General features: G+C 71.7%; 51 protein-coding genes, 3 tRNA genes and 2 pseudogenes (1 of these 56 running past the window's edge). 36 read left to right on the top strand and 20 right to left on the bottom strand.

Annotated elements, in window-relative coordinates:
* The 3 genes from ACFY0D_RS38025 to ACFY0D_RS38015 form a co-directional block, all read right to left on the bottom strand.
* Positions 1-1,355, bottom strand: the 5' portion of a protein-coding gene (locus tag ACFY0D_RS38025; RefSeq protein WP_390802450.1) for a Z1 domain-containing protein. The gene continues 1,585 nt to the left of window position 1, outside the view; only the first 1,355 of its 2,940 coding nucleotides appear in the window; its start codon is at positions 1,353-1,355; the stop codon falls past the left edge of the window.
* An 18-nt stretch (positions 1,356-1,373) separates the two neighbouring features.
* Positions 1,374-2,900, bottom strand: coding sequence for an ATP-binding protein (locus ACFY0D_RS38020; RefSeq protein WP_390802449.1), 1,527 nt, complete (start codon positions 2,898-2,900; stop codon positions 1,374-1,376).
* Between the two features lie 163 nt (positions 2,901-3,063).
* Entirely contained in the window at positions 3,064-4,068 is a 1,005-nt protein-coding gene (locus tag ACFY0D_RS38015) for a tetratricopeptide repeat protein (protein ID WP_390802448.1), read from the bottom strand.
* A 56-nt stretch (positions 4,069-4,124) separates the two neighbouring features.
* Between ACFY0D_RS38015 and ACFY0D_RS38010 the strand changes: the two genes are divergently transcribed.
* The 4 genes from ACFY0D_RS38010 (at position 4,125) to ACFY0D_RS37995 (ending at position 7,229) form a co-directional block, all read left to right on the top strand.
* Positions 4,125-4,940 carry a class E sortase gene (locus ACFY0D_RS38010; RefSeq protein WP_390802447.1) on the top strand — a complete coding sequence of 272 codons (816 nt, stop codon included), beginning with the start codon at positions 4,125-4,127 and terminating at the stop codon, positions 4,938-4,940.
* Positions 4,941-5,036: 96 nt separating this feature from the next.
* Positions 5,037-5,387, top strand: coding sequence for a DUF6412 domain-containing protein (locus ACFY0D_RS38005; protein ID WP_390802446.1), 351 nt, complete (start codon positions 5,037-5,039; stop codon positions 5,385-5,387).
* Positions 5,388-5,501: 114 nt separating this feature from the next.
* Positions 5,502-6,248 (top strand): YidC/Oxa1 family membrane protein insertase, encoded by a 747-nt coding sequence (locus ACFY0D_RS38000; protein WP_390802445.1) that lies wholly within the window; start codon positions 5,502-5,504, stop codon positions 6,246-6,248.
* 123 nt (positions 6,249-6,371) lie between these two features.
* Positions 6,372-7,229, top strand: a complete 858-nt coding sequence (locus tag ACFY0D_RS37995; RefSeq protein ID WP_351163557.1) for a fumarylacetoacetate hydrolase family protein — start codon at positions 6,372-6,374, stop codon at positions 7,227-7,229.
* A gap of 82 nt (positions 7,230-7,311) precedes the next feature.
* Here ACFY0D_RS37995 and ACFY0D_RS37990 read toward each other — a convergent pair whose 3' ends face one another.
* Both ACFY0D_RS37990 and ACFY0D_RS37985 read right to left on the bottom strand, forming a co-directional pair.
* Positions 7,312-8,550 (bottom strand): ALF repeat-containing protein, encoded by a 1,239-nt coding sequence (locus ACFY0D_RS37990; protein ID WP_390802444.1) that lies wholly within the window; start codon positions 8,548-8,550, stop codon positions 7,312-7,314.
* 94 nt (positions 8,551-8,644) lie between these two features.
* Entirely contained in the window at positions 8,645-9,748 is a 1,104-nt protein-coding gene (locus tag ACFY0D_RS37985) for a Gfo/Idh/MocA family oxidoreductase (RefSeq protein WP_390802443.1), read from the bottom strand.
* A gap of 56 nt (positions 9,749-9,804) precedes the next feature.
* Here ACFY0D_RS37985 and ACFY0D_RS37980 point away from each other — a divergent pair, with 56 nt between their 5' ends.
* From ACFY0D_RS37980 to ACFY0D_RS37920, 13 genes are all read left to right on the top strand, one after another.
* Positions 9,805-11,052: an ROK family protein gene (locus ACFY0D_RS37980; protein ID WP_390802442.1), complete on the top strand. Its 1,248-nt coding sequence runs from the start codon at positions 9,805-9,807 to the stop codon at positions 11,050-11,052.
* Between the two features lie 276 nt (positions 11,053-11,328).
* Positions 11,329-12,072 (top strand): hypothetical protein, encoded by a 744-nt coding sequence (locus ACFY0D_RS37975; protein WP_390802441.1) that lies wholly within the window; start codon positions 11,329-11,331, stop codon positions 12,070-12,072.
* 307 nt (positions 12,073-12,379) lie between these two features.
* Positions 12,380-13,144, top strand: coding sequence for a GntR family transcriptional regulator (locus ACFY0D_RS37970; RefSeq protein WP_390802440.1), 765 nt, complete (start codon positions 12,380-12,382; stop codon positions 13,142-13,144).
* A gap of 148 nt (positions 13,145-13,292) precedes the next feature.
* Positions 13,293-14,468: a TIGR03364 family FAD-dependent oxidoreductase gene (locus tag ACFY0D_RS37965; protein ID WP_390802439.1), complete on the top strand. Its 1,176-nt coding sequence runs from the start codon at positions 13,293-13,295 to the stop codon at positions 14,466-14,468.
* 5 nt (positions 14,469-14,473) lie between these two features.
* Positions 14,474-15,232: a phosphonatase-like hydrolase gene (locus tag ACFY0D_RS37960; RefSeq protein ID WP_390802438.1), complete on the top strand. Its 759-nt coding sequence runs from the start codon at positions 14,474-14,476 to the stop codon at positions 15,230-15,232.
* Positions 15,229-16,278, top strand: coding sequence for an ABC transporter ATP-binding protein (locus ACFY0D_RS37955; RefSeq protein WP_390802437.1), 1,050 nt, complete (start codon positions 15,229-15,231; stop codon positions 16,276-16,278). The genes ACFY0D_RS37960 and ACFY0D_RS37955 overlap by 4 nt, the downstream gene beginning before the upstream one ends.
* 193 nt (positions 16,279-16,471) lie before the next feature.
* The gene (locus ACFY0D_RS37950; RefSeq protein WP_390802463.1) at positions 16,472-17,296 is read left to right on the top strand and encodes a 2-aminoethylphosphonate ABC transporter permease subunit; all 825 of its coding nucleotides are present in this window, start codon (positions 16,472-16,474) and stop codon (positions 17,294-17,296) included.
* The gene (locus ACFY0D_RS37945; protein ID WP_390802436.1) at positions 17,283-18,080 is read left to right on the top strand and encodes an ABC transporter permease; all 798 of its coding nucleotides are present in this window, start codon (positions 17,283-17,285) and stop codon (positions 18,078-18,080) included. Before ACFY0D_RS37950 ends, ACFY0D_RS37945 begins: the two co-directional genes overlap by 14 nt.
* An 82-nt stretch (positions 18,081-18,162) precedes the next feature.
* Positions 18,163-19,236 (top strand): 2-aminoethylphosphonate ABC transporter substrate-binding protein, encoded by a 1,074-nt coding sequence (locus ACFY0D_RS37940; protein ID WP_390802435.1) that lies wholly within the window; start codon positions 18,163-18,165, stop codon positions 19,234-19,236.
* Positions 19,237-19,399: 163 nt separating this feature from the next.
* Positions 19,400-20,923, top strand: a complete 1,524-nt coding sequence (locus ACFY0D_RS37935; protein ID WP_390802434.1) for an alkaline phosphatase family protein — start codon at positions 19,400-19,402, stop codon at positions 20,921-20,923.
* A gap of 165 nt (positions 20,924-21,088) precedes the next feature.
* On the top strand, positions 21,089-21,868 hold the full coding sequence (locus ACFY0D_RS37930; RefSeq protein WP_030016791.1) for an HAD-IIA family hydrolase: 780 nt from the start codon (positions 21,089-21,091) through the stop codon (positions 21,866-21,868).
* A 173-nt stretch (positions 21,869-22,041) separates the two neighbouring features.
* Positions 22,042-22,638, top strand: coding sequence for a hypothetical protein (locus ACFY0D_RS37925; protein WP_390802433.1), 597 nt, complete (start codon positions 22,042-22,044; stop codon positions 22,636-22,638).
* A 57-nt stretch (positions 22,639-22,695) separates the two neighbouring features.
* Entirely contained in the window at positions 22,696-23,364 is a 669-nt protein-coding gene (locus tag ACFY0D_RS37920; protein WP_390802432.1) for a class F sortase, read from the top strand.
* Between the two features lie 80 nt (positions 23,365-23,444).
* On the opposite strand, the gene ACFY0D_RS37915 is transcribed toward ACFY0D_RS37920, so the two are convergent.
* Positions 23,445-23,518, bottom strand: a tRNA-Lys gene (locus ACFY0D_RS37915).
* Between the two features lie 231 nt (positions 23,519-23,749).
* On the opposite strand from ACFY0D_RS37915, the gene ACFY0D_RS37910 reads away from it, so the two are divergent.
* From ACFY0D_RS37910 to ACFY0D_RS37885, 6 genes and pseudogenes are all read left to right on the top strand, one after another.
* A complete protein-coding gene (locus tag ACFY0D_RS37910) occupies positions 23,750-25,090 on the top strand; it encodes a peptidoglycan-binding protein (RefSeq protein ID WP_390802462.1) in 1,341 nt (446 codons plus the stop codon).
* Positions 25,091-25,293: 203 nt separating this feature from the next.
* Positions 25,294-27,090 carry an SPFH domain-containing protein gene (locus ACFY0D_RS37905; protein ID WP_390802431.1) on the top strand — a complete coding sequence of 599 codons (1,797 nt, stop codon included), beginning with the start codon at positions 25,294-25,296 and terminating at the stop codon, positions 27,088-27,090.
* Between the two features lie 211 nt (positions 27,091-27,301).
* Positions 27,302-27,895: a lytic polysaccharide monooxygenase gene (locus tag ACFY0D_RS37900; protein ID WP_390802461.1), complete on the top strand. Its 594-nt coding sequence runs from the start codon at positions 27,302-27,304 to the stop codon at positions 27,893-27,895.
* Between the two features lie 26 nt (positions 27,896-27,921).
* Positions 27,922-29,592, top strand: a complete 1,671-nt coding sequence (locus ACFY0D_RS37895; RefSeq protein ID WP_390802430.1) for an AMP-binding protein — start codon at positions 27,922-27,924, stop codon at positions 29,590-29,592.
* A 464-nt stretch (positions 29,593-30,056) separates the two neighbouring features.
* Positions 30,057-30,597 (top strand): annotated as a pseudogene (locus tag ACFY0D_RS37890) (response regulator transcription factor).
* A gap of 48 nt (positions 30,598-30,645) precedes the next feature.
* A tRNA-Lys gene (locus tag ACFY0D_RS37885) sits at positions 30,646-30,719 on the top strand.
* Between the two features lie 96 nt (positions 30,720-30,815).
* Here the strand turns inward: ACFY0D_RS37885 and ACFY0D_RS37880 are convergent.
* Positions 30,816-31,574 (bottom strand): IclR family transcriptional regulator, encoded by a 759-nt coding sequence (locus ACFY0D_RS37880; RefSeq protein ID WP_030012142.1) that lies wholly within the window; start codon positions 31,572-31,574, stop codon positions 30,816-30,818.
* A 250-nt stretch (positions 31,575-31,824) separates the two neighbouring features.
* On the opposite strand from ACFY0D_RS37880, the gene ACFY0D_RS37875 reads away from it, so the two are divergent.
* From ACFY0D_RS37875 to ACFY0D_RS37860, 4 genes are all read left to right on the top strand, one after another.
* On the top strand, positions 31,825-33,012 hold the full coding sequence (locus ACFY0D_RS37875) for an LLM class flavin-dependent oxidoreductase (protein ID WP_390802429.1): 1,188 nt from the start codon (positions 31,825-31,827) through the stop codon (positions 33,010-33,012).
* 255 nt (positions 33,013-33,267) lie between these two features.
* Entirely contained in the window at positions 33,268-34,962 is a 1,695-nt protein-coding gene (locus tag ACFY0D_RS37870; RefSeq protein WP_390802428.1) for a glycosyl hydrolase family 18 protein, read from the top strand.
* A gap of 161 nt (positions 34,963-35,123) precedes the next feature.
* Positions 35,124-35,972, top strand: coding sequence for a helix-turn-helix transcriptional regulator (locus tag ACFY0D_RS37865; RefSeq protein ID WP_390802460.1), 849 nt, complete (start codon positions 35,124-35,126; stop codon positions 35,970-35,972).
* Positions 35,932-36,168 carry a DUF397 domain-containing protein gene (locus tag ACFY0D_RS37860; protein ID WP_390802427.1) on the top strand — a complete coding sequence of 79 codons (237 nt, stop codon included), beginning with the start codon at positions 35,932-35,934 and terminating at the stop codon, positions 36,166-36,168. Before ACFY0D_RS37865 ends, ACFY0D_RS37860 begins: the two co-directional genes overlap by 41 nt.
* A gap of 3 nt (positions 36,169-36,171) precedes the next feature.
* Here the strand turns inward: ACFY0D_RS37860 and ACFY0D_RS37855 are convergent, their stop codons facing one another.
* Positions 36,172-37,158, bottom strand: a complete 987-nt coding sequence (locus ACFY0D_RS37855; protein WP_390802426.1) for a LuxR C-terminal-related transcriptional regulator — start codon at positions 37,156-37,158, stop codon at positions 36,172-36,174.
* Between the two features lie 263 nt (positions 37,159-37,421).
* On the opposite strand from ACFY0D_RS37855, the gene ACFY0D_RS37850 reads away from it, so the two are divergent.
* The 4 genes from ACFY0D_RS37850 (at position 37,422) to ACFY0D_RS37835 (ending at position 40,541) form a co-directional block, all read left to right on the top strand.
* On the top strand, positions 37,422-37,604 hold the full coding sequence (locus ACFY0D_RS37850; protein ID WP_390802425.1) for a hypothetical protein: 183 nt from the start codon (positions 37,422-37,424) through the stop codon (positions 37,602-37,604).
* A gap of 5 nt (positions 37,605-37,609) precedes the next feature.
* Positions 37,610-37,936 carry a hypothetical protein gene (locus ACFY0D_RS37845; RefSeq protein ID WP_390802424.1) on the top strand — a complete coding sequence of 109 codons (327 nt, stop codon included), beginning with the start codon at positions 37,610-37,612 and terminating at the stop codon, positions 37,934-37,936.
* The gene (locus ACFY0D_RS37840; RefSeq protein ID WP_390802423.1) at positions 37,905-39,110 is read left to right on the top strand and encodes a peptidase S1 and S6; all 1,206 of its coding nucleotides are present in this window, start codon (positions 37,905-37,907) and stop codon (positions 39,108-39,110) included. The genes ACFY0D_RS37845 and ACFY0D_RS37840 overlap by 32 nt, the downstream gene beginning before the upstream one ends.
* A 120-nt stretch (positions 39,111-39,230) precedes the next feature.
* The gene (locus tag ACFY0D_RS37835) at positions 39,231-40,541 is read left to right on the top strand and encodes a tachylectin-related carbohydrate-binding protein (protein WP_390802422.1); all 1,311 of its coding nucleotides are present in this window, start codon (positions 39,231-39,233) and stop codon (positions 40,539-40,541) included.
* 68 nt (positions 40,542-40,609) lie between these two features.
* On the opposite strand, the gene ACFY0D_RS37830 is transcribed toward ACFY0D_RS37835, so the two are convergent.
* Positions 40,610-41,320: an ALF repeat-containing protein gene (locus ACFY0D_RS37830; RefSeq protein WP_390802421.1), complete on the bottom strand. Its 711-nt coding sequence runs from the start codon at positions 41,318-41,320 to the stop codon at positions 40,610-40,612.
* Positions 41,321-41,451: 131 nt separating this feature from the next.
* On the bottom strand, positions 41,452-43,323 hold the full coding sequence (locus ACFY0D_RS37825) for a putative bifunctional diguanylate cyclase/phosphodiesterase (RefSeq protein ID WP_390802420.1): 1,872 nt from the start codon (positions 43,321-43,323) through the stop codon (positions 41,452-41,454).
* A gap of 373 nt (positions 43,324-43,696) precedes the next feature.
* Between ACFY0D_RS37825 and ACFY0D_RS37820 the strand changes: the two genes are divergently transcribed.
* Positions 43,697-44,902, top strand: coding sequence for a M6 family metalloprotease domain-containing protein (locus tag ACFY0D_RS37820; protein ID WP_390802419.1), 1,206 nt, complete (start codon positions 43,697-43,699; stop codon positions 44,900-44,902).
* 97 nt (positions 44,903-44,999) lie between these two features.
* On the opposite strand, the gene ACFY0D_RS37815 is transcribed toward ACFY0D_RS37820, so the two are convergent.
* The 6 genes and pseudogenes from ACFY0D_RS37815 to ACFY0D_RS37790 form a co-directional block, all read right to left on the bottom strand.
* On the bottom strand, positions 45,000-45,275 hold the full coding sequence (locus tag ACFY0D_RS37815) for a hypothetical protein (protein WP_390802418.1): 276 nt from the start codon (positions 45,273-45,275) through the stop codon (positions 45,000-45,002).
* Between the two features lie 116 nt (positions 45,276-45,391).
* Positions 45,392-45,982, bottom strand: coding sequence for a hypothetical protein (locus tag ACFY0D_RS37810; RefSeq protein ID WP_390802417.1), 591 nt, complete (start codon positions 45,980-45,982; stop codon positions 45,392-45,394).
* 60 nt (positions 45,983-46,042) lie between these two features.
* A complete protein-coding gene (locus tag ACFY0D_RS37805) occupies positions 46,043-46,720 on the bottom strand; it encodes a Crp/Fnr family transcriptional regulator (protein ID WP_390802416.1) in 678 nt (225 codons plus the stop codon).
* 168 nt (positions 46,721-46,888) lie between these two features.
* A tRNA-Lys gene (locus ACFY0D_RS37800) sits at positions 46,889-46,962 on the bottom strand.
* Positions 46,953-47,577: pseudogene (locus tag ACFY0D_RS37795) on the bottom strand (bifunctional DNA primase/polymerase). Before ACFY0D_RS37795 ends, ACFY0D_RS37800 begins: the two are co-directional and overlap by 10 nt.
* Before the next feature lie 131 nt (positions 47,578-47,708).
* Positions 47,709-48,050 carry a hypothetical protein gene (locus ACFY0D_RS37790; protein WP_301370906.1) on the bottom strand — a complete coding sequence of 114 codons (342 nt, stop codon included), beginning with the start codon at positions 48,048-48,050 and terminating at the stop codon, positions 47,709-47,711.
* Positions 48,051-48,145: 95 nt separating this feature from the next.
* Here ACFY0D_RS37790 and ACFY0D_RS37785 point away from each other — a divergent pair, with 95 nt between their 5' ends.
* The gene (locus ACFY0D_RS37785) at positions 48,146-49,405 is read left to right on the top strand and encodes a M20 family metallopeptidase (RefSeq protein WP_390802415.1); all 1,260 of its coding nucleotides are present in this window, start codon (positions 48,146-48,148) and stop codon (positions 49,403-49,405) included.
* On the opposite strand, the gene ACFY0D_RS37780 is transcribed toward ACFY0D_RS37785, so the two are convergent.
* Positions 49,395-49,964, bottom strand: a complete 570-nt coding sequence (locus tag ACFY0D_RS37780) for an NADPH-dependent FMN reductase (RefSeq protein WP_390802414.1) — start codon at positions 49,962-49,964, stop codon at positions 49,395-49,397. The genes ACFY0D_RS37785 and ACFY0D_RS37780 overlap by 11 nt on opposite strands.
* 115 nt (positions 49,965-50,079) lie before the next feature.
* Between ACFY0D_RS37780 and ACFY0D_RS37775 the strand changes: the two genes are divergently transcribed.
* Together ACFY0D_RS37775 and ACFY0D_RS37770 are read left to right on the top strand one after the other, a co-directional pair.
* Positions 50,080-50,562, top strand: a complete 483-nt coding sequence (locus ACFY0D_RS37775) for a MarR family winged helix-turn-helix transcriptional regulator (protein WP_390802413.1) — start codon at positions 50,080-50,082, stop codon at positions 50,560-50,562.
* A 192-nt stretch (positions 50,563-50,754) separates the two neighbouring features.
* Positions 50,755-51,624: a Rossmann-like and DUF2520 domain-containing protein gene (locus ACFY0D_RS37770; protein WP_390802412.1), complete on the top strand. Its 870-nt coding sequence runs from the start codon at positions 50,755-50,757 to the stop codon at positions 51,622-51,624.
* A gap of 104 nt (positions 51,625-51,728) precedes the next feature.
* Here the strand turns inward: ACFY0D_RS37770 and ACFY0D_RS37765 are convergent, their stop codons facing one another.
* The 3 genes from ACFY0D_RS37765 to ACFY0D_RS37755 are packed head-to-tail and all read right to left on the bottom strand — an operon-like array spanning position 51,729 to position 55,860.
* Positions 51,729-53,069 (bottom strand): AAA domain-containing protein, encoded by a 1,341-nt coding sequence (locus ACFY0D_RS37765; RefSeq protein ID WP_390802411.1) that lies wholly within the window; start codon positions 53,067-53,069, stop codon positions 51,729-51,731.
* Positions 53,066-54,649, bottom strand: coding sequence for a hypothetical protein (locus tag ACFY0D_RS37760; RefSeq protein ID WP_390802410.1), 1,584 nt, complete (start codon positions 54,647-54,649; stop codon positions 53,066-53,068). Before ACFY0D_RS37760 ends, ACFY0D_RS37765 begins: the two co-directional genes overlap by 4 nt.
* Positions 54,637-55,860, bottom strand: a complete 1,224-nt coding sequence (locus ACFY0D_RS37755; RefSeq protein ID WP_390802409.1) for a hypothetical protein — start codon at positions 55,858-55,860, stop codon at positions 54,637-54,639. The genes ACFY0D_RS37760 and ACFY0D_RS37755 overlap by 13 nt, the downstream gene beginning before the upstream one ends.
* Before the next feature lie 80 nt (positions 55,861-55,940).
* On the opposite strand from ACFY0D_RS37755, the gene ACFY0D_RS37750 reads away from it, so the two are divergent.
* Entirely contained in the window at positions 55,941-56,534 is a 594-nt protein-coding gene (locus ACFY0D_RS37750) for a histidine phosphatase family protein (protein WP_314252622.1), read from the top strand.
* Positions 56,535-56,699: the final 165 nt, after the last annotated feature.

Below are 56,699 nucleotides of genomic sequence, written 5' to 3'. Positions count from 1 at the left end.
TCACTGGCGGGCAGGTCAGAGGCCAGGTCGTGGAAGTCCTCCACACCCATGTACCCGACAGGGCGGGGAAGCGATACCAGGAAGTCACGCGGGAAGAGGTCCGCAGAGTCGTCGGGGTCGACGAACACGTTCGCGAACGGAGTCGCGGTGTAGCCGATGTACTGGGCGCGTGGCATCAGGCCCAGAAGCTGGCACACCAGTTTGTTGATGGCGGACCGGGTTTCCTTGCCTTCTTCCCACTTGCTCAGGTCTGTCGTGTTGACTGATGCTTGATCGGACTCGTCATCGATGATGAGCGCCGGGATCTCGCCGAGGATCGGACCGATCTTCTTGAGGTCGTTCACCAGCTTGGTCAGGACGGACTTGTTCTTCTTGACGACCATGATGCGGGCTGCCGCAGGGTGCAGGTTTGCGGGATCGTAGAGAGGGAGGGCCTTCTCCACCTTCTCGATGTCCAGGGCTCGGATGCCCCGTTCCAGCGACTGGTAGTCCTTGTCCTTCGTCGTCAGACGCTCCAGGTCGAATGCGCCCAGATGTGAAGGCCTGCTGCCGTGCGAAACGAACTTCCCGGGCCAGTCCTCGTCGTCCTGGTAGTCAACGCCGACCAGCGCGTCGAGATCAGTGGGGTCGGCCCCGCCGAGGATGTTCTCCTGGCCGATCAGCTCCATGTCGAGCCGTCGCTGAGTCTGGCCGCGCAGCAGGTTGAGCGTGCCGCCGAGCACGATGACGAGGCGGTATCCGGCATCCACTGCCTTGGCAATAACACCCGTGAAGTTGGCGGTCTTGCCTGACTGGACGTATCCAACGACCAGACCGCGGGCGGCATAGGCCTCAGGACGGGCTGGATCGGAGAGGCGTTCCACCACGTTGTGGGCAGCCTCGCCGAGGCTGGTGATGGCCGGCTCGCTCCATCCCTTGGTACGGAGCAGGTTCTCGTACGCTGGCCAGTAGAAGGCACGGGACACGGCTTTGTCCCGGGTGTACCAGGCCTGGTTGCTCTCACTGATCACGACGGGCTGGGGGCCCTTGTCGACAGGGGCCGCAGCGTCCAGGGACTTGGCCAGATCGGCATCGAAGCCCAGACGCGCGTACGCGTCGGCGCGCCGTTCATCCGAGCAAGGCGGTGCGCTGGACCAGTCAGCCGTGATGGCGGCGTCCCATTGGGAAAGGGCACGGCTCCAGAGGGTCGTCAGTCCGGCGTCGCTCTCCAGGATGCGAGCCCGGAAGATCTCGAGGTCCGTCTCGTGGCCGTCGTCCGTCTCGGACAGCCCGGCTGCGAGTCGGCTGAATCCCTTGGGGCCGCGTCGCATGGCGCCGAGTGCGTCAGTGTGAAGATTAAGCAGGTGATCAGTCACAGGGGGCCACAGCTCCAGTCAGCGGGACAGTTCACAACGAGCAGCGGACAGGAGCACGCTGTTCCACAAGGCCATCTCATCGTTCCGCTGGGCGCTGGAACGTCCCAGCCGGAAGTTCTTTTCGAGCATGAGGTAGAGCAGCCCCTTCAGCACTGGGGCGTCGTTGGCGCCCGCGCGCCGGCCACTGTTGAAGGCCGGGCGGTATTCCTTGTTGAGCCGTACGACGTGGTCTTCGCGGTCGATATCGAAGAAGACATCCGGCGGAAGCGCCTCCCAGCGGAAGGTGATCGGGTCCTCCCCCTCAATCTGTGGCAGCTCGTCACGGAGCGCACGCTTGAGCTTGGGGTCGATGCCCTTCCCGGGCGGGACGGCGCTGGTGCGCTGCACCTCTGCTGAGCGCTTGGCGGCTTCGCGGTAGGCGGCCTCTGCCTCAGCGAGATACGCAGCGAAAGTGTGTCCGGCGGCATCGACTGCTTTCTCAATGCCGCGGGCGAACGCCGGCGTGACGCTGACCCCGTCCTTCTTCACCGTCAGGCTGAACACGCTGTTCGGGGAGGACGGGAGGTCGAGCGAGATTCGTGCAAGGTTGTGGTGCGTCTCAGCCCCACGGATGCCGTTCCACCCTCCGGCCTGTACGAGCCGGTCGTTGCGGTAGATGTAGAAGCCTTGCCGGTCCGCAAGCGCGCCGATGCCCCGGTAGGAAACCAGCTGGGAGCGCGGCGGCCAGACATGGGCCTCAAGCGAGACGGACCCCACACCTTCGACGGGGGCCGTGTACGTCCGCGGGTAGCCGGCCCGTCCAGGGACCCGGTAGCCAAAGGGGTCGATCGGCTCTATGCCACGGTGGTCGAGCTCCTCCTGTGTCCGGACGTCTTCTACGACGAGGTCGATATGGAAGCCGTCCCGGGCGAGGAACCTGTGGAGGTACAGACCGAGGTGAGTTTCCAGCTTCTCGATCTGCTCATTGAGGAAGCGGTCCGTCTGGCCGGCGAGCACCGTGTCAAAGGCGCGGACGCTGTCCCACCGCACCATGGTGCCGTGCCAGCCGATCACCCCGTCGTAGCGGTCCACCAGGTCCTGGCAGTACCGCGGGTCCACGATGTCGCAGCTGAAGTCCTGCTGTGCCTGCGCGGTCAGCCAGCGCCGCCCTGCAGCGGGGCTGCGCTTGGTGCGGCTGATGACCGTGAGGGATCCGGCGTGGGAGAGCGAGGCAGCCTTCAGGCCCGCACCGAAGTGGCCCAGCGCCCCGTCGTCGTAGCCCTCGCGGCCTCCGACGATCATCGCTACATCGAGCGCAGCATCATCCATGCCACAGCCGTCGTCGATGACCAGCAGGCTGACGAGCCGGTCACCGTCCCGCAGAAAACTGACGACGACGTTGCGTGCACCTGCGTCGATCGAGTTGTCGACCAGGTCGGCAATGGCTGCTTCGAAGCCGTATCCCTGGTGTGCCAGTGATTCGACGTAGCGGGCAGCCGGCGGAAGCTGCTTGCTGCCCAGCGTGGGTATGTCGAACTGCCAGTCGCCGGATGGTGAATAGGGCATATGAGCGGCAAACCTCTAGAGCGCAGGGGCGGATGAATCCGGCAGGGGAGGATCTTCCACTCCATATCTGCGGATGTCCGAAGACGCTAACGCACAGGAGGATCTTAAGGCAGCCTTATGACGCCACTGTCCGGGATGCGGTACGGGGTGGTGCTGGCCGGGGTCACCTGCGCGGGATGCCGTGGCACTCCGAGTACGGCTTGCCCGATGTGCACCAGCAGGGGGTGGTGGGGGTCGGGGGCCAGGGGGTGGCCTTGCCGCGGGCGGCCAGGGTTGTGGCGTATTCGGCCAGCAGGGACGGGGAGGCCGGGGAGGTCTTCTCCGATGCCGCGAAGGCCTCGTAGGAGGGGACGCTCGCCGTGACGATGCCCAGGTTCGTGGTGCCCGAGGCGGCCAGGGCGCGGAGGGAGGTTTCGATCTCCCTCAGGTGGGCCTCGTGCGAGGGGTACTCGGAGGCGAGGGTCGGGTAGCTGGTCAGCAGCTCCGACAGTTCGCGCTGCGGCCAGTGCAGGATCGCCACCGGGAAGGGGCGGGAGAGGGCCGCGCGGCGGTCGCCCAGTTCGGCGCGCAGGCGGGCGATCTCGGCGCGCAGTTCGGCGGGGTCGTCGGAGCCCAGGGCCCAGATGCGCTTCGGGTCGTGGAGCTCGTCGAGGGGGATCGGGCCGATGTGGCGGGTGTCCGCGACCATGTCCCAGTCGTCGTGCGGGCGCCCGAGGAGGCGGCGTACGCGGTGGCGGCCCGTGAGGAGGGCGGTGGTGGCCGGGGTCAGCGGGTCGTCCTCCGCGATGAGGAGGGTGGCCGCCTCGGTGAAGCAGTCGTGCGAGGCCTCCAACTCGTCGTGGGCCTCCAGGGCTTCCGCGATGACCTCCCACGGCGCCGGGTCCTTGGGCGAGGCGGCGCGGATGCCGGTGATGAGGGCGCGTGCCTCCGCCTCGTGGCCGTACTCCCAGAGGTTCGCCGCCTGCAGGGCCTTGATCAGGTGGGGGTCGGCGGGTGAGGAGGAGAGGAGTTGGTCGTACAGGGCACTCGCCCGGTCGCGTGCGTCGGCCAGTTCGAGGTGGGCCGCGGCCTGGAGGAGCAAGGGCTCCTGGTCCTCGGGGTAGCGGGTCGCCGTGCGGATGAGGCGCTCGGCTTCGGCGATGTGCTCGGCAGGCGTGTCGGGGCGCATGGTTCACACCGTACTGCCGCTGGTCAGTTGGCGGGGGAGGACTTAGGGTGCCGCCCGTGCGAGATCGCGTACCTGTGGTGGTGCAGGGGAGCGGCCGGCGGGGGCGCCGGGCCGGTCTCGCGGGGGTGCTGTGGGCGGGCGCCGAGCTGATCGTCACCGTGGGGGTGGTGGTCTTGTTGCTGGTGGTGCATCAGGTGTGGTGGACCAATCGGCAGGCCGCGGCTGCCGCGCAGGAGCAGGTCCAGGCGCTGGAGCGGGCGTGGGGTGAGGGGCCCGTCGTCGGTGGAGAGGCCGAGGTCGGGGCCGGGGCCGATGGCGGTGGCGGTGGCGGGCCGGTGGTGGGGCCGGAGCCGAGTGGGCCGGCGGATTCCGGGGCGGCGCCCGCGGCGACCCGGGCCGCCCGGCCCGCCGCCGGGCCTTCCGAGCGGGACCGGGCGTACGCCGTGCTGCGTGTCCCGCGCCTCGGGCTCGTCGTGCCCGTCGCGCAGGGCGTCGACAAGCGGGCCGTCCTGGACAAGGGCTACGCCGGGCAGTACCCGGGGACCGCCGGGCCCGGGGCGCAGGGGAACTTCGCGCTGGCCGGGCACCGGAACACACACGGCGAGCCGTTCCGGTACATCAACCGGCTGCGGGCGGGCGACGAGCTGATCGTCGACATGCGCGGGCGCCGGTACACGTACGTGGTCGGGAAGATCCTCGGTGAGACCACCGAGCGGGACACTGGGGTGATCGCGCCCGTGCCGCGCAGCGTGGTGAAGCCGGACCAGGGGTACAGCGAGCCCGGGGCGTACATCACGCTCACCACCTGCACGCCCGAGTACACCTCGAAGTACCGGCTGGTGGTCTGGGGGACCCTACTCAAGTCTTCCTGACCTCGATACTTGCGGCCGATGGATCTGCCGGTGGGCCCGGTTACCATCGATGTCGTACGGGAGTTCGTGCGCGGGAGTGGAGAGGGGGAGGTCCGTATGGCTCGGCAACGACGCGAAGGCGGACTGCTGTCCTTCGCCCTGTACGCGCGGACCTCGCGGGTCCTTGCCGTGCTGCTCCCGCTCGTGCTGCTCGGGGGAATCCTCGGGCTGTTCGCCGGGGAGGGCGGGCTGGGCGCCGTGGTGGTCGCCCTCGCGGCCACCGTCGCCGTGGGCACCGCGGCTCTCGCCGCCGCCGCGCGGCTCGTGCGGCCCGTGCCGCCGCACCGAATACGCACCGCGATCCGTGATCGCGAGCAGCGCACGGCTTTCCTGCCGCAGCGTGATCCCGATGCCTCCGGCCGGTCGAGGCCCAGGGCGCCCGGCCGTCTCGTCCCGACGGCCGCGTAGGGGCGCGCAGTACTTCTCGCCTTCTGCTGACTGATCACTGTTGTCGCCCCTCGCGGGTCGTCACGCCGAAATGCATCTCTTTCGACGTTCGACGAGACCCTCCGGAGGGCCCGCGTGTCCGTTTTCACCCACCTTGTTGCTGAGCTGGGCCGGCTTCTTGAGCCGGTGCTGGCGCAGTCCGCGACCGCTGCCGCGATCGTGCTGTTCACCGTGCTCGTACGGCTCGCGCTGCACCCCCTGAGCCGGGCCGCCTTCCGGGGAGCGACTCCTGCTGCGGGGTGCCTGCCGATCCTGTTGCAGCTGCCCGTGTTCTTCGTGATGTACCAGGCGTTCTCCTCCGCCGAGGTGGGCGGGAAGGCGAACGAGCTGCTCGGGCACCGGCTCTTCGCCGCGCCGCTGGGGGCCCGGTGGACCGAGGCGCTGGGCGAGGGCGGTCTGGTCGGGGCGCAGGGGCTGGTGTTCCTCGGGCTGTTCGGGGCGATCGCGGTGGTGGCCGCGTGGAGCGCGGTGCGGGGGCGCCGGACGGCTGCCTCGGCAGCGGTGGCCGCAGCTGCCGCCGCGGCCACCGCCCCCAAGAAGGCCGCTGCTGCCAAGAAGCCCGGGGTCGGCGGCGGGGCCAAGCCCGGGGTCGGGGTCATGGCCGAGGTGAGTGCCGAGCAGCAGGAGGTCATGCGCAAGCTGGGCGGCGTACTGCCCCTGCTGTCGTTCGGGACGCTGATCACGGCCGCCGTGGTGCCGCTGGCCGCCGGGCTGTACCTGCTGACCACCACCGCGTGGTCGGTGGCGGAGCGGGCCTGGCTCCAGTACCGCAAGGAGCGGGCGGAGCAGCTGATGGGTGGAGGCGAGCGTTCCAGTCTGTGAACAGGGTCTTGCGGATTGGGTGGACATCTTGGAGGATCGACCAAATCCTCCGATGGCCGCAACCCATCGGCCGGCTCTGGGCACGCCCCCGGGCCGACCACCCACGACCACGGGAGAATGCCCATGAAGCTGCTGCGTGTCGGACCCGTAGGGTCGGAACGCCCCGCGCTGCTCGACCGGGACGGGACCCTGCGTGACCTGTCCGGCCTGATCACGGATGTGGACGGCGGCCTGCTGGCCGACGACTCCGTGCTGACCCGGGTACGGGACGCGGCCGAGTCCGGTGAGCTTCCGGTCCTGAGTGCCGAAGGCCTGCGCATCGGCGCTCCGGTCGGCCGCATCGGCAAGGTCGTGGGCATCGGCCTGAACTACTTCGGGCACGCCGCCGAGATCGGCGCGGAGCCGCCGGCCGAGCCGATCCTGTTCCTGAAGGCCCCGGACACCGTGGTCGGCCCCGACGACACCGTGCTGATCCCGCGCGGCAGCGTGAAGACCGACTGGGAGGCCGAGCTCGGCGTCGTCATCGGCAGCACCGCCCGCTACCTGGACTCCGCCGTGCAGGGGCTCGCGCACGTCGGCGGGTACGTGCTGGTCAACGACGTCTCGGAGCGCGAGTTCCAGATCGAGCGCGGCGGCACCTGGGACAAGGGCAAGAACTGCGAGACCTTCACCCCGCTCGGCCCCTGGCTGCTCACCGCCGACGAGGTCCCGAACCCGCAGGTCCTGGACGTGAAGCTGTGGGTCAACGGTGAGCTCAAGCAGGACGGCAACACCTCGGACCAGATCTTCCCGGTCGGCGAGGTCGTCCGGTACCTGAGCCACTTCATGACCCTGTACCCGGGCGACGTCATCGTCACCGGCACGCCGGGCGGCGTGGCCATGGGCCAGCCGGAGCCGAAGCCCTACCTGCGGGCCGGTGACGTGGTCGAGGTGGAGATCACGGGTCTCGGCCGTCAGCGCCAGGAGTTCAAGGGCGCGTAGCCGGACGCGGACGCGTAAGCCGACGTGGAAGGGGCGGGGCCGCCATCGGCGGCCCCGCCCCTTACCCGTGCGTGCGGGGTGTTCAGCCCTCGGCCGACATGCGGCGACGGCGGTTGGCGAGCACCAGGGCGGCGCCCGCGGCGAGCGCGGCGGCGCTGCCGGCCGCGAGCCAGGCGTTCTCGGCGTCGTCGGCGCCCGTGCTCGCGAGCCGGCCGGACCCGCCCGCCACGGTCAGGTTGCTGTTGCTGCCGCCGCCCGTGCTCGTACCCGTACCCGTACCCGTACCCGTCGTCACGACCTGGGTCGTGCCGGTGCCGGTTCCTGTACCCGTGCCCGTGCCGGTCCCCGTGCCCGGCTCCTCGGCGGCCTTGTCCTTGGCCCGTGCCTCGTGCTGGCCGGTCTTCAGGAACGCGGCGCGGTCCGCGGCCGTGCCCTTGAGCGCGGCGAGGGCAGCCTTCTTCAGCTCCGGTCCGGGGGTTCCGTTCAGCATCGAGGAGATCAGCACCTCGTTGTCCGTGTCGCGCAGCGCGTGCTGGGTGTTCTTCACGAACTCCCGCAGTTCCGCGTGGGACGGGTGCCCGTCGAGGAGCGCCTCGACGGCCGCCTTCAGGCCCGGTCCGGCATCGAGCAGCATCCGCGAGAGCTCGACGCGGTCGTCGCTCGCGCGGACCGAGTGCTGGCCCACCGCGACGAACTGGCGCACCTGCTCCGGCGTCCCGTCGCGCAGCAGCTTCACGACGGCCTCGCGGATGCCCCGGCCCGCGCCGTTCAGCATCCGGAACAGCTCCACCTGGTCGTCCTCGTACCGGGCCGTGTGCTGCCCGGTCGTCAGGAACTCCTTCAGCGCGGCGTGGGTGTTCGCCCGCAGGGCCTTCTCGGCCTCGCGCTTCACGGCGACACCGCCGGTGCTGTGGAGCTGGGCGACCCGGACCCGGTCGTCGGTGAACTGTTCCTTCTGCCAGGTGACGTCGAGGAAGCGCCGCATGTCCGCGGCGGTCCCGTCGAGGGCCCTCTGCGCCGCCTCGCGCACGCCCCGACCGCTGGCCGGGTCGGCCAGGATCGCCTTGATCGCGGCCCGGTCCTTCGCCGCCTGCTCGTCGTCCCCGGACTTCCCGGACTCCCCGGACTTCTCGGCCGCAGCCTTGTCCGTACCGGCCTTGTCCGTACCGGCCTTCGGGGCGTCGGGCGCCTGGTCGGGCGCGGTCGGTCCCGACGGCGTGGCCGGTGACACGGCGTCGGCGGCGAAGGCGGGGGAGGAGAGCAGGACGGCCGGGGCCATCGCGGCGGCGGCGGCGACCGACGCGATCCGGGTCAGCTTCACAGGTCATCCATTCTTCACGACGTCGACGATCTTTTTAATGATCTTCAATCGTCGAGAAGAATAGAACGATCACCGGCCACCCGAGCTTCGATTTTCAGTCAGAATCGGACACTGTGGCGGGAATCTCCACGATCACGCCCTCCTCGGACGACCGGCGGGCCGCCTCCAGTACGTCGAGGCAGTTCGCGGCCTCGCGCGCCGTCACGGGCGCGGGCCCGCCCGCGCGCAGCGCGGCCGCCACCGCCGCGTAGTACGCCGGGTAGTCGCCCTGCTCGGTCGGAACGGGGATCCCGCCGCCGGTCAGCGGGGACTCGCCGGAGCCGAGGACTCCCCACAGGTGCGGGGGCTCCTCGCCCCAGGGCAGGTCCCCGTCCGGACGCAGCCCCTCGCGCAGGGCGCCCTCCTGCGGGTCCAGGCCGTACTTCACGTAGCCGGCCCGCGAACCCAGGACGCGGAAGCGCGGTCCGAGCTGGGCGGTGGTCGCGCTGACGTAGAGGTGGGAGCGGACCCCGTTCGCGTGCGTGATCGCGATGAAGGTGTCGTCGTCGGTCTCGGCGCCCGGGCGGCGCAGGTCGGCCTCGGCGTAGACCCGTACGGCCGGGCCGAACAGCACCAGCGCCTGGTCCACGACGTGGCTGCCGAGGTCGTACAGCAGGCCGCCGATCTCCTCCGGGGCGCCCGACTCGCGCCAGCCGCCCTTCAGCTGCGGGCGCCAGCGCTCGAAACGGGACTCGAAGCGCTGGACCTCGCCGAGGTCGCCGTCGGCGATGAGGCGGCGCACGGTGAGGAAGTCGTTGTCCCAGCGGCGGTTCTGGAAGACGGAGAGGAAGGTGCCGCTGCGGTCCGCGAGGGCGGCCAGCGCGCGGGCCTCGGCGGCGGTGGCGGCGAGCGGCTTGTCCACGACCACCGGGATGCCGGCTTCGAGGGCGGTGGTCGCGAGCGGGACGTGCGTCCGGTTGGGGGAGGCGATCACGACCAGGTCGAGGTCCCGGTCCCACAGCTCGGCGGCGGTGGCGGCGATGTGTACGTCGGGGAACTCCGCGCGGGCCTGGGCCTGCCGGGCCGGGTCGGAGGTGACGACGGTGTCGAGGGCGAGCCCGTCCGTGGCGGCCACGAGGGGGGCGTGGAAGACGGAGCCGGCGAGTCCGTAGCCGATGAGGCCGACGCGCAGGGGGGCGGAGGGGGCGGGGGTGCTCATGGGGACCACTTTGGCGACACTGTTGTCAAAGTGCAAGGAGGGTGGACAATGGGCGGGTGAACAGGGGTAGCGGGGAGAGTCGCGGCGGGGTGAACCTGCCGGCGCTGCGCGGGTACAACGAGGCGCTGCTGCTGGATCTGCTGCGCGGCGCCGGCCCGGCGGGCCTGGGCCGCGCCGAACTCGCGGCCCGTACGGGTCTGACCCCGCAGGCCGTCAGCAAGATCACGGCCCGGCTCGGCGCGGACGGGCTGGTCGTGGAGGCCGGCCGCGCGGCGTCCACCGGTGGCAAGCCGGTCACGCTGCTCCGGCTGGTGCCGGACGCACGTCACGCGGTCGGAGTGCACCTGGACCGCGACGAGCTCCGTGCGGTACGGGTGGACCTGGCGGGCCGCGTCGTCGCCGAGAGCGGTGGCCCGCTGGACTTCGGGGCGGGCCCGGAGGCGGCGGTGGAGGCGGTCGTACGGGCGGTCGCGAGGGTCGGGGACCCGGCAGGGCTGCCGCTCCTGGGCGTCGGCGTGGCCGCACCGGGGCCGCTCGACCACCGGGCCGGGGCGATGGGGCGGGTGACGGGGTTCCCGAGCTGGAAGGGCTTTCCGCTGCGGGGGGTGCTGGAGGGGCGGTTGGGCCTGCCGGTGCTGCTGGACAAGGACACGAACGCCGGTGCGGCCGCGGCCGCCGGGGCGTGGCTCCGCGCTGCCTGGCCGGACGCGGACGCGGACGTGGACGCGGACACAGATATGGATGCGTATGCCGGGCGGGACATGGGCGCCGGGCGGGACATGGGCGCCGGGCGGGCTGCAGTCACAACCACAGCCACAGCCACAGCCACATCCGCCGGTGCGTATGCCGGTGGAGGGTCCCGCACCTGCGTGTACCTGCACGTAGGGACCGGGCTCGGTGCGGGGTTGTGGCTGGGCGGCGGGGTCTACCGGGGCGCGCGCTCGGCGGCGGGGGAGTTCGGCCACCAGGTGCTCCTGCTGGACGGCCCGCCGTGCCGGTGCGGGGCGCGGGGCTGCGTGGAGGTGCTGTGCCTGGGGGCGGTGGCCCGAGGCGATCTTTCCGAGGCGGCACGGATCCTGGGCGAGGGCGCGGCCAACCTGGTCGCGCTGCTGGACGTGGACCGTGTGCTGCTCGGCGGGCGTGTGGTGGCGGCGGCGCCGGAGGTCTTCGTGGCCGGGGTCGGGGCCGTTCTCGCGGCCCGTGCGCTGGATCCGGCCCGGCCGGTGGTCGCCCTGGCGGGGGCGGGTGTGGCGGAGGGGGCGGCGGAGCTGGCGCTCGGGCCGACGTTCGGGCAGCGGGCCTGAAGGACCGGGGCTCGGCCCCGGGCCCCGAGCCTCAATCCTCGGCGGGGCTGAAAGATCGCCTCAATCGCCGCCGGGGCTGGATGCGTGCGGCGGGGCCGGATGGGGTTCGGGGCGGGGGAAGGATTTGACCCCGTGCGTCATTCGGGCGTAAACCGGAACGACTCAGGCGTGGCTCCCGATGACGGGTCGCGCGGGGGTGGCAGGGTGCGGGCAGAGCCGGGGTGATTGTCACCTCGTCCGATCATCATCCCGTCCGGCGAGCAGCGAAGGTCTTCCATGCGACTGCGCAAAGCCCTTGCCCTCACCGCAGCCCTCTCCGCCGCCCTGGTCGCCACCACCGCGCCCACCGCCGGAGCCGACATCGGCGCGGGCGGTGGACGCCCCGCACCCGCACTGCCCTCCCGCGCGCAGGCCACCTGCGGCGACGGGAAGAGCACCGCCTTCCCCATCGGGGCGCGGATCCGAGGTGGCCCGTCCGTGTACCGCACCGGTGCCGGGCTGCAGACCTGGTACCTGGACCTGACCAACACCACCAACTCCGAGTGCACGGCCATCCATCCGATCGTCGTCTTCACGGACAAGGCCCGCGTCCTGCGCCCCGCGCACCTGCGCATGGAGTTCGACGCCCCGGGCGGCACCTTCCCCGTCAGCCTGGAGAGCAGCGACCGCGACGAGATCATCGCCGTCTTCGACGGCGGCGACGCCTTCCCCGGCTTCACCGTCGGCCCCGGCGGTTCCCTGACCGTCAAGGTGGGCCTCTCCTTCGCCCCCGACGCGCCCGTCGGCGAGGTCGTCGCCGATGCCGCCCTCGTCCAGCGCAAGGGTGACGACGGCGACTGGATCGGCGAGGCGGGCGGCTACCGGTTCTCGGTCGAGGGGCCGGAGGATCCCGTCGAGGCGGGCTCCCTCGCCCACACCGGCCCGCGCGAGTGGGCGTACGGGACGGGTGCCGTGGCCGCGCTCGCCACCGGTGGCGGCCTGCTGCTGGGAGCCCGCCGACTGCGCCGTTCCACACGCTGAACCCGTCGCCGCAGGCCGCACGCTGAACCCGTCCGGAGGCCGCACGCTGAACCGTACGCTGAACCCGTCCGGAGGCTGCACGCTGAACCGTCCGCAGGCCGCAGCTGAACCCGTCCGCAGACTGCCCGCTGAACCGTCCTCGGCCGTCCCTCGGCCGTCCCTCGGCCGTCCCTCGGCCGTCCGCAAACCATCAGCAGACCGCCCGTCGCCCCTCCGTCAGCCGCCCTTCAGCCGCCCGTGAGCCGTCCGCGCTTCGTCCGTGCCCCCGTCACCTCGTGGCGCCGGCCGCCCCGCATAGAGTCCCACCGTGGAAGAACAGACCCAGCGGCACCGCCCCGGCTCACCCGTGCGCTCCGGCATTCCCGAGCACGGCCGCATCCCCAAGTACTACGCCGTCAAGGCCCGCATCGCCGAGCTCCTCGACGAGCTCGGCGAGGGCGGCACGCTGCCCACCGAGCGCGATCTCGCCGAGCGGTACGAGGTGTCCCGCGAGACCGTCCGCCAGGCCCTGCGCGAGCTGCTGCTGGAGGGCCGGCTGCGCCGCTCCGGCCGCGGGACCGTCGTCGCCGGCCCCAAGCTGGAGCAGCCGCTCTCCCTCGCCAGCTACACCGAGGGCGTGCGCCGCCAAGGCCGCCGCCCGGGCCGTCACCTCATCGGCCTGGAGCAGTTCCCCTGCCCGCCCGACGTCGCTCCCGGCATCGGGGCCGAGGCCGGGGAGCCCGTCTGGCACCTGGAGCGGGTCCTGCTCGCCGACGACGAGCGCGTCGGCCTGGAGAGCACGTACATCCGGGTGGCCCGGGCCCCTCGCCTGGACAGCGACTTCCAGCCGGACTCCTCCTTCTACGTGTACCTCCGCGACAGCCTCGGCATCTCCTTCGGCGAGGCCGACGAAAAACTGGAGACGGTCCTGGCGACCCCGCGCGAAGCCCTGCTGATCGGCACCCCGCCCGCTCTCCCCATGCTGCTCATCCACCGCTTCTCACGGGACCAGGACGGCCGGCCGCTGGAACGGGTGCGTTCGCTCTACCGTGGCGACCGGTTCAGCTTCACGACCCGCCTGCGCGCCGAATAGCCCAGGATCTATCGGTCCGTAACGGGCAGAGCGGGACGCATTCGCATCACAAAAAGATAACGGGTCTAGTCCAAGTGTCGGGGGCTGTTCACCGGGTCGTCGCCGGGCCGACCTTCCCGGGTCACGGACCCGACCCACCGTTGGCGGCGTGAGAGTCATAGTCGTCGGAGGCGGCGTGGTCGGCACCATGCACGCCTGGCAAGCAGTCGAACGCGGCCACGAGGTCGTCCAGATCGAGCGAGAAGCGGAGGCCCGCGGCGCATCCCTGCGTAATTTCGGCCAGATCTGGGTCAGCGGACGGGCCGGGGGAGAAGAGCTCGACACCGCCCTGCGGGCCCGCGAGCTCTGGGAGCGCATCGGCGCGGAGGTGCCCGGCCTGGGCTTCCGCGCCAACGGCTCCCTCACCCCCGTCCGCACCGCTCGCGAACTCGCGGTCGCCGAGGCGGCCCTGGCCCGCCCGGACGCCGCCGCCCGCGGCTACAAGCTGCTCACCGCGGCCGAGGCGCGGGAGATCAACCCGGCCCTGCGCGGCGCGTTCGAGGCCGCACTGTGGTGCGAGCGGGACGCGGCCGTCGAGCCGCGCACCGCGCAGCTCCACCTCCGGGAGGCCCTGCGCACCCGCGCCGCCGGCCGGTACACCTTCCTCGCTGGCCGCGAGGTCCGCGAGGTGGCCGGCCTCGGGGCCAACCTCGGGGCCAACCTCGGGCTCGCCCCCGGGACCGGCACCGCAGCCGTCCGTGACGACCACGGCGACGTCCACCGCGCCGACGCGGTGGTCCTGGCCACCGGTGCCTGGCTGTCCGGCCTGGTCCGCGAACTGGTCCCCGACCTGCCCGTGCGCCGCGTCCGCCTCCAGATGATGCAGACCGACCCGCTCGGCGAGCCGCTGACCACCTCCGTCGCGGACGCCGACAGCTTCCGCTACTACCCCGCCTACAAGTCCCCCGCGCTCGACACCCTCAACGCCGAGCAGGCGCAGGCGCCGATCGCCGCCGAACACAAGATGCAGCTGCTCATGGTCCAGCGCCGCGACGGCGGACTGACCATCGGCGACACCCACGAGTACGAGCACCCCTTCGCCTTCGACACCCTCGAAGACCCCTACGAGCACGTCGCCGCCGTGGCCGAATCCTTCCTCGGCCGCCCGCTGCCGAGGATCCGCCACCGCTGGGCGGGCGTGTACGCGCAGTGCGCCGACACCACCCGCGTCGTCCACCGCCAGCAGGTGGCCGACGGCGTCTGGCTGGTGACCGGACCCGGCGGGCGCGGCATGACCTGCTCGCCCGCCATAGCCGAGACCACCGCGAACGAACTGGGCTGGTAAGTCAGATGAGCGACATCACACCCGAAACCGACGTCACCCGCCGCAAGCTGGTCGTCCTCGACATGGCCGGCACCACCGTCGCCGACGGCGGCCTCGTCGAGCGCGCCTTCGAGCAGGCCGCCGAGCGCCTCGGCGTCGAGCCCGGCACCCCCGACCACGCCGAGAAGCTCCGGTACGTCCTCGACACCATGGGCGAGTCCAAGATCTCGGTCTTCCGCCACCTCTTCGGTACGGAGGAACTCGCCCACCGCGCCAACTCCGCCTTCGAGGAGGCCTACGGAGCCCTCGTCGACGGCGGTCTCGTCACCCCGCTCCCCGGCGCCCGCGCCGCGATCGAGCAGCTCCGCGCCGACGGCCGCACCGTCGTCCTGACCACCGGCTTCGCCCGGGTCACCCAGGACGCCATCCTCGACGCCCTCGGCTGGCAGGACCTCGCCGACCTCACCCTCTGCCCCGCCGACGCGGGCGGCCGCGGCCGCCCGTACCCGGACATGGTGCTGACCGCGTTCCTGCGCACCGGCGCCGTGGCCGACGTGACCGACGTCGTGGTCGCGGGCGACACCGCCTACGACATGCTCAGCGGCCGCCGCGCCGGCGCCGGGACCGTGGCGGGCGTCCTCACCGGCGCCCACGACCGCGCGGCGCTCACGCGACACGGCGCGACCCACGTCATGGCCTCCGTCGCCGAACTCCCCGCCCTCCTCGCCCTCCCCACCCTCCCCACCCTCCCCGTGCTCCCCACCCCGCCCGTGGAGTCGCCGTGAGCGGTATCCGTTTCGACGGGGTCAGCGTCGCCTACGGCGGCAACACCGTCCTGGACTCCCTCGACCTGACCGTCGAACCCGGCGAGGTGATGGCCCTGCTCGGCCCCTCCGGTTCCGGCAAGACCACGGCACTGCGCGCCGTCGCCGGCTTCGTACGACCCGTCACGGGGCGGGTGCTGATCGGGGGCCGGGACGTCACCGCGCTCCCGCCGCACAAGCGCGGCATCGGCATGGTCGTCCAGCAGTACGCGCTCTTCCCGCACATGCGGGTCGAGGACAACGTCGCCTTCGGCCTCAAGGCCCAGAAGGCCCCCAGGGCCGAGATCCCCGGCCGGGTCGCCGAGGCACTCGAACTCACCGGCATGGCCGCCTACGCGCGGCGCCACCCCCGCGAGCTCTCCGGCGGCCAGCAGCAGCGCGTGGCCATCGCCCGCGCCCTCGCCATCCGCCCCGGGGTGCTCCTGCTCGACGAGCCGCTGTCCGCCCTCGACGCGCAGCTGCGCTCCGGGATGCTCACCGAGCTGGCCCGCCTGCACCGCGAACTGCCCGACGTCTCCATCCTGTACGTCACCCACGACCAGGTGGAGGCACTCACCCTGGCCGACCGGATCGCCGTCATGGACCAGGCCCGGCTGCGGGACTGCGGGACCCCACAGGAGCTGTACCGGGCCCCGCGCACCGAGTTCACCGCCTCGTTCGTCGGCAACGCGAACCTGCTGCCGGTGACGGTCGCCGAGAGCGGCGCGGTCTTCGAGGGCCGGACGCTGACCCTCGACCGCGGGCGCGCGGCGCCGGGCTCGACGGCGACCCTGTGCGTACGGCCGCACCTGCTCGGCCTCGGCGCCGGCCCCAACGCGCTGAGCGGCACCATCGCCGAGGTCCAGTGGCGCGGCTCGACCCACCGGCTGTACGTGGACGTCGGCGGCCACCGCGTGAAGGCGGACCTCCCCGAGCTGCGGGAGACGCCCGCGCTGGGGGACCGGGTCACGCTGCACTTCGAGCCGCGGGACGCCGTGCTGCTGGCCGCCGGGGTGTCGGATGGCTGAGGCCACGCGGCGGGCGGCCGTGCCGGCTGGGGACCGAGGCTCCGCCCCGGACACCGCCCCGGACACCGCCCCGGACACCGCCCCGGACCCTGCCCCGCCCCCCGCGCCTCGAACGCCGACGGGGCTGAAAGACCGGGGCTCCGCCCCGGACCCCGCGCCTCGAACTCCCCCAGCCACCGCTGGGAGGTGCCCCCTGCCGAGGCTGAATTCGGCACTGTGGGCCCTGCCGCCCGTCGCCGTGCTCGCGCTCGTGTTCCTGTATCCGCTCGCGCTGGTCGTCCAGCAGTCGTTCAGCCCCGAGAACGGTGGCGGTGCCTTCGACGCGTACGCCTCCGTCTTCGCCTCGCAGAGCTTCCGCGAGGCCCTCGGGACGACCGTCTGGCTGGCCGTCGGTGCGACCGCCGGCTGCCTCGTACTCGGCTTCACGCTCGCGCTGATCATCGCCTTCGTGCCCTTCCCCGGGGCCCGCGCCGTCGCCAAGTTCATCGACGTCTTCCTCTCCTTCCCCTCCTTCCTCATCACCCTCGCCCTCCTCTTCGTCTACGGAACGGTCGGCATGGCCAACGGCCTCGTCACCGACCTCACCGGCGCCGCCGAGGGACCCTTCCACTTCCTCACCACCCCCTGGGGCGTCCTGCTCGCGGAGATCACGTACTTCACGCCCTTCGTGATGCGCCCGCTGCTCGCCGCCTTCTCCCAGCTGGACACCGCCCAGCTGGAGGTCGCCGCCGGCCTCGGCGCCCGGCCCGCCCGGATCGTCCGGCAGGTGATCCTGCCCGAGGCCCTCCCGGCCCTCGCCGCCGGCGGCAGCCTCGTCCTGGTCATGTGCCTGAACGAGTTCGGGATCGTCCTGTTCACCGGCGCCAAGGACGTCACGACCCTCCCGATGCTCATCTACGGCAAGGCCATCCTCGAATCCGACTACGCGGCCGCCTGCGTGGTCGCCGTCGTCAACATCGCGATATCCGTCGGCCTGTTCGGCCTCTACCGGGTGGTGGGCAAGCGTGCTGGTGCATAGCAAGGGCGGCCGCTGGGCCGCCTGGGGCCTCTTCGGCCTCCTCTTCCTGCCGCTGTTCGCCCTGCCCCTGCTCGTCGTGGTCGCGGCCTCCTTCGCCACCCACTGGTCCGGGGCCTTCCCCTCCGGTCCGACCACCGAGAACTACGCGGCCGCCGTGCGCGGCGAATCCCTCCAGGCCCTGACCACCAGCCTGGTCACCGCCCTCGCCGCCAGCCTCCTCGCGCTCGCCGTCGGCACCTGGGCCGCGCTGGCCGCCGCCACGCTGAGGAAGCGCGCGAAGCGAACCCTGGACGCGCTGTTCATGCTGCCCGTCGCCGTGCCGTCCGTCGTCGTCGGCCTCGCCGTGCTCGTCGCCTTCAGCCGGCCCCCGGTCCTGCTCAACGGCACCAGCTCGATCGTCATCCTGGCGCACACGATCCTTGTCACGGCGTTCGCCCACCAGTCGGTTTCGGCGGCGATCGTACGGCTCGACCCCGCGTACGAGCAGGCGGCCGCCTCCCTGGGCGCCCGTCCCGCGTACGTCCTGTGGCGGGTCAAACTCCCCCTCCTGCTGCCGTCCCTCACGGCCGCGGCCGGTCTCTGCTTCGCCCTGTCCATGGGCGAGCTGAGCGCCACGATGATGCTCTACCCGCCGGACTGGATGCCCCTCCCCGTCCGCATCTTCACCGCCACCGACCGCGGTTCGCTCTACGGCGGCTCCGCCGTCGCCGTGGTCCTGATGGCCACCACCCTGCTGGTCCTCCTGGCCGTCTCCCGCGTCCGCACCAGGGCCTCCTACCGCTGAACCGCCCGAACCACCGAACCGCCCTCCCCTTACGCCCCCGTCCGAATCCCTTTCCGACTCCCTTTCCCCGTAAGGAAGTTCCATGACCGGCAAGAGACTCCTCCGCACCGCCACCCTCGTCACCGGCGGCCTCGCCCTCGCCTCCTCCCTCACCGCCTGCGGCGGCTCCTCCTCCTCCGACTCCGAGGGCGGCGAGAAGGTCGTCACCGTCTACAGCGCCGACGGCCTCAAGAGCGAGAAGGGCGACGGCTGGTACGACAAGGTCTTCGCCGACTTCACCAAGAAGACCGGCATCGAGGTCAAGTACGTCGAGGGCGGCTCGGGCGAGATGGTGCAGCGCGCCGTCCGAGAGAAGACCAACACCCAGGCCGACGTACTGATCACCCTGCCGCCCTTCATCCAGCAGGCCGACGGCAAGGGCCTGCTCCAGTCCTACAAGCCCCAGGGCTCCGACAAGGTCAACGGCGCGGACAAGGCCGCCGACGGCAAGTGGACCTCGGTCGTCAAGAACTACTTCGGCTTCGTCTACAACAAGAAGGAACTCACCGAGGCCCCCAAGACCTGGGAGGAGCTGCTGGACGCCAAGTACAAGGGCAAGCTGCAGTACTCCACCCCGGGTGTCGCGGGCGACGGCACCGCCGTGCTCATCAAGTCGATGCACGACTTCGGCGGCCAGGAGCCGGCGATGGAATACCTGAAGAAGCTCCAGGCCAACAACGTCGGCCCGTCCTCCTCCACCAGCAAGCTCGCGCCCAAGACCGACAAGGGCGAGCTGCTCGTGGCCAACGGCGACGTCCAGATGAACTTCGCGCAGTCCAAGTCCATGCCGAACCTGGGCATCTGGTTCCCGGCGAAGGAGGGCGGCAAGCCCACCAGCTTCGCCCTGCCCTACGCGGCAGGCCTGGTCGACAAGGCCCCGCACACCGAGAACGGCAAGAAGCTCCTCGACTTCCTGCTCAGCGAGGAGGCCCAGCAGCTGGTCAGCGGGGTCGGCGGCGGCTTCCCGGCGCGCACCGACGTCAAGCCGACCGACGCCAACGCCGTCGAACTCACCAAGCTCATGACGGGCGTGGAGATCTTCGAGCCGAACTGGGCCGACATCGACAAGAACCTCACTGGCTACGTCGACGCGTGGAAGTCGGCAACCGGAAGCTGACCGGTTACTTGTCGGCCACCCCAGACCGGCAGAGTGACCTTTGCATAACGGGTCTGGACCGAAGACCGCACCTTCGGTCCGGACCCGGAGCACACCGGAACGTATGTCGAACGTCGAAACTCCCCCGCTCCTTTCGCCGCTCACTTGCTCCCAGGAGGAGTACGTGTCCCCTGTCCTGCCCGGACGTCGTGCCATCGCCGCGACCGCCGTCACCTCCGCCCTGATCGCCGCCACCGCCCTGGCCACCTCCGCCGGCGCCGCCGCGGCCGCGGTCAACACCGACAAGGTCCTCGTCATCGGCATCGACGGCGCGGTCCTGGACCGCGTCAAGGCCGCCAACGCACCCCACCTGAACGGCCTGATGGCCCAGGGCCTGACCGCCCGCAGCACCCTCTACGCGAGCCCGATGGCCGCCACCTCCTCGGGCCCCGGCTGGTCCACCATCGCCACCGGGGTCTGGCCCGACAAGCACGGCGTGAAGGACAACTCCTTCACCGGCAAGAACTACGCCGCCTACCCGGACTTCCTGACCCGCATCGAGAACGCCAAGCCGGCGCTCAACACGTACGCGGCCGCGGACTGGGAGCCCATCACCTCCACCGACCAGAACGGCCCGATCTTCTCCGCGAAGGTCGACAAGCGCCTCTCCCTCAAGGGCGACCGCGACGGTTACCGCACCGAGGACCCGAAGATCGCCGCGGCCGCCGCCGCCGAACTGCGCGACCAGAACCCGGACGCCGCCTTCGTCTACCTCGGCGAGATCGACGCGGCCGGGCACTCCTACGGCGCGGCCAGCCAGCAGTACCTCGACACCATCGCCCGCGTCGACACCCTGGTCGGCCAGCTCCTCACCGCCGTCAAGAACCGCCCGACGTACGCCCAGGAGAACTGGAAGATCCTGGTCACCACCGACCACGGCCACACCGACTCCGGCGGCCACGGCGGCTCGACCATCCAGGAACGCGGCACCTTCGTCCTCGCCAAGGGCGCGGGCATCCCGGCCGGCTCCGTCCGCACCGACGTGCGGCTGGCCGACGTCGCCGCCACCGCCCTCGCCCAGGTCGGCGTCAGCGGCACGGGCCTCGACGGCGTCCCGCTGAACGCCCCGGACGGCGACCCCTTCGACACCCTGCGCCCGAACCTCCAGGCCCGGGTGGACGAGACGGGCATCCCGGCCGGGGTGAAGGGCTTCACGCACACCCCGCCCGCCGGCTGGTCCGTCGACAACTCCAGGATGGGCACGGGCGGTGTCACCGAGTGGGCCGGCTGGGCTTTCGCGACCGACGAGTTCTGGAGCCAGTCGCAGCGCGACCAGTGGCGCGAGCTGAACGTCCGCTCCCGTGACGTCTTCGCCGTCGCCGACTCCGACGAGTGGGACGACAAGAGCCACACCGGCACCTTCGACTCCACCCTCGTCACCCCCAAGTGGGCGGTCAGCGGCGGCAGCACGCGGAATCTGACCTTCCAGACGCACTACCGTCACGAGGCCGGCCAGACCGCCCAGGTCCTGGTCTCCTACAACGGCGCCGCCCCGGCCGTGGTGAAGACCTACACCGCCGACGCCGTCGCCAAGTCCGAGTCCCTCGCCCTCCAGGTTCCGGCCGGCGCCACCGACGTCCAGGTCCGCTTCCGCTACAGCGGCAACAACAACTGGTTCTGGACCGTCGACAACGTCCGCCTGGGCTGATTTCCTGGGCGACCACCTAGGCGGTCACCTAGGCGGTCACCTGGGCTGATCGCCCCTCCCCGTGGTCCGGGTCCGGGCTGTGGACGGCAAGGACGTCCACGGCCCGGCCCCGATAGGGTGGTACAGACCAGAGGTCGCAGGTCACCGAGAGCGGAGAACAGTCCAGTGGCAGAGCGCAAGCCGATCGAATCCTGGCTCACCGACATGGACGGGGTCCTCATCCACGAGGGCACCCCGATCCCCGGCGCCGATGCCTTCATCAAGCGGCTGCGCGAGTCCGGCAAGCCCTTCCTGGTGCTGACCAACAACTCGATCTACACCCCCCGCGACCTCCAGGCCCGCCTGAGCCGCATGGGTCTGCAGGTCCCCGTCGAGAACATCTGGACCTCGGCGCTGGCCACCGCGAAGTTCCTCGACGACCAGCGTCCGGGCGGCACGGCGTACGTCATCGGCGAGGCCGGCCTGACCACGGCCCTCCACGACATCGGCTACATCCTGACCGACCACGAGCCCGACTACGTGGTCCTGGGCGAGACCCGGACGTACAGCTTCGAGGCGATGACCAAGGCGGTCCGCCTGATCAACGCGGGTGCGCGCTTCATCTGCACCAACCCCGACGAGACGGGCCCGTCCACCGAGGGCCCGCTCCCGGCCACCGGTGCCGTCGCCGCGCTGATCACCAAGGCGACCGGCAAGAAGCCGTACTTCGCCGGCAAGCCGAACCCGCTGATGATGCGCACCGGCCTGAACGCCATCGGCGCGCACTCGGAGACCAGCGCGATGATCGGCGACCGGATGGACACCGACGTGCTGGCCGGTCTGGAGGCGGGCATGCAGACCTTCCTCGTCCTCACCGGCCTGACCACCGAGCAGGACACCGAGAAGTTCCCGTTCCGCCCGACCAAGACGGTCGCCTCGATCGCGGACCTGGTCGACCTGGTCTGACGCGTACGCCGTACCCGCGTGCGGCGCACCCGCCTGCCGCGCACCCGCATGCCGCGTACGGCGTACGGCCGAACGGGCGTACTGCGTTTGGGGCGTACGGCCGACACGTACGGCGCCGCTCCGGATGCGCGGCGGCGCGCCGCGCGTGAATCTCCTTGTCGAGGAGGTTCACCATGCGCAGTGTTCCGATCGCTGTCCGCGCCACCGCGATGGCCGTCGCCCTGGCGGCATTCTCGGCGGTGACCGCGCCGATCGCCCTTGCGGGCGAGGAGGACCGCGGTGACCGCGGAGACCGCGGCAGCGTCACGGTCGACCCGAATCCGGCTCACCCCGGAGCGCAGGTCAAGCTGCGCGTCCAGGGCTGTGACGGCACCCGCGGAGCGGCCAAGTCCGCTGTCTTCGTGTCGGACGTCGACCTCTACGGCCGGGACGGCGGCCGCAGCCCGCTCTACGGCGACGCGATGATCAGCTCGCACGCCTCGCCCGGCTGGCACTCCGTCCGGGTGACGTGCGACGGCCACGACAAGGTCAGCGGCTCCGTCCAGATCTCCGAGTACCGCCCGTCCCACCACGCCTCGCCCGTCTGGCCGGTGCACGCGGGCGGCGGCGGCATGTCCGCCGAACTCGCGGCGCAGTCGGCCAAGAAGGCCCACGGCGCCGACGGACCGGGGCTGCCGCACACGGTGATCGGCGCCGTCCTCGCCGCGGTCGCCACCCTGGCCGTCGCGGGCCGCGCGCTGGCCCTGCGCCGCCGCCGCAGCGGGGAGTGAGGCCCGGTGGGTGCCGGTGAGTGCCGGTGAGTGCCTGGTGGGTGCCGGTGAGCGCCGGTGAGTGAGGACAAGGCCTCCGCCGGCGGCCGGCTGCTGACCTTCGCCGCCTGGGCGGTACTGGTGCTCGGCCTGTGGCTGTGGGGCCGCCAGCTCACCGTGGCTCCGGCCCCGCCCGCCGGTCAGGCCGGCGGGACGGTGGGCCCGGGGCTGCCGGCCGTGCACGCCCCGCTCGCCGCGGCCCCGCCCCAGCGCGTCGACGTGCCCTCCATAGGCATCCAGGCCCCGGTGATCTCCCGGGACCTGGACAAGGACGGGGCGATCGAGCCGCCCCCGTACGACCAGCCGGGCACGGTGGGCTGGTGGGGCCGGGGCACCCAGCCGGGGACGGCCGGGACGGCGCTGATGGTGGGGCACGTGGACACCCGGTCCAAGCCGGCGGTGTTCTACGGCCTGAGCTCCGCGCAGCCGGGCGACAAGGTGCGGGTGGTCCGGGCGGACGGCTCGGTCGCCGAGTTCACGGTCGAGGACGTACGGGTCTACGAGCGCGCGGCCTTCGACGCCCACAAGGCCTACGGCCAGCGGGTCCGGGGCCGCGCCGAGCTGAGGCTGGTGACCTGCGGGGGCTCGTACGACAAGGCGGCCAAGGAGTACACGGCGAACGTGGTGGTCTCCGCCTACCTGACGGGCGTGGGAGCCCGCCCGGGCACGCCGGGTACCGCGGCCTGAGGCCCTGCGCGCCGGCGGAAAACGAACGGGAAACGAAGAAGCCCCCCGCAGCTTTCGCTGCGGGGGGCTTCTTCCGTCTGTGCGCCGCCAGGGACTCGAACCCCGGACCCGCTGATTAAGAGTCAGCTGCTCTAACCAACTGAGCTAGCGGCGCTTGCTGACAGGGAAAACTCTACCCCACCTCCAGGGGTGCCCGTGACCAGCCACGCCCACCTTGTCCGATTAACCCATGTTTGGGGGGTTTATCGTGCACCATATGTCTGCGCGTGCCACATCTGATGCTTCATCAGCTGTGGCTCCGGCCGACCGGTGGACGAGTGGGCGAGTGGACGAGCAGGGGAGTGGACGGAACCGCATGACGATGCAGCCTCCGACGCATGTGCAGATGCCGATGCCCGGTTTCGAGGAGTACGAGCCCGCGGGCGACTGCGTGTGCCGGGGCTGCGCCCAGCGCCGCCGCGCCCTCGCCCGCGCGCGGGCCATACCGCTCCGGGACGGGGGGCACCCGGCCGCACGCGGCGCCCGCCGGGCGCTGGTGCTGGCCACCGCCGCGGGAGTGGTCCTGGGCGGCGGCAGTACGACCGCGGTGGCGGTGACCACACCGGCCCCGGGGCCGGTGGCCCTGGACGACCCGGGCTCCCCGCAGGGCGGCCGGACCCCGCTGCACGGCCCGAAGGGCGGGCCGGTGGGGAAGCCCGGCGCTCCGGCCAGGCCCGGCGCGGTGCGGCGGATCGACCGCGCGACGATCATCAACCGGGCGAAGCTGTGGCTGGACGCGCAGGTCCCGTACAGCATGTCCGAGTACTGGATGGACGGGTACCGGCAGGACTGCTCGGGCTACGTCTCCATGGTCTGGAACCTCGGGTCGAACGAATGGACCGGCAGCCTCGACAAGTTCGCCACCAAGATCACCAAGGATGAGCTGCTGCCGGGGGACATGCTCCTCTTCCACAACCCGGCCGACCCCAACAACGGCTCGCACGTGGTCATCTTCGGCGGCTGGGTCGACTCGACGCACACGCACTACGTCGCCTACGAGCAGACGCGCCCGAACACGCGGAAGCTGGCCACGCCCTACGGGTACTGGAGCAACGCGACGAAGTACGTCCCGTACCGGTTCAACGGGGTGCCGGGCGGCATCCTGCCGGACGTCCCGGGCGATCAGCCGCCGGCGGGCGCCAAGCCGGGGGACGCGACGGTCTTCCCGGGCGCGGACAAGTTCGGCCCCGGCGTCACCAACGACCACGTGGCCCAGCTCGGCCGGATGCTGATCGAGCGCGGCGCGTACCGCTTCTACCCCAAGGGCGTGGCCGACCGGACGTGGAGCGACCACGACAAGCTCGCCACCGCGGCCTTCCAGCGCGCACAGGGCTGGACGGGCGCGGACGCCGACGGCATTCCGGGCACCCACACCTGGAAGCTGCTGGTCGAGAAGCAGGGCAAGAACATCCCGCCGACGGTGGCGGGCGCGCCGGGGCCGGGCGGGGTACGGGCCTACCCGGGCGCCGCGGTGTTCCGCCCGGGCCAGTCGCACGAGGCCATCAGGGCCCTCGGCCGTCAGCTGGCGAAGAAGGGCTTCGGCAAGTACTACACATCCGGTCCGGGCCTGCGCTGGAGCGAGGCCGACCGCCGCAACGTCGAGGCCTTCCAGCGTGCGCAGGGCTGGACCGGCGCATCGGCCAACGGCTACCCGGGCCCGGAAACCTGGCGCCGGCTGTTCGCATGACGGAGGTAACGATGTTCCCCACGCGCACCACCTCGACGACGGGCACCCTCCGAGTGCCGCCGCTGGCCGCCCCGGTGGCGGTCCGGGCGGCGGATCCCGCGCCTGCCCCCGCCCCCGTCCCTGCCCCTGCCCCCGCGCCCGCTGTCCCTGCCCCCGCAGTGATGTCGGCAGCTCACCCGGTGTGGGCCGCGGAGCCGACGCCCATGCCGGAGCCGGTGCACGCGGTCGTCGCCGTCGCGGCGCCGCGCGAGGCCGCCCCGCCGAGCCCGCCGCCCGCCCTGGTGGGCAGCCCCGCCACGCCGGAGCACGCCGTCGCCGCCGAGACCTCGTTCGGCTGGGCCGCGGCGCGGGCCGCCCGCCCGGCTCCCGAGCTGCCGCACGGGTGGGAGGTGCCGGCGGCCCGGGCCCATCCGTACGACGAGGGGGACCAGGGGGCCGCGGCGATCCCGCACCCGCAGGACGCGGAGGCCCCCGCCGGGGTGTCCACCCTGCGTCTGCGGACCGCCCGGGCCGAAGCCGAGGCCGAGGCCGAAGCGGGGGCGGACACGGAAGCCGAAGCCGAAGCCGAGGTAGACACCCGAGCCGAAGCCGCGCCCGCAGCCGCGCTCGAAGCGGTGGAGGCGCCCGCGCCCGCACCCGAGTACGGGTACGAGCACGCACCCGCGCCCGCACCCGCACCCGAGTACGGGTACGCGCTCGAAGCGGTGGAGGCGCCCGCGCCCGCACCCGAGTACGGGTACGAGCCCGAGCGCGGGTACGAGACCGGGCCCGAGCGCGAGCCCGAGCACGCATACGAGCCCGAGCCCGTCACCGCCCCCGAACCCGAACCCGAACCCGTGGACAAGGCGGCGCCGCCGCAGCCCTCCGGCATCCCCGGGCCCGGACCGGTCGAGATCGTCGCCCAGGCGGTGGCCCGCGGCCTGGGCGACGGCGGCGCCGCGCCGGACCTCCCGCGCCCCGGAGCCCACCGGGGCACCTCGGTCAGCGAGGTGCCGGTGCACCTCCCGTTCCGCGGGACGCAGCAGCTCCCGGCGGTGCCCGCACCCGCGGTCACCGCGCCCGCCGCCCGCGCCCCGCGCCCCGCCCCCGGACGCCGGGTCCCCCGCGGCGACGACCGGCTCCGGGAACACCGCGGCCCGGTGCTGCCCGGCTGGGTCGGCGTGGCCGTCGGCGGGCTCGCCCTCGCCGGCTGCCTGGCCGTGCTCTGGCGGGCCGGGGTCGTCCCCGCCGCCTTCGTGGCCGCCTTCGGCGCGACCCCCCGCGCCTACCACGGCCTGCGCGCCACCCACTGGCCGCCGCTCGCCTTCCTCGGCATCGTCGCCCTCGTGTCGCTCGGCGGACTCGGCCGGGCCCGCACCGGCCACGCCTGGGTGCTCACCCTCTTCGGCCGCTACCGCGGCACGGTCCGGCGTACCGGCCTGACCTGGGTCAGTCCCCTGCTCCTGCGCCGCGGGGTCGACGTACGCCTGCGCCACTGGCGCAGCGACCCGATGCCCGCCGTGGACTCGGGCGGCCTCGCCCTCCAGGTCGTCGTCCAGGTCGTCTGGCAGGTCAGGGACACCGCACGCGCCACCCTCGCCGTCGAGGACCACACGGAGTACCTCGCCGAGCAGGTCGAATCGGCGATGGCCCGCGTCCTGTCGCAGCTGCCCGCCGACGCCTTCCACGAGGACGCCCCGACCCTGCGCGACGCCGAGGCCGTCGGTGACGCGCTGACCCGGATGCTGGCGGCCGAGACCGAGGCGGTCGGGGTCGAGGTGTTCTCGGCCCAGCCGACCCGGATCGAGTACGCGGCCGAGGTGGCCGAGGCCATGCGGCGCCGCCGGGTCGCGGCGATCGACGCCAAGCACCGGGACACCGTGCTGACCTCGGTCGTGGACGCCGTCGACGACACCGTCCACCGGCTGACCTCGCGCGGGCTGGTCGAGCTCGACGACTACGAGCGCAAGGCGCTGGTGAAGGACCTGACGGTCGCCTTCTACACGGGCCGCTCCGAGTAAGCGCGACAGGGGAAGTCCGGAGGCGTTCAGGAGGGTCCAGCGGTACGGGAGCGGGTGGCCGGAAGTTACCGGACCACCCGTTTTCCCATTGGTATGGACATGGCCAACTCTCGTCAATAATCTGGGACTTGGTCTAGACCTAATCCCCACACACGCGCGCGCTCTCATCGAACTCCCCCCACGTTCAAGGAGCATCATGCGTCCCATCCGCATGCCCAAACGGGCCGGCGTCGCCGCGCTCGGCCTCGGCCTCGTCGCCGGGATCACCCTCGTCAGCGCCCCCGCCGCCAGCAGTCATGGCTACACCGACACTCCGATCAGCCGCCAGAAGCTCTGCGCCAACCGGACCGTCTCCGACTGCGGTGCGATCCAGTGGGAGCCGCAGAGCGTCGAGGGCTTCAAGGGGTTCCCGGCCGCCGGTCCCGCCGACGGCAAGATATGTTCCGGCGGACTCTCCCAGTTCTCCGAGCTCGACAACCCGCGCGGCGGCGCCTGGCCCACCACCAAGGTGACCAGCGGGCAGGGCTACTCCTTCCGGTGGCAGTTCACCGCCAACCACTCCACCACCGACTTCAAGTACTACGTCACCAAGAACGGCTGGACCGGCACCAAGGCTCTCACCCGCGCCGACCTCGAACCCCAGCCCTTCCTCACGGTCGCCTACAACGGCGCCCGCCCCGCCATGACCACCGTCCACCAGGGCGCCATGCCGAGCGGCAAGACGGGCCGGCACCTGATCCTGGCCGTCTGGACCGTGAACGACACCCCGATGGCCTTCTACGCCTGCTCCGACGTTCAATTCTGACGCTACGTCAGCTAACCTCCGGCGGCATGCGGACGACGACTGCACCCGAAACCGTCGCGGAGCTCATAGCGCGCCAATGGGGCGACCACCGGCCCGGGCTGAAACACGAGAACGGTGTCCTCACCCACCACCGGACCGCCCAGGAGGCCGCCGCGCGCGCCGCGCTCCTCGTCGATCTCATGCCTCCGGGGGCCGAGCCACACCTCGGGGTCCTGCTCGACAACACCCCCGAGTTCCCGTTCTGGCTCGGCGCGGCGGCCCTCGCCGGGGCCGCCGTCGCCGGGATCAACCCCACCCGGCGCGGCCCCGAACTGGCCCGCGACATCCTGCACACCGACTGCCGGATCCTGATCACCGAGCGCGCCCACCTGCCGCTGCTGCGCGGCCTCGACCTGCCCGGCGTACGCGTCCTGGTCACCGGCACCGAGGAGTACGAGGCCCTGCTCGCCCCCTACGCCGCCGCCAAACCCGGCGAAGCCGCGCTGCGGGCCCCCGCTCCCGGCTCCCGCCTCCTCCTCTACTTCACCTCCGGCTCCACCGGCGCCCCCAAGGCCGCCATCTGCACCCAGGGCCGGCTCGCGGCCGCCGGAGCGGCGCTGGCCCGCCAGTTCACCGTCACCCCGGACGACGTCCACTACATCTGCATGCCGCTCTTCCACGGCAACGCCGTCATCGCCGACTGGCTGCCGGCGCTCGTCGGCGGGGCCCCGGTGGCGCTGCGCCGGCGCTTCTCGGCCTCCGCGTTCCTGGACGACGTACGGGCGTACGGGGCCACGTACTTCACCTACGTCGGGCGGGCGGTCCAGTACCTCCTGGCCACCGAACCCCGCCCCGACGACCGCGCCCACACCCTGCGCCTCGGCTTCGGCACCGAGGCCGGGGCGGTGGACGCGGCCCGCTTCGCCGAGCGGTTCGGGGTCCGGCTGGTGGAGGGCTACGGGGCCACCGAGGGCGGCGCCTCCGTCCAGCGAACCCCGGACACCCCGCCGGGCGCCCTGGGCCGGGCGGGCGCGGGCGACGACCTGGCGGTGATCGACCCGGCCACCGGCGCGGAATGCCCGCCCGCGGTCCTCGCCCCGGACGGCCGTCTGCTGAACGGCTCGGCGGCGATCGGCGAACTGGTCAACCGCGGCCGCAGCCTCTTCGAGGGCTACTGGCGCAACCCGGACGCGGAGGCCGACCGCACCCGCGACGGCTGGTACTGGACGGGAGACCTCTTCTTCCGCGACGCGGCGGGCTTCCTCTACTTCGCGGGCCGCACCGACGACCGGCTCCGCGTCGACAGCGAGAACCTCGCGGCGGCGATGATCGAGAACATCCTGGCCCGCTGGACGGACGCGGCGGCGGTCGCCGTCTACGCCGTCCCGGACGAGGTGGCGGGGGACCAGGTCATGGCGGCCCTCGCCCTCCGGGAGGGCGCGGCCTTCGACCCGTCCGCCTTCGAGACCTTCCTCTCCCGCCAGCCGGACCTGGGCACGAAGATGGCCCCGCGCTACGTCCGCATCGTCGAGGCCATGCCGACCACGGCGACGAACAAGATCCACCGTGTGACCCTCCGCCGCGCCGGCTTCCGCTGCGCGGACCCGGTCTGGCACCGCTCCCCGGCCGGCGCCTACACCCCCCTGGACGCGGCTGCCCTGACCGCCCTCATGGCGGAGTACGAGTCACATGGCCGGTCCGACCTGCTGACCCACTGACCCCCGCCCCGCCGCTGCCGGGCCCCGCCCGGCCCCGCGCCTCAAACGCCGGCGGGGCTGAAAGACCGGGGCTCCGCCCCAGACCCCGCGCCTCAAACGCCGGCGAGGCTGAAAGACCGGGGCTCCGCCCCGCGCCCCGCGCCTCAAACGCCGGCGGGGCTGAAGAATAGCCCCGCCGGCGTTTGAGGCGCGGGGTCTGCGGCGGAGCCCCAGGGCTTTGAGGCGCGGGGCCGGGCGGGGCCCGGGGCTGGGGCTGGGTATACCCGGCGGACGCCCGGTAGGGCCCTCGTCACCACGCCGGGCCCGCGGCTGCTCCCCGCCCTCGCAGGGCCTCACCGGCGCCCTCGCCGATGTCGCCGAGCGTTCCGCCGTCCCCGTGGACGCCGATCTGGGTACCGGCCCGGCCTGCCGCGCCTTCCGGAGTCCGTCGAGGCCGCCGCCTAGATCAGCCCCACGCGCAAGCCCTGAACATCGTCCTCGCCGAGGACGGGGCCCTGCTGCGCGAAGGGCTCGTAGGCCTGCTGACGCGTTTCGGCCACCGGGTGGTGGCCGCCGTCGGGGACCCGGACGAGCTCCGTGACGCCGTGGCCGTCCACGCCCCGGACCTCGTCGTGACCGACGTACGGATGCCCCCGGGCCTGTCCGACGACGGACTGCGCGCCGCCGTGGAGCTCCGGGCCGCGCGCCCGGACCTGCCGGTGCTGGTGCTCAGCCGGTACGTGCAGCGCTCGTACGCCGCCGACCTGCTGGATTCCGGGGACGGCAGCGGCACGGTGGTGGATCCGGAGGTCGTACGCCGGCTCCTGCGCCGGCGGCGCGATCCGCTGGCCGCGCCTGGGCCTGGTGGCGGAGGGCAAGTCGAACGGGGCCGTGGCCCGTGAGCTGGCGGTGTCCGAGGCGGCCGTCGGAAAACACATCGGGAACATCCTGGGAAAGCTCGGCCTGCCGCCCGCCGAGGACACCCACCGCCGGGTCCTGGCGGTCCTCGCGTACCTCTGCGGCTAATGGTTTTGAGCACCCCTGAGGACCGGGTAGTATTTTCTCTGTCAGCAGGCGCCGCTAGCTCAGTTGGTTAGAGCAGCTGACTCTTAATCAGCGGGTCCGGGGTTCGAGTCCCTGGCGGCGCACCTGTCCTTCGGGCGGTTTCCGGTTTCACCGGGAACCGCCCGAAGTGTTTTCCGGCCCATCGGCCCGCCCGCCCGGTGCTTCCTCCCGCCCTGGAGCTAGAGCGTGAGCGACAGCAGCAGCGGTGCGGCCTTCCGGTTCAAGGTGTCCGCCGCGGCCCGCAGCCGGTGCGCGTGCTCGACCGGCATCGACAGGGCCAGACAGCCCACCGAGGCCCCGGCCGTGATCGGGACCGCCGCGCAGACCGTGCCCACGGCGTATTCCTGCAGGTCCAGCATGGGCACGGTGGCGGGCTGGGCGTCCAGCTTGGAGAACAGGATCCGCTCGTTCACGATCGTCTTCGACGTGAGCCGGGCGATCTTGTGCCGGGACAGGTGGTCGCGCCGCCCGTTCAGGTCGAGCTGCGTCAGCAGACACTTGCCCACCGCGCTGGCGTGCGCGGCGGAGCGGAAGTCGACCCACTCGTGCACCTTCGGGGTGCGGGGACTGTCCGCGAACTGCGTGATCCTGACCTCGCCGTCCACGTACCGGCTGATGTAGACGGCCGCGCCGACCGAGTCGCGCAGCCGGTCCAGGGTCTCCTGGAGCTTGTCGGTGAGTGCCTGCTGCCGGTCGATGCCGGAGCCGAGCAGGACGAGGGAATCCCCTATGGCGTAAGCACCGTCGGACACCTGCAGGACATATCCCTCCCGGCGCAGCATGAGCAGCATCGGAGCGAGATGGGCTGCGGGCAGGCCGGTCTCACGCGCGATCTGCACGTCCGTCACACCACCGGTGTGACGTGCGATCGTTTCGAGTACGCGTAGTGCGTACTGCACCGAGTGGAACGGCGCGGTCGGCTCGGGCTTCAGCGCCACGGTTTCCCCCTAGCAGGTTGTTACCGCTTGCCCTACCACGATAGCCATCAAGAGGCCCATGTGGAGCGCCTGTTGGGGAGATTGCTGGCTCAATCATGCCTGTCAGCCAGGATCTACTCCATTGGCATATGCCACTGGCATGACCATCACCCCGCCCCACCGGGAATGCCCGGCGGCCGCCCACGGTTCGAGTTCTTCGTACGGTGTCGCACTGATACCGCACGCACAGGAGAGCGAAACGGGAGCGACGATGAGTGACGCAGGGGACGACGCACAGGGCAGCGCCAGCGGGAGCGGCGAGGCGAACCGGAATGCCGACGAGGATGTGAACGGACACGCGGCGGGGCGCGCGAACGGGCGCACGAACGGGATCCGCGCCACCGCGCCGGGCCGGGCGACCGTACCGCTCTCCGTCCTGGACCTCGTCACCGTCGGCGCGGGCAGCACCGCCCACGCCTCCCTCCGCACGAGCGTCGAGATCGCCCGCCTCGCCGAGTCCCGCGGCTACCACCGCCACTGGGTCGCCGAGCACCACTCCATGCCCGGCGTCGCCAGCTCCTCGCCCGCCGTGATCCTGGCCCACCTCGCCGCGCACACCTCCCGCATCCGGCTCGGTTCCGGCGGGGTCATGCTGCCCAACCACGCCCCGCTCGCCATCGCCGAGCAGTTCGGCACCCTGGAGGCGCTCGCCCCGGGCCGGATCGACCTGGGACTCGGCCGCGCCCCCGGCACCGACGGCCGCACCGCCGCCGCGCTGCGCGGACCCGGGCGCCTCGACGAGGCCGCCGACGCGTTCCCCCGGCAGCTCGCGGAGCTCACCCGCTTCCTCGACGACGACTTCCCCGACGGGCATCCGTACGCCCGCGTGCACGCCGTACCGGGCCCGGTCCAGGGCCCCGCCGGCCGGCCGCCGCTGTGGCTGCTCGGCTCCTCCGGCTTCAGCGCCCGCCTCGCCGGCGAGCTCGGCCTGCCCTTCGCCTACGCCCACCACTTCTCGGCGGCCGGCACCCTGCCCGCGCTCGACCTCTACCGCCAGAGCTTCCGCCCCTCGGCCGTCCTCGACGCCCCCTACGCCGTCATCGGGGTCTCCGCGCTCGCCGCCGACACCGACGAGGCGGCCCGCGCCCAGGTGCTCACTGGCGCGCTGTCGATGCTGCGCCTGCGCACCGGACGGCCCGGCCTGATCCCGACGCCCGAGGAGGCGGCGGCGTACCCGTTCTCCCCGCTGGAGCGGGAGTTCGTCGACGGCTGGCTCGCGAACGTCGTCCACGGCACCCCCGACGAGGTCCGCACCGGGCTGGACGACCTGGCGAAGCGGACGGGCGCGGACGAGCTGATGCTGACCGCCAACGCCCACAGCGGGGCGGCCCGGTTGCGCTCGTACGAGCTCATCGCAGACGTGTACGGCATGCCGGTGGAGGCGCCCGCCGCCGATTGACGGCGTGCGAACGGCGTTTGGCTGGTTTGTTGCCGAAACCTTGCGCGGAGCTGCCTGAAGGCAGCCTTAAACCGCTCGTCACCCGGGGTGGCGAGCGGTTTCTGATGTGCGCTCAAGTCTCTGACTTGGGGAAATAGCACCTGAGTGGTCTAGTCCTTCTTTGGTTCGAACCATTGACGTGGGGGTGGAGTGATCGCTATCACTTCTCTCACCCGAACCGCTTGATCTCCCCTCCCACCCCCACGGAGACAGCTCATGCACATCCGTAAACCTCTCATCGCTGCCGCCGCCACGGCCGCGCTGGCCGCCGGAGCGCTGGCCTCCTTCGCGGGACTCGGCACCGCCCAGGCCGCCGACGCCTCGGCCGGCGCCGCGGCGGGCGGCGTCCGTATCGCCTACTACGACCAGTGGAGCGTGTACGGCAACGCCTTCTACCCCAAGCACCTCGACACCCGCGGCATAGCGGGCAAGCTGGACGTCATCAACTACTCGTTCGGCAACATCCACCCCACCAACCTCACCTGTTTCGAGGCGAACAAGGCGGCGGGTGACGACAGCAACCCCAATGCCGGTGACGGCGCGGGTGACTCGTACGCCGACTACCAGAAGTCCTTCAGCGCCGCGGACAGCGTCAGCGGGGTCGCCGACAAGTGGGACCAGCCGATCGTCGGCGTCTTCAACCAGTTCAAGCAGCTGAAGGCCAAGTACCCGCACCTGAAGATCAACATCTCGCTGGGCGGCTGGACCTACTCCAAGTACTTCAGCGACGCGGCGAAGACCGACGCCTCCCGCAAGAAGCTGGTCTCCTCCTGCATCGACCAGTACATCAAGGGCAACCTGCCCGTCGAGGGCGGCTACGGCGGCCAGGGCGTCGCCGCCGGCATCTTCGACGGCATCGACATCGACTGGGAGTACCCGGGCTCCTCCGGCGGCCACCTCGGCAACCACTACGCCCCCGAGGACAAGCAGAACTTCACGCTCCTGCTCAAGGAGTTCCGCGAGCAGCTCGACGCCTACGGCCAGGCCAACGGCGGCAAGAAGTACCTGCTGACCTCGGCCCTGCCGGCCGGCCAGGACAAGATCAAGTACATCGAGACGGACAAGATCGGCGCGTACCTCGACTACGCGAACATCATGACGTACGACATGCACGGCGCCTGGGACAGCGACGGCCCCACGTACCACCAGTCCCCGCTGTACTCCCCGGCGGGCGACCCGACCGACCCGATCGCGCCGGGCACCCAGAAGTACAGCATCGACAACGCGATCGACTCCTGGATCGACGGCAACCCGGCCTACGGGATCACCGGCGGCTTCCCCGCCAGCAAGCTGACGCTGGGCTACGAGTTCTACTACCGCGGCTGGAAGGGCGTCCCCGCCGGGGCGAACAACGGCCTCGCCCAGTCCGCGACCGGCGCCTCGGGCGCCCGGCCCACCAGCCAGCAGGCCGGTATCGCCAACTACAAGGAGCTCGGCGGCCTCGTCGACAACCCGGCGACCACCTTCTGGGACGACCAGGCCAAGGCCTCGTACTTCTACAAGGACGGCGAGTTCTTCACCGGCCTGAACCAGAAGTCCATCCAGGCCCGGGTCGACTACGGCAAGCAGCGCGGCCTGGCCGGCGCGATGATGTACTCCCTGCTCGGCCTGGACAACAACACCACGCTGCTCAACCAGATCTCGGACGCCCTCGGCGGCACCACGGTCCCGCCGACCACCCCGCCGACGACGCCTCCGACCACTCCGCCCACGACCCCGCCGACCACGCCCCCGACCACCCCGCCGACGGGCTGCGGCTCGACCCCGGCGTACGTCGCGGGCACCGTCTACACGGCCGGCAACGAGGTCTCCTACAACGGCCGCAAGTACAAGGCCCAGTGGTGGACGCAGAACGAGACCCCGGGCACCACGGGTGAGTGGGGCGTCTGGAAGGACCTCGGCGCCTGCTGATCTCCCCCCACCCCGCGCCGAGCGGCACCCCGCCCTGCCCCCACTCTCCCGGGGGCGGGGCGGAGGTGTGTGACATGGTTGCGGGATTCCCGACACCGGTACGTGTCGACGTCGCTACTCTCGGCCACAAGCTCGTTCTCCGCTTGGAGGTGCCGTTTCCCATGGCCGTCGTCCGTGACATCGACCCCAGTGCCTCGCCGCTGGACTACTACAGCTACGAGCTGCGCCGCCTGAGGGAAGAGGCGGGCCTGAAACAAGCCCAGTTGGGCGCGATCATCTTCTGCACGGGCTCCCTCATCGGCATGATCGAGAACGGCAAGCGGGTCCCGACCCGGGACTTCTCGGAACGGGTGGACGCGGCCCTGGGTACGGACGGGCACTTCTCCCGCCTGGTGGGGCTGGTCCTGCGGAGCGTCTTGCCGGTGTGGTTCCAGGCGTACGCGGAGATGGAAGCCCGGGCGACGTACATCTCCGTCTACCAGTCGCAGGTGGTGTACGGACTCCTTCAGACGGAGGCCTACGCACGCGCGGTGCTGGCGACAGGATTGCCGAAGCGGCTGGATGAGTTGGTCGCGGCTCGAATGGAACGACATCGCATCCTGCACCAGGAGAAGTCGCCGCTGGTCTGGGTCGTGCTCGACGAGGGAGTGCTGCACCGGCCGATAGGAGGTCGTCAGGTGATGCGAGCGCAACTTGCCCACCTGCTCAGCTTTCATGGGAACCGGTGGGTTCAGATCCAGGTGCTGCCGTGTGCGGCTGGTGAACACGCTGGCCTGATCGGGTCGTTCAACGGACTGCGCTTCGACAGTGATCCGGACATCGTCTACACGGAAGACCTCATCTCGGGCCACATGACGGCCAACCCCGACACCGTCAGGGAAGCCGCGCTTCGTTACGCTCACTTGCAGGCCGCGGCACTCTCCGTAGAGGACTCGGCGGTGTTGATCGCGCAGGTAATGGAGGAGCGTTATGGGGAGCAGCCAGAACCTGACCGGCATGCTGTGGCGTAAGTCCAGCTACAGCGGGAACACCGGCGGCGACTGCGTCGAGTGCGCCCCGCTCGGCACCGCCGCCTGGCGCAAGGCCTCGTACAGCGGAACCACCGGAGGAGACGGCCAGATCGCCGTCCGGGACTCCAAGAACCCCCACGGGCCGGTCTTCACGGTCACGGCAGACGCATTCGCGACCTTCGTCCGGAGTCTCTGACCGTCAGAGCCAGCCCTGCTGGGCCGCCTTGAGGCCGGCTTCGAAGCGGCTCGTCGCGTGGAGGCGTTCCATGAGGGCCGCCATCTGGCGCCTGACCGTGCGCAGCGACACCCCGAGCCGCTTCGCCGCGGCCTCGTCCGTCATGCCCGAGGCCAGGAGCTTCAGCAGTTCGAGCTCGGTCGCGGTGGGGCGGGTGTCGCTGGGGCGGGGGCGGTCGGCTCCGAGCGGTACGGCGGAGTCCCACGTCTGCTCGAACAGGTTGGTCAGGGAGGCCACGATCCCGGGCGCGCTGGTGCACAGGGCGCCCAGACGGGAGTGGTCGGGGTCGATCGGGACCACCGCCACGGCCCGGTCGAATATCAGCAGGCGCGGCGGCAGGAGCGGGCTCGTCCGCACCTGGCCGCCCTGTTCGGTCAGCCACCGCGCGTAGGCCAGCGTCGTCGGATCGTTGCGGGCGCTGTCCTGGTAGACCGAGCGCATCTCGATGCCACGGGCCAGCGCCCGCCGGTCCAGCGGCCGGGAGGCCTCCAGGCTGGCCTCGGACAGGGCGCCGCCCGGCAGGATCGCCAGGCATTCCCGGGACAGGCCGTGGGCGAGCTGCTCCAGGCGGCCCTGGATGGCATCCATCCCCACGAGCCGCTCCGCGCCGTCGACCTCGGTGTTCGGGCTGAGTTCCGCGAATTCGGAGACCACCTGCGCCGCGGCCGCCTTGCTGCGGGCCAGCTCCTGCTGCTGCCGGGCCAGTTCCTCCTCCTGGCGGCGCAGCAGCAGCTCCAGGCCCAGTTCGGGTCGCACCGCGCGCAGCCCGCCCGGGCAGTCCCGTGACGGTCTGAGCAGGTCGAGGTCGACGAGCCGGTCCAGGCCCTCGCGGACCTGGGTCTCGGTGAGGCCGAGGCGGGTGCTGAGCTCGGAGATCCCCCCTGAGGGGTCGGCCAGCATGCCCCGGTACACGGCTTCCACATCTGCTCCGAGCCCCAGTGTCTGCAGCATCTCCCAGCCCCCCGGCGGTAGTTGGGCGGCCCGGCGAGCGCCGCCTCCGTGATCGTAGGCGAAGTCTGGCACCAAGGTGCCAGGCCCGTTGGTGACAGCCGGAACCTCTTCTTCGCAGGGCCCGGGAGCAGCAACATGGTGATCACCGGGACGGCGGGGAGGAAACTCCCCGACTCAGGCCAGAGCCGCAAGGACGATCCGGACCAGCGCGCAGCACACCGCACCGAACGCCTCGCTTCCGAGCCTGTGACCTGGGGGAAACCGTGTCCCGTACCGCCCGCTTCGCCGCTGTCGCCGCCGTCTTCACCGCCCTCTGCGCCGGTGCGGTCACCACTACCTCGGTGACCGCCTCCGCCGAGCACCACCACGTCAGTGCCTCCGCCGACGGCAGCATCAACTGGGACGCGGCGCCGACGTCCCTTGAGGACAGCATCAACTGGGACTAGCGGGCATGCGCGTCGTACGAGCCTCCCTCTCGGGGCCTCGTGCCGATCCGGACCGGGAGGGCGTGCTCGCTCTCGTCTCCGATCTGATCTGGGCCCACACCCCCGCAACGCACGGCCTCGAACACCTGCGGGCCAAAGCCGCCCGCGACGGTGTGGACGTCTACCTCTTCCTGCGGGCCGCCTCCGAAGCCGCGGCCCTCACCCAGGCCCGCGCCATCCTCGACGGCGCCCGTGCCCCACTGCGGGCGCACGGCTACCGCACCACCGAGCCGCACCGCGACCGTTCGTCAGGAGAACGCAGTGACCACCACCCTCCGTCAGGCTGCCCGTAAGAGCGCGGTGGCCGCCCTCTCCACCGCCCTCGGCGCCGGCCTGCTCACCGCCGCGGCCGTCGCCACCGCCCCGGCCGCCGAGGCCGCGAGCACGTGCAGCGGGACCGCCTCGATCTACGGGGTCCTTCCCGACGGCCGGCTCACCTTCAGCACCATCACCCCGGCCACCGGCGCGCTGAAGAAGGTGCGGATCGGGGCGGACCTGGGGTTCGAGCCCAAGGCGATGGCCACCCTCAACTTCAACACGGTGCTGGTGACATCGACGACGGGCGCGCTCTACCGCCTCGACGTCCTCACCAACAACGAGTCCCTCGTCCTGGAGCGCCCGCCCGTCAAGATCTTCGACAGCGGCTGGACCCACGACAAGCTGACCTACGACGGACACGGACACCTGTACGGCACGGCGGGCGGGGTGCTGCTCCAGTACCTGGTCTCACAGCCCAAGCCGACCGGCTCGGCGCACATCGCCCAGCGCAAGGAGATAGGCGGCGGATTCGTCCTGAAGACGCTCACGGCCGCCGGAGACGACCGCCTGCTCGCCACCACGTCCGCCGGCGCGCTCTACTCCTACAAGATCAACAGTGATGGGACCTGGGGCCGCGACGACCTCAAGACCTCCGGCTGGTCCGGCTTCGACCAGGTCGTATCGCCCGGTGGCGGCCTCTACTACGGCCGGATCGAGACCACCGGCGCCATGTACTGGTACAAGGACGCCAACCCGGCCGACGGCAGCGGCAGCGACATCGCCTACCACAACGACACCCCCGTCAACACCGGCGGCTGGACACAGCAGCTGCTCTCCGCCCAGCCGGCGACCTTCAGCTGCACCACCACCGCGGACCCGCTCGACGGCAAGGACATACCCGCCGTGAAGGCGGCCGGCCGCGACCTGATGAACAAGCACGACGGCGGCGCCTGGAACAGCTCCACCCAGTGGAACTGCCTGGAGCAGCTCTGGGACCGGGAGAGCGGCTGGCGCTACTGGGCCGACAACCCCAGCTCCACGGCGTACGGCATCCCCCAGGCCCTGCCCGGTTCCAAGATGGACGCCTTCGGTGACGACTGGCGCACCAACCCGGTCACCCAGATCAAGTGGGGCCTGTCCTACATCGACGGCCGGTACGACACACCGTGCGGGGCCTGGACCCACTTCCTGAACAACAACTGGTACTGAGCCGCCCCGAGCCGCGCCCGCCCGCCCGCGCCCGCTCCCCGCGCTCTCCCCCCTTCTTCCTCCCTCACCTTCCCGGCCCGACGCGCGTACGTCAGGGCTGCCCAGAATCCGGAGACACCCATGTCCTCGTCGTCCCTCAAGCGCCGCTTCGCCGCCACCCTGGCCGTCTCTGCCACCACCCTCGGCATGGTCACCCTCACCTCGGCGCCGGCCCAGGCCGCCGCGATCTGCGGCGGCAACGTGTCGGTCTACGGCACCCTCCCCGACGGACGCCTCACCTACACGGCGATAGCCCCCAACACCGGCGACCGCGTCAAGACCCTGATCGGCGCGAACCTCGGTTTCACGCCCAAGGCGATGGCCACCCTCAACTTCAACACCGTCCTCGTGACCTCGACGGCCGGCGAGCTGTACCGCGTCGACATCCAGACCAACGACAGCGCCCTGGCCCTGGCCGGAGTCACCAAGATCTGGGACAGCGGCTGGACCTTCGACAAGCTGACCTACGACGGCGCCGGCCACCTCTACGGCACGGTCGGCGGCGAGCTCCACCGCTACAACGTCTCCCAGGCCAAGCCCAGCGGGCCCGCCCACATCGCCAAGCACGCGGTGATCGACACGGGCTTCGTCCTCAAGACGCTCGCCGCCGCCGGCGACGACGTCCTCATCGCCAGCACGGCCGACGGCCGGCTGCTCTCGTACCAGATCAACGGCGTCGGGGACTGGGAGAGCTCGGTGCTCAAGAGCTCCGGCTGGTCGGCGGTCGACAACCTCGTCTCGCCCGGCGGCGGCCTCTACTACGGCCGTACGAACGGCGGGATGTACTGGTACCACGACGCCGACCCCACCGACGGCAAGGGCGACGACATCGCCTACCACCCCGCCGACCCGGTCGACGCGAGCGGCTGGACCCAGAGCCTGCTCTCCGCCTTCGCCAACGACTGCACCTACCAGCCGCCGGCGCCCCCGACCCCCACCCCCTCCACCAAGGGCGGGCAGATAGCCCGCAGCGAGATCATGAGCCGCGCCGCGAACTGGCTGAGCCGTGACATCCCCTACAACCAGGGCGCCTACGCCTCCGACCCGGACGGCGACCACACCTACCGCACCGACTGCTCCGGCTTCGTCTCCATGGTCTGGCACGCCGGTACCAGCTACACGACCCAGAGCCTGCCGGGCGTCGCCGCCACCATCTCCAAGTCCGACCTCCAGCCCGGCGACGCGCTGAACACCCTGGACGGGCACGTGGTGCTCTTCGAGAAGTGGGTCGACAAGGCCGCGGGGAAGTTCTCGTACATCCACGAGGCCAACACCAACGACGACATGATGCGCGGTCAGGACTACCTCAACGGCGGCACCGACGGCCGCATCGCCGGCCACGCCGCCTCGGGCTACGTCGCCCTGCGCTACGACAAGGTCGTGAACGGCTAGCCCGGCCGGGCCGGACGGCCACGCAAGCGAAGGCCGGACCGCCCATCGGGCGGTCCGGCCTCCTCGTGTCAGAGCTGGTACTGGCCGACCGTGATGAAGTACCGGAGCTCCTCCGGAGTGCTGCCGTCCAGGAGCCTGCTCGCCTCCGCGCGCAGGGCGTCGCTGATGCCCGGGCGGGCGAGGACGCGGGCGACGTCGACCCGGTCGTCCTCGGCCTGGGCCAGACGCAGGCCCGTCTTCAGGAACGCGGCGCGGTCGGCCGGGGTGCCGTCGAGGGCCTTGCCGGCTGCGCGCTTGACGCCCGGGCCCGGCTTGGTGGCGAGGATCTTGGCGATGGCGAACGCGTTGTCCTCGTCCTGGGCCCTGGCGAGGCCGGTGGCGAAGAAGGCGACGCGGTCGGCCGGGGTGCCGTCGAGGGCCTTGCCGGCCGCGCGCTTGACGCCCGTGCCCGGGTTGCCGGCCAGGATCTTGGCGATGGCGAACAGGTTGTCCTCGTCCTGAGCCTTGGCGAAGCCCGTGGTCAGGAAGGCCACGCGGTCGGCCGGGGTGCCGCTGAGGGCCGCGTTCGCCTCGCGGATCACGGCCTTGCCGCTCGCCGGGTCCGCCAGGATCTTGGCGATGGCGAAGGCGTTCTCCGTGTCGGAGCCCAGCGTCGCGCTCGCCGGAGCAGTGACCGACGCCTTGGCCGGCGCGGCGGAGGCGAGGGACGGGGTGGCGAGCAGCAGGGCGGGAGCGAGAGCGCCGGCGGTCAGAGCGAGCGCGGTACGGGTGAGCTTCATGCTGGTGTTCCCCCATGGATCACAGAAGTCGGTCAAAAGCCTTTGCCCGGTGATCGTTCCAAGGGGTTTTCGGTCTGTCCAAACGCGCAAATGGCATCAAAGTGACCGTAGAACCAGGAAGTGGAATGCCGCTAGAGGCGGTTGTCCGCACCCGGCCTGGTGCCGATCATCTCGGCGATCCGCTCCGGGGCCACCGCCCGCGAGTAGAGCCAGCCCTGGCCCGTGTCGCAGCCGACGCGCCGCAGCCGCGCGGCCTGCCCCGCGGTCTCCACGCATTCGGCGGTCACCGTCAGCCCGAGCCGGTGGGCGAGCTGGACCAGGGCTTCGACGATCGTCTCGTCGGCCGGGTTCGGGTGCGTGCCCTCCTCGTAGCGGAATCCCTTGACGAACGAACCGTCCAGTTTCAGAACTGATACAGGAAGCCTGCTGAGGTAGGCGAGGTTCGAGTAGCCGGTGCCGAAATCGTCGATCGCGATCCGCACGCCCATGTCGCTGAGTGCCTGAAGGGCCTGGAGGGGACGCCCGGCCGAGCCCATCACCGCCGACTCGGTCAGCTCCAGCTGCAGCAGCTGTGGGGCGAGGCCCGTCTCGGCCAGGATCTCCGCGACGTCGCCGACCAGGTCCGAGTCCCAGACCTGCCGGACGGCGACGTTCACCGACACGAACACGGGGGAGTCGCTGGGCTGTTCGATCTGCCAGCGGCGGGCCTGCCGGCAGGCGGTCCGCAGCACCCACTGTCCCAACTGGACGATGGAACCGTCCTCTTCGGCGATCCCGATGAACCGATTCGGCGTAAGTGTGCCGAATTGCGGGTGGTTCCAGCGCACCAGGGCCTCGACCCCGCGCACCGCGCCGCTCTCCAGGTCCACCAGCGGCTGGTACTCCAGCTCGAACTCCCCCCGTTCCACGGCCGGTCGGAGCGTGGAGGAGAGCGCCTGGCGGGTCATCCGGTGCGCGTTGCGCTCCGGGTCGAACAGGGTCCAGCGGGCCTTGCCGTCCGCCTTGGCCCAGTACAGGGTCGTGTCGGCGGCCTGCATCAGGCCGGTCGCCGAGGTGCCGGCCGCCGCCCGCTCCACGACCCCGATCGAGGCGGAGACGGACAGCCGCTGCCCGGCCAGGTCGAAAGGTTCCTGTACGGCGGCCAGCACGCTCCGCGCCAGGTCGGCGAGCTGTTCGGTGCCGGTGGAGTCCTCGACCAGCAGGGCGAACTCGTCGCCGCCGAGGCGCGCGACCAGGTGCCCGCCGGTGCGCCCGTAGCCGGACTGGTCGGCGCACTGGGTGAGCCGGGCGGCGACGGCGGTCAGCAGCCGGTCGCCGACCCGGTGGCCGAGGGTGTCGTTGACGGCCTTGAACCCGTCGAGGTCCAGGTAGCACAGCCCGATCCGGCCGGTGCCGCCGCCGTGTTCGTACGAGGCGGCCTCCAGGGCGGAGGAGAGCCGCTCGAAGAACAGGGCGCGGTTCGGCAGGCGTGTGACCGGGTCGTGCATCTGGAGGTGGCGCAGGCGGGCCTGGAGGTCGCGGCGGTCGCTGATGTCGGCCACCGACAGCAGGACGTCCCCGGTGCCGGGGACGGGTCCGAGCGTGACCTCGGTCCAGAGCGAGTGCCCGTCGGGGTGCTTGAGGCGGCGGGTGCAGCGCAGGCGGGCCTGCCGGCCGCGGAGCACCTCCTGGTACGCGGCCCAGGTGCGGGCCTCCGCGGCCAGGTCGACCAGGTCGGCGGCGGACCGGTGGATGAGCGTGTGCGGCTCGCTGCCGAGCAGCCCGGCGAAGGCCTGGTTGGCGGCGACCACGTAGCCCTCACGGTCGACGACGGCCATGGCGAGGTGGGCCGCGTTGAAGGCGGCCCGGTAGTCGCGCAGGTCGGAGTCGGCGCGGTGCGACGGCGCCGGCGCGGCCTGGGTGGCCGATGCCGACGGCACTGCCGGCACTGCCGGGTGACGCTCCGTAATGGCCGATCGGATGCTGTCGGCCGCCGAACCGGTTCCTTCTGAGGTTCCGCTCACCGTTGGCTCCCGCAGTGTTCGTGAGTGTCCGCGCAGGAAAGTGTGCCGATCATAGAGGCTGCCGGGAGGCCCTATCCAGCGGCGCCACCGGTTGAGACGGTTCAGTTCGGCGTGATGACGGATCGGCGGCGAAAGACCGGGCGATCGTTTCTGCGCGGCTCTGAACATGCGGGGGCTCCTGCTGATCTCAGGTGATCGGTCGTGACGTTCTGTAGGCAGAGGCGTGAAGTTCGAGGGTCACCGACTTGCCGTATTACTCACTCGTGTGGGGCAGCGGAACAGGGCATTAGTAAGACAATCGCCTCAAGGTGGATGAACAGGCACGAATCCACCACCGGAGGTCGATGTGACGCGACAGCAGACACCCGGGGGAGTGGAACGCTCCATCCGAAGTACCGCCGCGGCGCTCACCTCCCTGACGGCGCTCGCCGCCATGTCGCTCGTCGCCGGTCCCGCGGTGGCCGACTCGGGATCCGCGCCTTGTGCGCTGACCCGCACCTCGGCGCACCACTCCCTCGGCCTGGACACCTGGAACGGCGCCTTCCCCAAACCCGAGCGCACGCTCAACGCCGTCATGGTCTTCCTCTCCTTCCCCGACCACCGCAGCGCCCTGAAGACCGAGGAGATCGTCGGCGACTACTTCCCCGCCACCAGCGACTTCTTCGAGCAGGCCTCGTACGGGCGGTTCCGGCTGGTTCCGCACCCGCAGAAGCAGTGGATCCAGATGCCCAAGCCGTCCACCGCGTACGGGATAAAGCGGGACTGGGCCGCCGGGGACCGGGCCTCCTACCTGCGGGACGCGGTCGCCACCGCCGACGCCCAGGTGGACTTCCGCAAGTACGACGTCGTCTACTTCGTCGCCGACCCGGACGCGCCCGGCGTGGACTCCGACGCCACGAAGGTCGTCAACTTCGAGAACCCGATCGTCGCGGACGGCACGGAACTGCGGCGGATCGTCACCGTCTTCGAGCGCCACCCGCCGGACCGCAACGTGCTGGCCCACGAGACCGGGCACGTCTTCGACCTGCCCGACCTCTACCACCGGCCCACGGACGGCAAGGGCGACTGGGACACGTACGTCGGGGACTGGGACGTCATGGGCAGCCAGTTCGGCATGGCCCCGGACCTCTTCGCGTGGCACAAGTGGAAGCTGGGCTGGCTGGACGCCTCCCAGGTCGACTGCGTGCAGTCGGGCTCCTCGCTGCACACCCTGCAGCCGCTGGCCCAGGCCCCGCCGAGCGGCGGAACGGGCGGCACCAGGCTCGCGGTGATCCGTACGGGCCCCGGCAGCGCGATCGCCGTCGAGGCGCGGGGCTCCGCCGGCAACGACGGGGACACCTGCACGGAGGGCGTCCTGGTCTACCGGGTGCGCAACGAGGCCTCGTCGGGCGGCGGCCCGATCGAGGTGCTGGACGCGCACCCGTCGACGGAGGCGTGCTGGGACCGCTCGGTGTACCCGCCGCTGGCGGACGCGCCGCTGGAGGTGGGCGAGACGTACACGGTGCCGGGGGAGCGGATCACCATCGAGGTGGCGGACCGCACCCGGTCGGGCGCGTACACGGTGAAGATCACGACGTGACCGCCGGGCGCTCTGCCGGGCGCTCCGCGGGACGACGAAGAAGGCCCCCCACGCGCATGGGAGGCCTTCTTCCGTCGGTGCGCTGCCCCCCAGCGGGCTATGCGGGGGCGGCGCGCCGCCAGGTGACGGCGATGTCCGCCACCACCAGGATGGCGATCACGATCACGAGCGCCCAGAGGTTCTCACCGTGGACATCGCCGAACGGGATGTAGACGGCGAGGCCGGCGGGTGCCATGCCCCGGTAATGGGCGACGGCCTTCGTCGCGTTGCGGGGAAGCGGTACGGGCAGGGAAGCCATCCGCCAGCCGGACTGCGGCTCCGGCCGCTGCTCGTCGTGGGGGCGGCCGTCCGGCCAGGTCGGGGTAGTGTCCATGACGTCGTGTCCTCATCTCTGGGCGTGACTGAGCGGTGAGGTGGGCTGCGTTTCCTTGGCCGGGGCGCAGCACACCCGCCGTGCGGAACGAGCGGAGAGCGGAGAGCGGAGTGCGGTCAGCCGGCCGGAAGCGGGCCGGGCGACACGATCGCCACCCAGGCCTGAACGGCGGCTTCCTTCGTGCTGAGCTGAGTGCGACGGAACGGGCCGAGGGGCAGGCGGCGCTGATCCGGCCCCAGCCGGAGCCAGGTCGCATCGGTCACCGCCAGGACGAGTTCGCCGCGGCCACCGGCCAGGGCGAGCCGGAGCTCGGGAGCGTCCAGGAGCCGGAAGGCATGGCTGATGTCCCTGCCGACATGGCCCCTCTCGTCCTGGAGCGTCACTCCCGTGTGCAGGACGGCGCGCAGCTGTATCTGCTCCTGGCGTGCGGCCGTCGCGTTGTGGTCGTGGAGCGCCGCGGCCAGCGCCGGCACGACGGTGTCGACGACCAGGCCGGGTTCGACGACGGCATCGAGGAGGCTCATGATGCCGTCCCCGCGGTCGAGCATCTCGCAGGCCGCAGGTGGGATCTCTGCCTTCCGGAGCCCGGCGGCCAGGGCGCCGTACAGGACCCGTCGCATCGTCAGACAGGCGCTGTCGGTGCGATCGGATCGGGTGAAGCCCACGATGTCGAGGCCCAGGAAGGTCTTGCGCACGGGCATGTGCATACGGTTACGCTAACACACCGTCAGTCCTACACAGAAGAAGTGTGAAAATTACCAGTCTGGTCAGTTGTCGTCGGCCAGTACCTGCAGGGCCGGAAGATCGATGACGGCGATCCGGCCGCGGCTGGTGGTGACCATGTCGTGCTTGCGCAGCAGGTTCAGGGCCTTGGCGACGGCCTCGCGGGACGCCCCGATCATCGCCGCCAGCTCGCTCTGGGTGACGGGCAAGGTCAGCGACGGGGAATCCGGGCCGCCCGAGGGGGTGCCGAGCTGCTCTGCGAGGACGACGAGCTGCGCCGCGATCCGCCGCAGAACGGTCTGTGACGCCATGTCCAAACGGGCCTGGTCCGACTGGCGCAGACGGGTCATCAGGATGCGCACCAAGGAGCGCAGGACCTCCGGGTGCTTCTCCAGGAAGCGGTTGAGCTGAGCGGCGGTGACGATGGTCGTCATGACGTCGGTCTTCGCGATCACCGAGGCGGACCGCGGCTGTCCGTCCAGTGCCGCCATCTCGCCCACGATGTCGGGGCCTTCGCGGAGCCCCAGGATGACCTCATGGCCCGTCTCCGCGGTGACCACGACCTTGGCGATGCCCTCCCGCAGCAGGACCGCGTGCGACGACGGCTCGTGCTCGCGCAGGATCACGTCTCCGGCCGCGTACCGGACCTGGACACCAAGGCCCAGAAGGGCGGCCGCATGCTCACCGGCCAGGGCCTCCCACAGATCGCTCTTGCCAGTCATGAGTGCTTCCTCGGTTGGTGCGCGCGACCCGTACAACGTAGACCACAACTCGATCCGATCATGCGGGCTCCCGGAGGTCCGCCCCGGCCCCTCGCCGCCACCGAGCCCCGGGAACGCCGAAGGCCGCCCTTCCCGAAGGAAGAGCGGCCTTTGACGTTTGCCTCGCTGTGCGCCGCCAGGGACTCGAACCCCGGACCCGCTGATTAAGAGTCAGCTGCTCTAACCAACTGAGCTAGCGGCGCTTGCTGACGAGGAAGACATTAGCAGGAGGATCCACGGAACGAAAAATCGATATCCCCAGGTCCGGTCGGTGCGGGGCTGCGGGCCGCCCGTACGAAGGCCCAGAGCAGGGCCTCGGGCCCGGGAAGCCAGGGCTCGCGCGCGTCAGGAGCCACCAGCCACCGGGACTGTCCGGGCGTGGCGGCCAGCGGCGGCACGGTGACGGCGTCGCCGCGGCCGTGGCACAGCGGCGCCGGGGCGGTACGGGAGCCGCCCCGCTCCTCCCACGCCAGCAGGGCGGGCAGCCGGTGCGCGGTACCGGGGGCGGCGAAGAGCAGCATCCGGCCGCGGTGCACGGCGACCGGCCCGGAACCGGGACCCTCGGCCCACAGCAGGTCGAGGATGCGGCGCCCGAGGACGAGCGGGACGTTGACGACGTCGAAGGGGTCACCGCAGGGCAGCGTGGCGGGCAGCCCGGGCCGCGCCTCCCACACCGCGAGGGTGCGCCGGGGGTGGGCGGCCGCGGAGGTGAGCCAGGCGGCCCCCTGGGGTGTGACGTGGGTGGCGGGTGCGGTGCGGGTCTGCTCGCCGCGCGCGTGGAGGGCGGTGCAGCCGGGAGCCTTCGTCAGCGTCGTCATATGCCACTGTCTACCCGCCGTAGCGAAACAGTATCCGCGAGTTACCGAAAACGGGGACGGCGGGGCTGTCACCGGAGTATGGTGCGCTCCTCGCACGCCGGGCGGGGCCGGCTGTCCAGCCCCTCCGCGGCCTACGGCGTACCCGCGCCGCGCTGGAGGCTTTCGCCGAATTCGATCATCTTGCGGGCGTAGTCCTCCGTCCACTCCGCCTGCTCGGCGATCAGGGCCGGTGAGAGCCGGTCGAACCGGCGGGGATCCGCCAGCTGGGCCGCCGCCAGCGCCTGGAACTCCACCGCCCGCTCCTGCGCGGCCCGGAAGGCCAGCGTCAGCTCGGTCGCACGGGCCAGCAGCTCCCGCGGGTCCTCGATCGACTCCAGGTCGAAGAAGTGCTCCGGGTCCGCCACGGCCTCCGAGGGCTCGAAGAGCAGAGGCGCCGGCCGCAGCCGCCGCTCGGTCCGCTCGGGCTCTGCCATGCGTGTCCTCCTGCTGCGCGTGCGAAGTGATTCCGGGCCACCGTCCATTGTCCAACGCCGCGCAAGACCCCTGCACGATGGGCTAGAACACCCGTATGGCCGATGAGATGCACGCGCAGATCGACAGGCTCAGTGGCGAGGGAGTCGCACAGGTGATCGGCTGGCGCCGGCATCTGCACCGCAATCCCGAGCTTCCCAACCGCGAGGCCGGCACCGCACGGCTCGTCGCCGAGGAGTTGCGCGCGTTCGGGCTCGACGAGGTGCGGACACAGATTGCCGGGCACGGGGTGGTCGGCGTCCTGCGGGGCGGGCTGCCCGGACCGCGGGTGGCCGCTCTGCGGGCCGACATGGACGCCCTGCCCGTACCCGACCGCTGCGGCGCCGACTTCGCGGCGCCGGACGGCGGCGCCTCGCACGCCTGTGGGCACGACTGCCACACCGCGATGCTCCTCGGTGCGGCCCGCGTGCTGGCCGCCGTACGGGAGCGGCTGCCCGGCACCGTGCTGTTCGTGTTCCAGCCCGCGGAGGAGGGCCCTCCGGTGGGGGAGCAGGGCGGCGCCCGGCTGATGGTGGCCGAGGGAGCCTTCGCCGATCCGGTGCCGACCATGGCCTTCGGGATGCACGTCACCCCGCACCCCAAGGGCTGGGTCGGCTGGAAGGCCGGCGCCATGTACGGCGCGTCCTGCCTGGTCCGCATCGTGCTGACCGGCCGTCAGTCGCACGCCTCCTCACCCTGGCACGGCATCGACCCCATGCCGGCCGCCGGGGCGCTGCTGACCGGGATCGGCCAGCTCTACCGCCAGATGTCCGCCTACTCCCCGCTGACCGTCTCCATCGGCCACGTCGAGGACGTCGGCCGGTACAACGTCATCGGCGAGACGGTCACCCTCTGGGGCACCGTCCGCTGCGCCGAGGAACGGGACATGCCCGAGGTCAAACGCCGGCTGACGGTGCTCGCCGAGCACACGGCCCAGGCGTACGGCTGCACCGCGCGCGTGGAGCTGCTCCAGGACGTGCCCGCCGTGCGCAACGAGCCCGCCTGGGTGGCGGCCGCCCTGCCCACCCTCACCCGGGTCGCGGGCGCCGACCGGGTGGTGGAGGTGGGCGGCACCCTCGGCTACGACGACGTATCCGAGCTGGTCTCCCGCTTCGGCGGGCTGTACGTGATGCTCGGCGTCCAGGACACCGCCCTGGACCCGGCGACCGGCGAGCCCGTCGCGGTGCCGGGCGGGCGGGGGCTGGCGGGCAACCACCATCCCGCCTTCTACGCCGACGACGACACGCTGCTCACCGGCGTACGGCTGCACGCGCACGCCGCGTACGACCACCTGGTGGGGAGCCTGCTCACACGGTGACGGCCTCGGCGGCGCGCCGCGCCGCCAGTTCGGCCACGTCGTCCAGGACCCCGGCGAGCTCGCCCGCGAGCGCCTCCGGGGCCAGGAAGCCCTCGGGGCCGAGCAGCTTGGGGATGCCCGGGATCGCGACGGAGCGCTCGGCGGGCAGCATGCCGAGGCGGGTGAGGACCGGCAGCAGCATCTCGGCGGCCGGGACGCCGCCGGTGGGGCCGGCGCTGTAGCTGACGATGCCGACCGGCTTGCCCTTCCACTCGTTGTAGAGGAAGTCGATGGCGTTCTTGAAGGGGGCGGTGAAGCCGCCGTTGTACATCGGCAGGACGAAGAGGAAGGCGTCGGCCGCGTCGACCAGGGCGCTCCAGTCGCGGGTGTGCTGATGCGCGTAGTTGCCGGTGGAGGCGTACTCGGGCTCGTCGAGGAAGGGCAGGGCGATCTCGGCGAGGTCGACGGAGGTGACGTCGAAGCCGCCCCGATCGCGGGCCTGCTCGGTGACCCAGCGGGCGAGCGGGCGGCCGGCGGAGGTGGGGCGGGTGGCGGCGGAGACTACGTGCAGGCGGGTCATGGTGAGGACTTCCCGTTCGGTGCGGTTGTTGATGTGTCACCTAATGAAACTCAGGATCTGAATGACATGTCAACCAGATAAGTGATGTGTCACCGACCTGGCTAGAGTGGCGGACATGACCCCCGCACCGGAGCCCGGGCCCCGCTGGCTCACCGAGTCCGAACAGGACGCCTGGTACGCGTGGCGGCGGATGTTCCCGCTGGTCAACGCCGAGATCGCGCGCGACCTCACGCAGGACAGCGGACTCTCCGAGGCCGACTACGACGTCCTGTCGGTACTCGGCTCCACGAACGGCCACCGTATGCGCATCAGCGCCCTGGCCGAGCTGATGCGCTGGTCCCGCAGCCGGCTGTCCCACCAGCTCACCCGCATGGAGCAGCGCGGCGCCGTCCGCCGCGAGGAGGTGGCCACCGACGGCCGCGGGGCGGAGGTGGTCCTCACCGACGCCGGCGTCACCCTGATCACGGAGGCGGCCCCGCTCCACGTGGAATCCGTCCGCCGCCACCTGATCGACGCACTGACCCCGGACCAGCTGCGCACCCTGGCCGAGGTCGGCGAGGTGCTCCGCGACCGCCTGGGCGCCCGCCGGAAGGCGTGACGCGGGCTCCTCTTCTCGGTGAAGGTTCGGGCGCGATCGGTTTCGGCCAATTCTTCGGCGATTGCTTGCGCCGGGCAGACGCCCACCGCTACGGTTTGCTCGCTTTGTGTGATATTCCACTACTTGGCGTCACCCTAGAGGCTCTTTGATAGCGGTGAGGCGCAAAGGATCGATGTGGCACTCGCTCGCGATATGAGAATCGGAATCATTGGCCTCGGGCGCCTGGGGGCGGCGTCGGCTGAGGTTTTCCAGCGCTCCGGCTATGAACTCGTGGGCGTATCGGCCCGGTCGGACGCGTCAAAGGCGCGTGCTGAACAGCGGGTTCCCGGCGTTTCGGTGCTGTCTCCACAGGAAGTGGCCGCGCGCGCCGATTGTGTCATTTTGACGGTATCCGATGACGCGATTGCCGCAGTGGCGGAAGAGATCGTCGCCGCAGGGAGTCTGCAGGCGGGGAACATTGTTGTGCATCTGAGCGGCCGCTGCGGGCTGGAAGTCCTTGAATCGGCTCGGAAGGTATCGGCTGTTCCTCTTGCCTGCCACCCGGCCATGACCTTTGCGGGAACGCCCAACGATGCCGATCTGCTGGCGAGCTCCCCATTCGGAATCACCTCGCTTCCGGAACACCGTCAGTACGCCGAGGGCTTCGTGGAGGCGATCGGCGGAAGCTGCACGTGGATCGCGGAAGACAAGCGGACGATGTACCACGCGGCGATGGTGTTCGGCGCCAATAACCTGATTTCGCTCATCGCTGTGGCGATCCAGGCGATGGTGGCGGCGGGCATCGAGGATGCCGGCGGTTTTCTGGCACCCATTCTCCGCGCTTCCTTGGAGAATACGATCGAACTCGGCCCGCAAGCGTTGACGGGTCCGGTGCGGCGGGGGGACATCGGGACGCTTCATGCCCACATCGAAGCCCTGCGGGAACTGAAGCCGGAATTGATCCCCGGATACGTTGACTTCGCTCGCTTTACGGCCGGAATGGCTTTGCGGGAGGAGTTGAATGATGCCGCCATTCTACAGAGGGCGCTAGTTGCCCTTCAGGGTGAAGGTGCTCCCGAATAGAGGAAGTGTTCGTCGCGTGTGACCGGCGTCGATCGAGACCTGTACTGAACCGGTAGCCTTCGCGGCCGGTTCGTCCGTCGACGCTGCCCCTGGCGGCGTGCTCCTTACGGCCGCCAGGAGACGCGGTGCTCGGCCAGATGGGCCAGGACCGAGTGGTTCGCCTCCCAGCCGTCCGGGAATTTGACCGTCACGCCCAGCTGGACCGGCTCCGTCGACGGATGGTCGTCCAGCAGCTCCGCTATGCCCGCCCGGGCCACCACCACGCACGCGTGCCGGTGCCGGGAAGCCAGCACGCACAAGCGGCCCGTCTCCAGGTGGAAGGCCGTCGCGTCCGGGCGGCCCGACAGCGGGTGGAGGACCACCGTGAGGTCGTACTCGCGGCCCTGGAGCCGGTTCGCGGTGTCCACCGTGACCCCCGTGACCCCGAGCGAGGCCAGCGCCGCGCGGACCGCGGCCGCCTGGTCGCGGTGGGCCGTGCCCACCGCGATCCGGTCCGCCGTCAGCGGGGCCGGGTCCGGGAACTGCTCGTCCGAGGTCACCGCCCCGCGGTCCAGGGCCCGGCGGACCACCAGGGCCACCGCCCGCACCGCCTCCGGGTCGGTGCGCGGGGTGTGCCGCGCGGGCAGCTCCAGCAGGCCCCAGCCCGCCTCGGCCGCCTCGTCCAGTACCCGGTCCGGGCCCGACCCGTCCGAGGCCACCCCGTACGACAGCCGCCGCTCGCCCGGGCCCGTACCGCTGCGGAACTGCGTGTACGGGTAGAAGGCGCGGGAGACCAGCGGCGCCGCCGTCGCCGGGAGCCGCCAGGACACCGGCAGCCGGTGCTGCGGCAGTTGCGGATTGTGCGCCAGCAGGGTGCTCACCGCCGAGGCGGAGGGGTCGTAGGACAGGCCCGCCCACTGCTCCGCGCCGACCACGCTGAACGGGTCCAACTGCCCCGGATCGCCCACGAACAGCGCCCGCTCGAACAGCCCGGCCACGGCCAGCAGCGCGTCCGAGCGCATCTGGTACGCCTCGTCGACGATGGCGTGCTGCCAGGGCTCGACATCCTTGACGAAGGCCCACTTCGCCGCCGTGGAGATGGTGATCGGCAGCTCCGCCAGGTCCTTCGGCTTGGCCGACAGAGTGACCGAGGGCAGCTCGCGCAGCGCCGGGTCGTAGGCGTCCCCGTCACTGCTGTGCAGCCGGCCCACCTTCAGCTCCGGGTCCTTCTCGGCGAGACGCAGCACCAGATCGTCGACCTGCGCGTTGGTCTGCGCCACCACCATCAGGCGGCGTCCGGCCGCGGCCAGCTCACGGGCCGCGCGGACCACGAGCGTGGACTTGCCGGCTCCGGGCGGGGAATCGACGACCACACCCCGCTCGGTCCCGTGCAGGGTGTCGGCCAGGATCGCGGCGGTCGCCCGGGCGGCCGCCGCGCCCGGGTCGAAGGGAGCGGTCGTGCTCACAGCAGGTCCTCGTCGGTCACGGAATCGGGCAGGGGAAGGGCGCCCGCCGATCCCGGCGGGCCACCGTGCGTCCACGGGGTCTGCTCGGGCTCCGGGAGTTTCGGGCCGCCGCGCGCGTCGTGCTCGAAGAGCGTCCAGCAGAGCCGGTCGCCCTTCTCCGGAACCGTCCCCGGCTCGGGATCCCGGCCCCGGCCCATCTTGTCGAGGAGCCGCAGCACCAGCCGCCCGTCCTCCTCGAAGCGGACGAACTGCGCGCTCTGCGGGCGCCCCTCCAGCGAACGGAACACCTTCCCGCCGCCCTCGTCCGCCAGCTGCGGCCGGTCCTCCGTCACCACGGTCACCAGCGGGCGCGGACTCGGCCGCTTCGACTCCGTCCACTCCATCACCACCTCGGTGACCTCACCGGCGAAGGCCTCGCCCGCCAGCCGCCGGCCCGCCATCACCAGCGGGTCGTCCAAGGCCTCCTGGGCGTCGAGCCGCACCTGTTCGGTCTCCCGCGTGGCCAGCTTCTGGGCCGCCGTCACCGCGTCGTCGCGTCGCGGCTGCGGCGGCTCGCCCGCCCGTACACGGTCCCGGTGGCCGGTGTAGGACCAGCGGTCACGCGTCCAGCGTTCCTCCGCGCGCTCGCCCGGCGGCAGGGCGCGCAGCAGGTCGATCGCCTCCCACGTCCTCCACCAGGTGCCCGACAGCTGGGATTCGACCAGCCGGTGCACCACCAGCTCGGCCGCCCGGACATGGCGGTCGTCATCGCCGGGCCCGGCCGCCAGGGCCGTGCGCGCGGCGTCGTAGCGGGCGATGGCGGGAGCCAGCAGCTTGTTGTCGAAAGCCGGGTCGGTGGCCGGACCGGCGGGCGGGCACAGCAGCTGACCGTCCTTGTCACGGACCAGCTCGGCCCGGTGCGCCTCCTCGGCGCCCGACCGGCCCTCGGGCGGGTCGATCCAGCCCAGGAGCGCGCCCAGGTGCTGGTCCTCCAGATTGCTCTGGCCCGTGGCCCAGTGCCGGGACAGCAGATCCGTGGCCGACAGCAGCATCGAGGAGCCGGGCACCCGCGAGCGCTCGGCGAGGTGGGTGAACCAGCGGCCGAGCATCGGCACCTGCGAGGGCGCCGGATACGGATTGTCCGGATCCTCCTCGGCGGTGCGCCGGAACCGCATCGAGCGCCCCAGCAGCCGTACGTACTCGATGCCCGCCCGGCTCGGCACGATCAGCTGCGGCGCGTCCACGCACAGCTCAGTCTCGACCTTGACCCGCTTGCCCGTCTCCGGGTCGGTCTCGCTGCGCTCGGCCGGCTCCACGGCGTCCGCGTACGCGTCGATGTGGGCCAGCACCTGCACGGCGAGGTCCGCGAGGAAGGCCCAGCGCCGGTCGCGGTCGCGCGGCTGGGGTATCACGAACACCCGCGGCGCGTGCCGGTCGGCGCCGACCATGGCGCCGAGCGGGGCGCCCGCCTCACCGGCCGTGGTCAGCGGCACGAACACCATCGGGCGCTCGCTCAGGTGGCGGTGCCGCACGGTCGCGAGCGGCTGGGCGCGGCCCGCGCGTACGGCCTCCAGCCGGGCCAGGGTGCTCAGCAGGGACATGCGGGGGTCTCCGGGACAAGGTGCGGCGGACGGGCGGCGGCCAGTTCCAGGGCCTCGGCGCGCAGCCGGGCGGCGCGGTGCAGTGCGGCAGCGGTCGGATCCTCGGCGCAGCCGGCCCCGGCGGCCGCCGCGAGGGCGGCCTCGACGGTGGTCAGCGCGCCCAGCTCCCCCCGTACCGACCGGCCCAGCGTAGTGACCTGGCCGGCGGTGCGGGCCCGGTCACGGCAGTGGAAGGCGAGCTCGCAGGCGGCCAGGCACTCGGGGGCGTAGGCGGCGTCGACGGCGGACACCGCCAGGGCGAGCTCCTCGGCGGTCCGCGTCGCCGGGTCGAAGCTGAGGCCCTCGGGCAGGGCGGCGGCCAGCTCCTCGACGCGGGTCAGCCGCTCCAGCTGGCGCCGGGTCACGGAGCGCTCGCGGCGGATGTCGACGGGGGAGGCGGTGGGCAGGTTGGAGAAGTCCTTGGGGCAGACCAGCAGCACGGTGTGCCCGACCTCGGCGCCGGGCAGTTTCGCGGCGGTCTTCTCCAGGGCCAGGACGTAGACGGCGGCCTGCCGGGCGGCGGCGCCCACCTTCGCGGCGTCGGCGGCGCCGTCGATCATCGGGAACGACTTGATCTCCACGACCGTCCAGCGGCCGTCGGGGTGGACGACGACGGCGTCGGGCTCCAGGTAGGCGGGGGAGCCGGCCACCTCCAGGGCGAGCATCGGGTGGTCCAGCAGTGTCCAGGCCCCGCTGTCCCGGCCGGCGGCGGTCGCCTCGCGCAGGGCGAGCGCGGTCCGGGCGGCGCGGCCCTCGGGGCCGGCGGCGGTCAGGTCGGGGACGCGGGCACCGGCCCCGGGGGACCCGGGAGGCTCGTCGGCGGGCGCGAGGTGCGCGTGCACCAGCCGCAGCAGTTCGGCTCCGCCGTCGCCCTTGACCTTGGCCTCGAAGGAGTTCCCGCGGACTATGGCGAACTGCGACTGCCCGAAGGAGGCGGGTGAGCCGAGCGCGGAGGCGAGGGCGGTCTTGTCCACGCCCGCACCGTCGAGCAGGGCGCGTCTGCCGCAGCCGGGATTGGCGGCGAGGGCCGCCAGCGCCCGGGCGTCGAGCGGACGGGGCGGCACGGCGGGGCCGCGCAGACCGGCGAGCCGCTGCCGCAGAGTCGTCGGCTGCGCGGGGCTGCTGGGCGGGTAGGAGCTCACCCGCGGAAGTGTCCCATCCGCCACTGACAATCGGGGACCTGGCGCGGAAACCGGCCGTGGGAGCGGGTGATGGATGATGGACGGACCTCGAACGAACCGGGAGAATTCACATGGCCCCCCGCATCCTGCTGGCCCGCCACGGCCAGACGGCGTGGTCCCAGCTCGGCAAGCACACCGGACGCACGGACGTGCCGATGCTGGAGGAGGGCAAGCTGGGCGCGAAGCTGCTCGGCGAGCGGCTGGCCCGTGACCCGTGGCGGGGGCTGCCGGGCGTGGAGGTCCGCACCAGCCCGCTCGTGCGCGCGAGCGAGAGCTGCGACCTGGCGGGATTCGGCGCGCGGGCCGAGCCGTGGGACGCGCTGATGGAGTGGGACTACGGCGACTACGAGGGGATGACCCCGGCCGAGATCCAGGCCGTCCGGCCGGGCTGGCTGATCTGGCGCGACGGGGTCCCGGGCGGTGAGTCCGTCGCCGATGTGGCGGCCCGCGCGGACGAGGTGGTCGCCTGGGCCCGCTCGGCGGAGCGCGACGTCCTGGTCTTCGCGCACGGGCACATCCTGCGGACGCTGGCCGCGCGCTGGCTGGGCTTCGAAGCCTCCTTCGGTGCCCGCATCCGGCTGGAGCCGACGTCCCTGTCGGTGCTGGGCTGGGCCTATGGCGCGCCGGCGCTGGAACGCTGGAACGACACGGGTCACCTCGCGTAGCGGTGGCTGAGCCGCCTGCCGTGTGCCCTGCGGGCGGCTCGGCGGTGTGCGGTGCGGGCCGTCTGCCGGGCGCTGCCCGGACCCGCGCCTCAAACGCCGGCGGGGCTGGATGTGGCGGGGTGGGGGGCCGGGGCGGGGTGTCTCCTCGGCTCGGCGCGTGCGGGT

The organism is Streptomyces sp. NPDC001502 (assembly GCF_042894785.1).
Lineage (GTDB): Bacteria > Actinomycetota > Actinomycetes > Streptomycetales > Streptomycetaceae > Streptomyces > Streptomyces kutzneri.
This window is presented reverse-complemented; position numbering and strand designations above follow the sequence as displayed.

Bases quoted from the DNA above. Each gene is read 5' to 3' on its own strand.
- ACFY0D_RS38020 (WP_390802449.1), bottom strand. From the start codon at position 2,900: ATGCCCTATTCACCATCCGGCGACTGGCAGTTCGACATACCCACGCTG.
- ACFY0D_RS38015 (WP_390802448.1), bottom strand. From the start codon at position 4,068: ATGCGCCCCGACACGCCTGCCGAGCACATCGCCGAAGCCGAGCGCCTC.
- ACFY0D_RS38005 (WP_390802446.1), top strand. From the start codon at position 5,037: ATGGCTCGGCAACGACGCGAAGGCGGACTGCTGTCCTTCGCCCTGTAC.
- ACFY0D_RS37995 (WP_351163557.1), top strand. From the start codon at position 6,372: ATGAAGCTGCTGCGTGTCGGACCCGTAGGGTCGGAACGCCCCGCGCTG.
- ACFY0D_RS37985 (WP_390802443.1), bottom strand. From the start codon at position 9,748: ATGAGCACCCCCGCCCCCTCCGCCCCCCTGCGCGTCGGCCTCATCGGC.
- ACFY0D_RS37975 (WP_390802441.1), top strand. From the start codon at position 11,329: ATGCGACTGCGCAAAGCCCTTGCCCTCACCGCAGCCCTCTCCGCCGCC.
- ACFY0D_RS37960 (WP_390802438.1), top strand. From the start codon at position 14,474: ATGAGCGACATCACACCCGAAACCGACGTCACCCGCCGCAAGCTGGTC.
- ACFY0D_RS37940 (WP_390802435.1), top strand. From the start codon at position 18,163: ATGACCGGCAAGAGACTCCTCCGCACCGCCACCCTCGTCACCGGCGGC.
- ACFY0D_RS37925 (WP_390802433.1), top strand. From the start codon at position 22,042: ATGCGCAGTGTTCCGATCGCTGTCCGCGCCACCGCGATGGCCGTCGCC.
- ACFY0D_RS37910 (WP_390802462.1), top strand. From the start codon at position 23,750: ATGCCGATGCCCGGTTTCGAGGAGTACGAGCCCGCGGGCGACTGCGTG.
- ACFY0D_RS37905 (WP_390802431.1), top strand. From the start codon at position 25,294: ATGCCGGAGCCGGTGCACGCGGTCGTCGCCGTCGCGGCGCCGCGCGAG.
- ACFY0D_RS37900 (WP_390802461.1), top strand. From the start codon at position 27,302: ATGCCCAAACGGGCCGGCGTCGCCGCGCTCGGCCTCGGCCTCGTCGCC.
- ACFY0D_RS37895 (WP_390802430.1), top strand. From the start codon at position 27,922: ATGCGGACGACGACTGCACCCGAAACCGTCGCGGAGCTCATAGCGCGC.
- ACFY0D_RS37875 (WP_390802429.1), top strand. From the start codon at position 31,825: ATGAGTGACGCAGGGGACGACGCACAGGGCAGCGCCAGCGGGAGCGGC.
- ACFY0D_RS37870 (WP_390802428.1), top strand. From the start codon at position 33,268: ATGCACATCCGTAAACCTCTCATCGCTGCCGCCGCCACGGCCGCGCTG.
- ACFY0D_RS37865 (WP_390802460.1), top strand. From the start codon at position 35,124: ATGGCCGTCGTCCGTGACATCGACCCCAGTGCCTCGCCGCTGGACTAC.
- ACFY0D_RS37860 (WP_390802427.1), top strand. From the start codon at position 35,932: ATGGGGAGCAGCCAGAACCTGACCGGCATGCTGTGGCGTAAGTCCAGC.
- ACFY0D_RS37855 (WP_390802426.1), bottom strand. From the start codon at position 37,158: ATGCTGCAGACACTGGGGCTCGGAGCAGATGTGGAAGCCGTGTACCGG.
- ACFY0D_RS37845 (WP_390802424.1), top strand. From the start codon at position 37,610: ATGCGCGTCGTACGAGCCTCCCTCTCGGGGCCTCGTGCCGATCCGGAC.
- ACFY0D_RS37835 (WP_390802422.1), top strand. From the start codon at position 39,231: ATGTCCTCGTCGTCCCTCAAGCGCCGCTTCGCCGCCACCCTGGCCGTC.
- ACFY0D_RS37830 (WP_390802421.1), bottom strand. From the start codon at position 41,320: ATGAAGCTCACCCGTACCGCGCTCGCTCTGACCGCCGGCGCTCTCGCT.
- ACFY0D_RS37815 (WP_390802418.1), bottom strand. From the start codon at position 45,275: ATGGACACTACCCCGACCTGGCCGGACGGCCGCCCCCACGACGAGCAG.
- ACFY0D_RS37810 (WP_390802417.1), bottom strand. From the start codon at position 45,982: ATGCACATGCCCGTGCGCAAGACCTTCCTGGGCCTCGACATCGTGGGC.
- ACFY0D_RS37805 (WP_390802416.1), bottom strand. From the start codon at position 46,720: ATGACTGGCAAGAGCGATCTGTGGGAGGCCCTGGCCGGTGAGCATGCG.
- ACFY0D_RS37790 (WP_301370906.1), bottom strand. From the start codon at position 48,050: ATGGCAGAGCCCGAGCGGACCGAGCGGCGGCTGCGGCCGGCGCCTCTG.
- ACFY0D_RS37785 (WP_390802415.1), top strand. From the start codon at position 48,146: ATGGCCGATGAGATGCACGCGCAGATCGACAGGCTCAGTGGCGAGGGA.
- ACFY0D_RS37780 (WP_390802414.1), bottom strand. From the start codon at position 49,964: ATGACCCGCCTGCACGTAGTCTCCGCCGCCACCCGCCCCACCTCCGCC.
- ACFY0D_RS37775 (WP_390802413.1), top strand. From the start codon at position 50,080: ATGACCCCCGCACCGGAGCCCGGGCCCCGCTGGCTCACCGAGTCCGAA.
- ACFY0D_RS37770 (WP_390802412.1), top strand. From the start codon at position 50,755: ATGAGAATCGGAATCATTGGCCTCGGGCGCCTGGGGGCGGCGTCGGCT.
- ACFY0D_RS37760 (WP_390802410.1), bottom strand. From the start codon at position 54,649: ATGTCCCTGCTGAGCACCCTGGCCCGGCTGGAGGCCGTACGCGCGGGC.
- ACFY0D_RS37750 (WP_314252622.1), top strand. From the start codon at position 55,941: ATGGCCCCCCGCATCCTGCTGGCCCGCCACGGCCAGACGGCGTGGTCC.